A 57,185-nucleotide genomic window follows, 5' to 3' on the forward strand; every position below is an offset into this window, starting at 1 on the left:
GCCCCGGTGGCCGCCGACCACGGCGCGGCCGACCCCCGGGCGGCCGAGGCGGCGCCCGCTCCGCTCGTCGGCGCCAAAGTCTGCGTGGCCTGCCGCGCCGGCCACGTCGACACCGACGGCTACTGCGAGAACTGCGGCCACGCCCAGCCCCGCGAGCGCGACCACATGGAGCAGGAGCTCGGCGCCGTCGCCGCGGTCAGCGACCGCGGGCTGCGCCACCACCGCAACGAGGACTCCTTCGCGGTGTCCTCCACCGCCCTGCCCGACGGGTCGCCCGCCGTCGTCGCGATCGTCTGCGACGGCGTCTCCTCGGCGACCCGGCCCGACGAGGCGTCCGCCGCCGCGGCGGACGCCGCCAACGAACTGCTGCTCCAGACGCTGCCGCGCGGCACGCACCCGCAGCAGGCCATGCACGAGGCGATCGTCGCCGCGGCCGAGGCCGTCAACTCCCTGGCCGCCGACCCCGGTCAGGCCGAGGCCATGGAGCACGACCCGCACCGCCACCAGAACGCGCCGGCGTGCACGATCGTCGGCGGGATCGTCGCCGGCGGTCTGCTGATCGTCGGCTGGGTCGGCGACAGCCGCGCCTACTGGGTGCCGGACGACCGCAGCTGCCCGCCGGCCCGGCTCACCGAGGACGACTCCTGGGCCGCCCAGATGGTGTCCGCGGGCCTGATGAGCGCGGCGGAGGCGTACGCCGACGAGCGCGCGCACGCCATCACGGGCTGGCTGGGCGCCGACGCGTACGAACTGGAGCCGCACACCGCCGCGTTCAAGCCGGACCGCTCCGGCGTGGTCGTGGTCTGCACGGACGGCCTGTGGAACTACGCGGAGGGGGCCGAGGACATGGCCAGGGCCGTGCCGCGGGACGCCGCCGACAGGCCGCTGCACAGCGCGCAGGTGCTGGTCGGCCACGCGCTCGACGGCGGGGGCCACGACAACGTAACAGTGGCCGTCCTGCCGTTCGCGGTGCCGTCGCAAGGGGCAGGATCGGCCTACAACACGGCTTGAGCACCCTTTGTCCGCAGTAGGCCATCAACCCGATGTGCAATCCGTCAGCTCAGGTAATCCGTTAGATCCCCCACCTTCCAGCCGCCGAGCCACAAGACCGGGCCGCGGACCCTGTTCACTTCCCTCTGCCCGAGTGGAGCTTCAAGGAGCCGACCAGATGGCTGTTTTCTCCAAGTCCCAGGTGCCGCAGTTCTCCGTGGACGTGTACCAGAACGAGTACCTCCCCGAGGGCGGCCGCGAGGTCAACGCGATCGTCACCGTCACCTCCACCGGAGGAGGCACCAGCGGGGGCGTCCCGTTGACCGGCGCCACGGCCGCCCCTTCCTCCATACCGGGGCAGGCGCCGGGGGCCGCTGTCGTGATCATGGTCGACTGCTCGGGGTCGATGGACTATCCGCCGACCAAGATGCGCAACGCCCGCGACGCCACGGCCGCCGCCGTCGACACCCTGCGCGACGGCACCGCCTTCGCGGTGATCGCCGGCACCCATGTGGCGGCCGAGGTCTATCCGGGCGACGGCCGGCTCGCGGTCGCCGACGCGACGACCCGAGCCCAGGCCAAGGAGGCCCTGCGGCGGCTCAGCGCGGGCGGCGGCACCGCGATCGGCACCTGGCTGAAACTGGCCGACCGGCTGCTGTCCTCCTCCGACGTGCCGATCCGGCACGGCATCCTGCTCACCGACGGCCGCAACGAGCACGAGAGCCCGGACGACCTGCGCACCGCGCTCGAGGCGTGCGCCGGCCGCTTCACCTGCGACGCCCGCGGCGTGGGCACGGACTGGGAGGTCAAGGAGGTCACCGGCATCGCCTCGGCGCTGCTGGGCACCGCCGACATCGTCGCCGACCCGGGCGGCCTGGCCGCGGACTTCACACGGATGATGGAGAACGCGATGGGCAAGGAGGTCGCGGACGTGGCGCTGCGGCTGTGGACGCCCGTCGGAGTGGAGATCGCGTTCGTCAAGCAAGTGGCGCCGACCGTCGAGGAGTTGACCGGGAGGCGCACGGAGGCGGGGCCGCGGGCGGGCGACTACCCGACCGGGTCGTGGGGCGACGAGTCCCGCGACTACCACGTGTGCGTGAAGGTGCCGGAGGCCGGAATCGGCCAGGAGATGCTCGCGGCCCGGGTCTCGCTGATCGTCCCGGCGGCGGACGGCGGCACTCCGCAGGTGCTCTCGCAGGGGCTCGTCCGGGCGGTGTGGACGGACGACATGTCGGCGTCCACCTCGATCAATCCGCAGGTCGCGCACTACACGGGCCAGGCCGAACTGGCACAGGTCATCCAGCAGGGACTGGACGCCCGCAAAGCGGGCGATTTCGACGGCGCGACCGCCAAACTGGGGCGTGCGGTCCAGCTCGCGGCCGATTCCGGCAACGAGGACACTGCGAAACTGCTTTCGAAGGTGGTGGACGTGGTCGATGCGGCGACAGGTACTGTGCGACTGAAGGCGAAGGTCGCGGAGGCCGACGAGATGACGCTCGAGACGCGCTCTACCAAGACGGTCCGCGTGAAGAAGTAGCCAGCTCAGACTGACCGATACACAGAGAGAGACGGCCCCCGGGCCGGACGAGGAGAGGGGGAAGCGCCGACATGCCGACCTGCCCGAACGGACACCAGTCGGGTTCCGACGACTGGTGCGAGGTCTGTGGCCACCGCATGGCCGGACCCGGCGCTCCGGCGGGCGCCATGCCGCCGCCTCCCCCGCCGCCGCCCGCCTACGGCTATCCCGGCCCGGGCGACCCGAACGCCACCGCCCAGGCGGAGCTCTGCCCGCAGTGCCGCACCCCGCGCGAGGCCATGGCCCCGTTCTGCGAGGAGTGCCGGTACAACTTCCTTACGCACACGGCGACGTCCTACACGCCGGTGGCCCCGCCCCAGCAGCAGTCCTCCGGGCTGAACCTGCCGCCGGGCTTCACCTCGCAGCCGGGCCCGCCCGCCCCTCCGCCGCACCAGCAGTACCAGCCGCAGCAGCATCAGGCGCCCCAGGCTCCGCAGCCGGGACCGCAGCAGGGGCATGATCCGTACGAGTACCAGAGCTCGCGGCCCTCGCAGGTGAACCGTCCCGCCGAGCCGCTCATGACCGAGCCGTCGGGTCCGCAGCAGCCGCCGCAGGCGTTCCAGCAGGGCGGTCCGCCGCCTCCGCCGGCCTTCCAGCAGCAGGCGGGGCCGCCGGCGCCGCCCTCGTTCCCGCAGCCGGGACCGCCCGCGCCGCCGCAGCCCCAGCACACCGGGGGCGACGACTGGATGCTGCCGCCGCCGTCGCAGCCGCAGCACGCGCCCCAACAGCCGCAGCAGCAGTTCCCGCAGGCCCCCATGCAGCCGCAGCACGGCGGGCAGCCCGGCCACCAGCAGGGCCCCCACCAGCAAGGGCTCCAGCAGCCACAGCAGTACCAGGGCGGCGGGCAGGGCCAGGCCTCCACAAGCTGGACGGCGGTCGTCGCACCCGACCGTGAGTACTTCATGGCGATGATGCATCGCAGCGGCCCCGAGGCCACCGGCCTCAATCTGCCCGCGTACTCCCCCGAGCAGCACCTCCCGCTCGTCGGCAACCAGATCAGCATCGGCCGGCGCAGGCACTCCACGGGCGAGTCCCCGGACATCGACCTGGCCGTGCCGCCGGAGGACCCGGGCGTCTCGCACCAGCACGCGGTCCTGGTGCAGCAGCCCGACGGCTCGTGGGCGGTCGTCGACCAGAACTCCACCAACGGCACCACGCTCAACGGCGGCGAGGACCCGATCCAGCCGTACGTCCCGATCCCGCTGAACGACGGGGACCGGGTGCACGTCGGGGCGTGGACGACGATCACGATCCGCCGCGGCTAGCGGCAGGAGGTGGGCCCCCGTCGGGGGCGGCAGGGCGGGGGCCGGCGTCCCTGGCTAGCGGACGAGCGGCCAGGCGTACGGCCCCTCCGGGTCGTCCAGCCAGGCCCACTGGCAGCCCCCGCTGACCGTGACCCCGAAGCGGTCCCGCTGCGGCCGGCGCTCGAGCTCCCAGAGCGAGAGCGCCTCGTGCGGGTCGAGGCTGCCCGCGGTCAGGTTCAGCAGGAAGCGGAAGAGATCGTTCTCGATCGCGCGCCGGGGCAGCCCTCCGACGTGGGCTGGCGCCGCCCTCGTATCGCCGCGCAGCGGCACGAAGTACGCGGAGGTCCGCAGAAAGCGTCCCTCGGCGCTGCGGCCCAGGACGTCGTCCTGCACCCGCAGCACGATCAGCCCGGTGGAGAGCGGGGCCAGGATCCGCGCGCCCGGCCGGCACTGCTCCAGCCACGCGTACGGCACGGAGGGCAGGGTGCAGGTCGCGATGATGCAGTCGAAGGGCGCGCGCTCGGGGCAGCCGCGCTTCCCGTCGCCGGTGATCACGGCGGGGCGGTAGCCCGCGGCCGCCAGATGCGAGCGCGCCGACTCGGTGATCTCCGGATCCAGGTCCACGGTCGTCACCAGGTCGTCGCCGAGCCGGTGCGAGAGCAGCGCGGCGTTGAAGCCGGTGCCCGCGCCGATCTCGAGGACCGCCTCGCCCTCGCGCACCTGGAGCGCCTGAAGCATCTGGGCCATGAGCGAGGGCTGGCTGCTGGAGCTGACGAGTTCGCCGTCGCGCACCCGGGTGGCCAGCGGCCCGTCGTCGTACGCCCCGCGCAGCCACCGCACCCGCCGCACCGGATCGGGGTCCTCGCACCACAGCCGCTCGTACGCCCCCGACCGGATCTCGAAGTAGTACGGCACGAACAGATGGCGCGGCACCTCCTCGAACGCCAGCCGCCAGGCCGGGTCCGCCAGGCCGCCCTCGGCGACGATCCGGCGGACGAGGGAGTGGCGCGCCTCGGCGGCGGGCTCGGCGTACCGGTCCACGTGTGCACCCATATCTCCACTTTCCTGCGCCGCCGCCCGTCAGGCGAGACCACTTGGCGGAGGTCCTAGACCCGAAGACCTCGGCCGGTCCGTCTGAGACGATGGACGGGTGAAAGAGATTCGGCGTGGCACCCTTCAGGAGCAGACTTTCTATGAGCAGGTCGGCGGCGAGGAGACGTTCCGCCGGCTCGTCCACCGCTTCTACCAGGGCGTCGCCGAGGACCCGCTGCTGCGGCCCATGTACCCCGAGGAGGACCTGGGCCCGGCCGAGGAGCGGCTCGTCCTGTTCCTGATGCAGTACTGGGGCGGACCGCGCACCTACAGCGACAACCGAGGCCACCCCCGGCTGCGGATGCGGCACGCGCCGTTCGCCGTGGACCGGGCGGCGCACGACGCCTGGCTGAAGCACATGCGCGCGGCGGTCGACGAGCTGGGCCTCTCCGAGGAGCACGAGGAGACGCTGTGGAGCTACCTCACCTACGCCGCGGCCTCCATGGTCAACACCGCGGAGTGAGCGCCCCGCGCGCCTTGGACGGGGCGGCCGGACCGCGGTCCGCCGCCACCCCGAGCAGCCGGAACGCCGTCGACGTGGGCACGCCCGGCTCGTCGGCGGAGGCTAAGCGGGCTGCTGGGGGGTGAGGCTCAGGCCGCCGAGTCCATTGATCCGTACGGCGATCGACCCGAAGGGCGTACGCAGCCTGAGCCACGAGCCCGCGGACAGCAGGGCGACGGGGACGCCGGGGCGCAGAAAACCGAGCGACTGGGCGGCGTGGACGGCGCGCAGCGGCAGGCCGGTCCCGCCGACGGTGCGCGACCATATCTCGCGCCCGATCCGGTCCCGCTCGGCCCGGGTGCGGCGCTCGGCGGGCAGGGCCTCGTCGCGGGTGCGGAACTCGCTGACGGCGGCGGACACGGCGGCCCGCATCGCACTGACCTCGGGCAGCCCGGGGAGCTTGCGCCAGCCGCCGCGGGGCGGCAGCAGCCCGGCCCAGGGCGGCCCGGTGACGGGCGCGGGGACGGTGAACTCCGCGCCGTCCCCGAACGACTCCAGCAGCTCGCCGGCCGAGACGGTGACGTCCAGCTCGACCGGGTGGTCGAGGCGTGCCGTACGGATCGCCAGCACCTCGAAGGACGGCGGACGGCCGAAGACGGCGAGCGCGCCTCCGCCGGCCTGGAGCCGGACGGCGGCGGCGCGGTCGTAGTGGATCAGCCGGGCGAGGAAGGCGGAGAGATCCTCCGCCTCCCTCGCGTCGGCGAAGTGCAGACTGCGCACGGGCACGGTCATGCCGCGATGGCGCCCTCGTCGGACGCGGCCGCCGAGCCCGGGCCGTCCAGGTACTCCTGGAGGTAGGACTTCTCCTCCGCGCTGATCCGGCGCGGACGCCCCGCGGCGAGGTCGTAGGGCACGACGACAGTCGAGGCCCGCACATACACTTCCGAGGCCCCCTCGGCGTCCTTGACCTCGTACGCGATGGTCAGCGACGCCGCGCCGATCTTCGTCACCCACGACTCGATGATCACCGGCTCGTGGCGGTGGACCAGCGGTCGCTTGTACTCGATCTCGTGGCGGGCCACGACGGAGCCGCCGGAGAACGACGGGGAGCCGTCCCCCGGCGCCAGCCGGAACATGAAGTCGATCCGCGCCTCTTCCAGATAGCGCAGGAAGACGACGTTGTTGACGTGCCCGAAGGCGTCCATGTCCGACCAGCGGAGGGGGCAGCGGTAGATGTGCCGGGTCATGTCCGGCTCAGCCCCTGGTGAGCTTCTTGTAGGTGGCACGGTGCGGACGGGCCGCGTCCGGGCCGAGGCGCTCGACCTTGTTCTTCTCGTACGACTCGAAGTTGCCCTCGAACCAGAACCACTTGGACTCGCCCTCGTACGCCAGGATGTGCGTGGCGACTCGGTCGAGGAACCAGCGGTCGTGGGATACGACCACTGCGGCGCCGGGGAACTCGAGCAGGGCGTTCTCCAGCGAGGAGAGCGTCTCGACGTCGAGGTCGTTGGTCGGCTCGTCGAGGAGCAGCAGGTTGCCGCCCTGCTTGAGGGTGAGCGCCAGGTTGAGGCGGTTGCGCTCGCCGCCGGAGAGCACGCCGGCCGGCTTCTGCTGGTCCGGGCCCTTGAAGCCGAACGCGGAGACGTACGCCCGCGACGGCATCTCGACCTGTCCGACGTTGATGTAGTCGAGCTCGTCCGACACGACCGCCCAGAGGGTCTTCTTGGGGTCGATGTTGCCGCGGCTCTGGTCGACGTACGAGATCTTGACGGTGTCGCCGACCTTGATCGAGCCGGCGTCCGGGGTCTCCAGACCCTGGATCATCTTGAACAGCGTGGTCTTGCCGGCGCCGTTCGGGCCGATGACGCCGACGATGCCGTTGCGCGGCAGCGTGAAGGACAGGTCGTCGATCAGGACCTTCTCGCCGAACGCCTTGGAGAGGTTGTTCACCTCGACGACGACGGAGCCCAGACGCGGGCCCGGCGGGATCTGGATCTCCTCGAAGTCCAGCTTCCGCATCTTGTCGGCCTCGGCGGCCATCTCCTCGTAACGGGCCAGACGGGCCTTGGACTTGGCCTGCCGCCCCTTCGCGTTGGAGCGGACCCACTCGAGCTCTTCCTTGAGCCGCTTCTGCCGCTTGGCGTCCTTCTGGCCCTCGACCTTGAGGCGGGATGCCTTGTTCTCCAGGTAGGTGGAGTAGTTGCCCTCGTAGGGGTGGGCGCGGCCGCGGTCGAGCTCGAGGATCCACTCGGCGACGTTGTCGAGGAAGTACCGGTCGTGGGTGATGGCGACGACGGTGCCGGGGTACTTGGCGAGGTGCGCCTCCAGCCACTGCACCGACTCGGCGTCCAGGTGGTTGGTGGGCTCGTCGAGGAGCAGCAGGTCGGGGGCCTCGAGCAGCAGCTTGCAGAGCGCGACGCGGCGCTTCTCGCCACCGGAGAGGTTGACGACCGGCCAGTCTCCGGGCGGGCAGCCGAGGGCGTCCATGGCCTGCTCGAGCTGCGCGTCGAGGTCCCAGGCGTTGGAGTGGTCCAGGTCCTCCTGGAGCTTGCCCATCTCCTCCATCAGCTCGTCGGTGTACTCGGTCGCCATCTGCTCGGCGATCTCGTTGAACCGGTTGAGCTTGCCCTTGATCTCCGCGACGCCGTCCTCGACGTTCTCCAGAACGGTCTTCGACTCGTCCAGCGGCGGCTCCTGGAGCAGGATGCCGACGGTGTAGCCGGGCGAGAGGAAGGCATCGCCGTTGGAGGGCTGCTCCAGGCCGGCCATGATCTTCAGGACGGTGGACTTACCGGCGCCGTTGGGGCCGACCACACCGATCTTCGCGCCGGGCAGGAAGCTCAGCGTCACGTCATCGAGGATGACCTTGTCGCCGTGCGCCTTGCGCGTCTTGCGCATCGTGTAGATGTACTCAGCCAAGAGAAACCGTCCGGCAAGAAGTGGGTGGGCAGATACACCCCATCTTGCCGTACGTCCATCCCCCGACGGAAACCGGTATGGGCGGGGAGGGGCCTGGGGACGGCACTGTGGCAGCACTGGGATGGCACTGAGATGGCTCCGGGGACGGCCTCGCCGAGCAGGCCGCGACCCGGTGCCATCTGCCGCGGACTCGGCCGGGGCGGCCGTTATGTGATTCGGGGCTGCTGTGACCTGTGGCGGGACCGCTGTGGACTGTGACGGGACCGCTGTGACGGGACCGCCGTGATGGGGATTGATCGGGACTGCTGCGCGGTGCGCCGGGACTGCTGGGAGCTGAGGCGGGACCGCTGTGGACTGAGCGTGGCTGCTGTGAGCGGAACTCGCGGGCGGGGCGGGAATTGGCCAGGGGCCGCCCAGGAGAGGGCCGCCGAACGGAGGCCGCCGCCCGGAGGCCGTGCAGTTGCCGCCAGGCATCGATAGGCCCGCCGTGCGTCGATGGGCCGCCGGGCGTCGACAAGGGGACGGCCCCGGTGCGCGCTCGCGTCCCGGGGCCGTCGTCAGCACAGCTTCACACTGTGCTCACCTCAGCTCACTCCTCGGTGGCCGCCGGCTTCTTCGTGCGGAGGAAGAAAACCGCGCCGCCGCCGATCAGGACGAGAACGATCGCGATGCCCGCGATCATCGGGGTCGAGCTGGACCCGCCGGTCTCGGCCAGGTCGCCCTCGAGCGCGGAGCCGGCCACGCCGCCGGCCGACGCCGGGCTCGGCTGCGCCGCGGGCGCGCCCTGGGCCGTGATGGTGTTGCCGCTGGTCTTGCAGTCCAGCACGCCCTTGAAGTTCTTTGCGAGGCCGCCGGGCCCGATGATGGTGAAGTCGTACGCCTGGTCCTCGGCGACCGGGATGGTGACGGTCCTGGACGCCCCGGCCGCTATGGAGTGCTTGAGGCCCATCAGCTCGAAGCTGAAGGGCGCGTCGCCCTTGTTGGTGGCCGTGATGTCCACGCCGCCCTTGACGCAGTTCTTCTTGGCCGAGAGGGCCGGTATCGCGCCGGCCTTCGCCCAGGTCGCGGTGGCGTTCGCGGAGACCGTGGACTGGCTGGACCCCGCCAGGATCTGGGTCTGGCTCTTGGTGGCCCCGGCGAACGCGCGGCCCACCGGCACGTTGGTGGTGGCCTGCGCCGTCAGCGTGGCCGTGCCGTCGGCGGCGCCGGAGGGGACGTCGAAGTACAGCTTGCTGCCGTTGACGGCGGAGGCGACCGGCTTGCCGGCCGCGTCCGTGATCTTGATGCCGCTGGCCGCCGCGTCCGCCGGCGGGACGACGGTGACCTGTCCGGCGTCGGTGCGGACCGTGATGGGTCCGAGCCGGCCCCCCGCCTTGCCGGAGACCGCGTTCGGCTCCAGGCTGAGCGAGGCCTTGGGCTCGGCGACGTTCTGAGCCTTGGCCTGGAGCCAGTCCGCGAGCTTCTCCGCCTGCGGGTCGATCGCCTCGACGTCCGCGCCGTCCGAGTAGCGCCAGATGGCCACCTGGGTGCCGGCCGCCGCGGTCTTCTCGCTCAGCGCCCCCGTGCCGGCCTCCTTGGCGAGCCCGGCCAGGTCGTCGATCTGCGGGTAGGAATGCTGCAGGATCCAGCGGATCTTGCCCGCGCTCTCGTTGGCGCCGAGCGAGGTCTGGCTCCAGGGGGTCTCCAGGTACTTCGCCTGGTCCTGGGTCGGGTTGTGGATGTCGATGCAGTACGTCTTCAGCCGACCGCCGCCGTCGACGGTCATCTCGAAGAGTCCGGCAGGGATCTCGTGGTTCTCTCCGCCGCTACGGAGCACCGCCCGGTCGAAGGTCTTGAGCCCGTCGAGCGTGGCGACCGCACCGCCCTGGTGCTGAACGCCGTCCTCGGCGGCGGCCGCGGTCGCGCCCGCTATGGAGCCCGTGGCGATCAGACCGGAAATCAAGGCTGCGGCAGTGTGGCGACGTACGCCGCCCCGCCTGCGTACAGCCGACGCAGAGAACACAGCAAACACAGAATTCCCCTCCGAGCGAGGCCTTTCGCGTGTGACGCGTGGGGGGAGTGCCTCGCCTGCAGACTCAAGTGCCCCGTGAGTACCCCGAAATCCTAGGGAGGCGGCCGCAGCCCAGTCCCCCGTCATACCGTCAGACAACCATTCCGACTCGGAATCGTTATCGACCGCTCTGCCGTCACCCCAGTTTCATCGTTTCTGAATCGACAAACCTCCACAACTCAAGCTCAGGACACGGAAGCAGGCACTCCGGAAACAGCGGGAACGGAGGGCGAGGGGGGTGTTGGAGCAGCCGCCTCAGAGACCTCCGGAACAGCCGGCGCAGGCGGCTCCGGAATGCGGCGGGGGTCCAGAGCAGGGCCATGGCGAGGGCCGTGACCAGGGGCATGACCAGGTGCTGAGCGGCGGCTGGCGCCGTGACCGGAATCCGGACCGCTTCTCTCTGTTCCCTCCGCACGACGCTCCGTCAGATGCGGTTCGCCACGCGGCTCCCCCTTCGCCGAACGACGGAAAGCGGAGGTCCCCCGCGACATGTCGTGGCCCACGGACAGGGCGTCGATGTCCACGAACGTCCTGCGCTGTCCGTCCCGGTCCTCTTCCCGGACTCTCAACCGTCCATGGACGAGAAGAGGATCCCCGACCGAGACCGACCCGGCCAGATTCAAAGCCAGCGCGCGCCAGGCGAAGACCGTGTAGAAGTTCGTGTGTCCGTCCGACCACGTTCCGCTCTGTCGGTCCCAGCGCCGCGGCGTGACCGCGAATCGGAATCGCGCCACGCCTCCCGACGCCGTTTCGCGGTACTCCACATTCGTGGCGACATTGCCCACGACCGTCACCATGGTGTCGCTCATCACGACCACCCTCCCCGTCCGGTTGTCGCATCGACCGGCCTGCTGCCGGTCGACTGACGGATCGCGGCCGCCGGCTGACGCCGACGTACTGCCGCTGACCCGATGTCCATGCTTCACCGGACGGGAAGTTCCTGCTGAGGGGTGTGGATGGGCACCCCGTTGTGGACAACTCCGCCCCCCCACAAGGGTGAACCGACCCGACCCGACCCGACTCGACCATGGCCAATCGGCCGACCCTTGCCCCGGGCCAACCGGCCCCAGCCCCGGGCCAGCCGAGGCCGGGCGGCCAGGCGGCCGGGCTGGCCACGGGGCCAGGTGGCCCGGCAGCCGGGCGTCCAGGGCGCCGGGCGTCCAGGGCGCCGGGCGTCCAAGTGGCCGGGCAGCGAGCCCAGCCAGCCCAGATCCCAACCCGACGCCAGACCACCGAGCCCAAGCAGCCCAGCCAGCCCACCCCGACGCCAGACCACCAACAAAGGCACGCGGCACCAGACCGCCGAGGGGCGCACGCGGTGCCGCACGCCCCCCCCTCAGCGGTAGCGAGCCCCCGCCGCCACCCTCAGCCGCGTCCCCGTCGTCCCCACGCCCGACCTCGCCGACGACCCCGAGACGGTCGCGTACCGCTCCCGCACCTCCTGGTACCGCATCAGCTCCGTGGCGATCGGATCGAGGACCCGCGCACGCCCGCACCCAGCAGCCGCCTCCTGCAGTCGGCGCTGCGCGTCCTGCCCGTATCTGCGCGCAGGCCCCTTGGCGGCCGCCGCGCACGCCCACTCCACCAGCGGACCGCCCACGATCCCCGCGAGCATCACCAGCGCCGGGATCAGCAGCCCGGGCTCCAGAACGCCGGCGATCTGGCCCACCAGCCACAGCCCGCCGAAGATCTGCAGCAGCGTCATGGCCGCCTGGGCGAGCACCGCGGCCGGCCACCACGCGGGCCGCAGCGGCTTACGGCTCAGGACCTCCGCCTCCTGCAGGGCCAGCTCGTCCAGCGCCTCGGGCAGCCCCTGCGCACCGCGCACCGCCGCCTCGCGCACCGCCTGCGCCCAGGGCGCGGGCAGCCCGTGCGAGGCCTCCTCCGAGACCGTGCGTACCGCCTGCTCGACCCGCTGCCGCGCCGTGAGCTCCTCCTCCGCGGGAGCGGGGGGCTCGGGCGCGCCGCCTCCCGGCACGCGGGTCCGCTCGTACCAGCGCCACAGCCGCAGCCAGGGCGTCCCGCACGCCCGGCTGGCGTTCCTGCGCCACTCGCGCTCGGCCGACTCGCCGACCGCCGCGGCGCCCACGGCCTCGGCCAACCGCGCCGAGAAGTCCGCGCGCGAACGCTCGCCCAGACCGGTGCGGCCGTCGGCCACGTACATCCCGCGCAGCTTCGCCGCGGCCGCGTCGACATCGGCGGAGAGACGGCGGGCGGCGGCGTTGCGGTCCTGCACGAACGTGCCGATGAGCTCCCGCAGTTCGCCGACGCCCGCGCCGGTGAGCGCGGAGAGCCCGAGCACGGCCGCGCCCGGCTCGCCGTGCTCGCCGAGCGCGATGCCGTCCTCGTCGAGGAGCCTGCGCAGATCGTCGAGCACTTGGTCGGCGGCCTCGCCGGGAAGCCGGTCGATCTGGTTGAGCACGACGAAGGTGATCTCGGCGTGCCCCGCGAGCGGCCGCAGATAGCGCTCGTGGAGCGCGGCGTCGGCGTACTTCTCCGGGTCCACGACCCAGATCACGGCGTCCACCAGCGCCAGCACACGGTCCACCTGCTCCCGGTGGCGTACGAGGGCGGAGTCGTGGTCGGGCAGATCGACCAGTACGAGTCCATAGAGCTCCTCGTCGCCTCCCGCAAGGGGTCTGCGGCGCAGGCGTGGGGGGATGGCGAGCCGGTCGAGGAGCCCCGCGGCGCCGTCCGACCAGGTGCAGGCGATCGGGGCAGCGGTGGTGGGCCTGCGCAGGCCGGTCTCGGAGATCGGCACCTCGGCGAGGGCGTTGAAGAGGGTGGACTTGCCGCTTCCGGTCGCGCCGGCGATGGCGACGACGGTGTGCCGGGAGGAGAGCCGCTGGCGTGCGGCGGCCTCTTCGAGGACGCGTCCGGCCTCGGCGAGGGTCTGGCTGTCGAGGCGGGTGCGCGAGAGCCCGATCAGCTCGCGGAGGGCGTCCAGGCGGGCGCGCAGAGGGCCTACGTAGGGGCTGCCGATGGGCTCGTGCGCGTCGGCGTCGCGGTCCAGGTCCGCGCAGTCGCCGGCGTCCGGCTCCGCGGCGCGCCGGGCGATGAGCCCGTCGTCCCAGCGGCCGCTCCCCTCCCCCTTCTCCCGCTTCTCTCTCTCGGTCGCTTCAGTCGCTTCAGTCGCTTTAGCCTTTTCAGCCGCTCGGGTCGCTGCGTCGGGCTGGTCCAGGTCGCTCGTCCCGCTGGTCCCGCTGGTCCTGCTGGTCGCGCTGGTGTCGTTCGCCTGGTTCGAGTCGGGCGCGTCGTGCGAGCCGCTCGTGTCATTCGTGTCGCTCGTGTCGCTCGTGTCGTCGTCAGTGACGGCGGTCACCGCGGTCACCTCTCCTTCTGCAGTACGGACAGCGCGGCGATCAGCTCGGCCTGTGGCTCTGGGGACACCTCGAGCGCGTCCAGCGGCGCCAGCCGCCGGTCGCGTTCGCTGTGCAGTACGCGGTCGATGCAGGTCGACAGCAGCTCGGCGCCCTTGTCGCGCAGCCCCAGCGCGCCCTTGGCCCCGATGCGCTCGGCGAGCCGCTCTCCGGCGCTGCGCGCCCTGCGCCCGCCGAGCAGGGAGACGGCGAGCAGGGCGGCGACGGCCTCCGCGTCGGGAGCGGCGTTCCGTTCCAGCCGGCCCACCTCCTCCTCGGCCAGCTCCTCCACCTCGCGCCGCCAACGGCGTACGGCGATCCCGATCCGCTCCCCCGACTCCAGGTCGACGCGCCCGCGGACGACCACCGCGGCCGCGGCCGGCTCGCGCTGCCAGCTCTCCTGGACCTGCTCGTCCGCGGCGGCGACGGCGCACTGGAGCAGCGCGCCGAGGCTGGCGACGAGGGAGTCGAGCAGCTCGCCGGCGGAGCTGTCGCGGGGGTAGCCGCGCCATCTGGTGCGGGCGTCCCCGGCGAGTACCGCGCCGGCGCGCAGCCTGCCGCGCAGCCGCTCGCGCTCCGTCTCGTACGCCTCCTCGACCGCCCCTGTGAGCCGTACGGCCGCGGCGTACTGCGCGGCCACCGCGCCCGCGAGCTCGGGCATCCGGGCGTTGAGCGAGTCGATCACCCCGGACGCGGTGCGGCCCACGGCCTGCTGCCGGGCCGCGGGGTCCTGCGCCCGGTGGGCCAGCCAGGCGAAGAGCGGGGCGACGGCGCTGTTGGGCAGGAGCCCGTTGCCCCCGCCGGCGGACTCGGGCAGCTCGGGGATCGTGAACCGCGGCATGTCCCCCAGCCCCGCCTTGGTCAGCAGCGCCGCGTACTGCCGGGAGACCTCCGCGAGCACCTGGTGGGGCACCCGGTCGAGGACGGTGACGAGCGAGGCGTCGTACTCCTTGGCGGTACGGAGCAGATGCCAGGGCACCGCGTCGGCGTAGCGGGACGCGGTCGTCACCATCACCCACACGTCGGCGGCGCAGATGAGCTGGGCGGCGAGCAGGCGGTTCTCGACGACGAGCGAGTCGATGTCGGGCGCGTCGAGGAGGGCGAGCCCGCGGGGCAGGGAGGGGGCGGTCTCGATCCGCAGGCAGTTCTCCCCCTGTCCCGCGCCTGCGCTCTTCGGGTCGGTCTCGTCCTGTTGGGGCAGCCAGACGCGGGTGAGCTGGGGCAGCACGCGCATTCCGGCGAACCAGCCGTGGTCGTCGGGGTGGCAGACGAGGACGGGCGTACGGGTGGTCGGCCGCAGCACCCCCGCCTCGCTGACTCTGCGCCCCACAAGGGAGTTGACGAGGGTGGACTTCCCGGCGCCGGTCGACCCGCCGACGACGGCGAGAAGCGGTGCTTCGGGCTCTTTGAGTCGGGGCACGAGATAATCGTCAAGCTGTGCGAGCAGCTCCGCCCGCGTCTGCCGGGCGCGCGGCGCACCGGGAAGGGGGAGTGGGAATCGCACGGCGGCGACACGGTCGCGCAGGGCGGAGAGTGCGTCGATCAGCTGAGGCCGTGCATCCATGGTCACCACATGCGAAGAATGCCCAACTTTGGCTACTTTTTGAAGCGTATGGAGCCCTCTGCGCGCCGATCGGACAGACGGGATAGACGGGATGAGTGGGGCGCAGGCATAACGAGTGCACAACACCCGAGACGTGAGACGTCAAAAGCGATGCAGGAATCGCACCTGCCTGCGATTATCGGTTCGCTTCACTGAACCTCCACATCGTGCCACGCAGGTGAAGCAACCGGGTCAAGGCGATCGGAGCCCTATCCTTGTCCCCGGCAAGGTCACGGACCACCCGAGTGGGGCTCCAGGCCACCGAGGCCACCATTTCGGCCCCCGTAGCTCAGTGGATAGAGCAGGCGCCTTCTAAGCGCTTGGCCGCAGGTTCGAGTCCTGCCGGGGGCGCGCACACTACATGACCAGCGGAAACGCTGGTCATCGTCTTTTCCCTGCAGAAGCGCGGCGCGAATTAGCCACGCGCCTAGCCCACCTCGCGAATCGGGCGTACCGTTGAATGAGACCCGGGAGGGTCTTTTTTGCTCGTCAGACGCACGCTAGCCGGGGCGGCGTAGCGCGGGCGTAAGCGCCGGACGGCCTTCGGCGCAGCCCGGGCGAGCCGTAGCCGGACGCAGGCCTACGCCCACCCGGCGGACCCCTTCGCTAGGCCTCCGCGCACTGGAACTCGTACAGCGCCATCCGTGCCGCCTTGTACTCCGCCCGGGAGTCGTTCACGCCCTTCGTCACGAAGCCCGCCGCGCCGCCCGTCAGCAGTGCGCCCGCCAGCAGGCCGTACTGTTCGACGCCTCCGGCGCCGTCCCAGATGCGCCAGAAAGCGCCGATGAGGAGCAGGACCGCCGCCAGGGAGAGGACCGCGAAGAACGTCTGATGCAGGACCATGAAGCGGAACTGGACCCGCACTTCCCGGCGCAGGGACGCGCAGATGGCCGGGTTCGACAGGGGCGCGGGAGCAGGCGCGCCTGCTGTGTCGGGGGTTTCGGGGCTCACGCCCTCCGTTTCGATGCTCAAGGGGATCTGCAGCGAGGTCAGCAGGTCGTCGCGGAGGGCGGCCACCTTGCGGTCTTGTTCATGCGACATCTACGCCACCCCTCACGCCGCGCCGGCGGGATAGCACGACAGCCATCGCAGTCCCTCGCTCTCGTCGAATCGCAGACCCTGAGACCAATCGCAGACCCTGAGACCAGCAGACCGCCCCGGCAGGTCGCGCGCACGTCGGCGTGAGCCGTTCAGGGCAAAGGCCCCGGACCGTCGTGGTCCGGGGCCTATGGGGCTGGGCTCCGTGCTTAGAGGCCGGCCGCCGCGCGCAGGGCGTCCACGCGGTCGGTGCGCTCCCAGGTGAAGTCGGGGAGCTCGCGGCCGAAGTGGCCGTACGCCGCCGTCTGGGCGTAGATCGGGCGCAGCAGGTCGAGGTCGCGGATGATCGCGGCCGGGCGGAGGTCGAAGACCTCGGCGATGGCCGTCTCGATCTTCTCGGTGTCGACCGCGGCGGTGCCGAACGTCTCCACGAACAGGCCCACCGGCTCGGCCTTGCCGATCGCGTAAGCGACCTGGACCTCGCAGCGCGAGGCGAGGCCCGCGGCCACCACGTTCTTGGCGACCCAGCGCATCGCGTACGCCGCCGAGCGGTCCACCTTGGAGGGGTCCTTGCCCGAGAACGCGCCGCCGCCGTGGCGGGCCATGCCGCCGTACGTGTCGATGATGATCTTCCGGCCGGTCAGACCCGCGTCGCCCATCGGGCCGCCGATCTCGAACCGCCCGGTCGGGTTCACCAGCAGACGGTAGCCCTCCGTCTCCAGCTTGATGCCGTCGTCCGCCAGTTGAGCCAGCACATGCTCGACCACATGGGTGCGGACGTCCGGGGCGAGCAGGGTCTCGAGGTCGACGTCGGACGCATGCTGCGAGGAGACGACCACCGTGTCCAGCCGGACCGCCTTGTCGCCGTCGTACTCGATGGTGACCTGGGTCTTGCCGTCCGGGCGCAGGTACGGGACCGTCCCGTTCTTGCGGACCTCGGACAGCCGGCGGGAGAGCCGGTGCGCCAGGTGGATCGGCAGCGGCATCAGCTCGGGCGTCTCGTCGCAGGCGTAGCCGAACATCAGGCCCTGGTCGCCGGCGCCCTGCTTGTCGAGCTCGTCGCCCTCCTCGCCCTTGGCGGAAGCCTCGACGCGGTTCTCGTACGCCGTGTCGACTCCCTGCGCGATGTCCGGCGACTGCGCGCCGATCGAGATCGAGACGCCGCAGGACGCGCCGTCGAAGCCCTTCTTCGAGGAGTCGTAGCCGATCTCGAGGATCTTCTCGCGCACCAGCTGGGGAATGGGGGCGTACGCCTTGGTCGTCACCTCGCCCGCGATGTGCACCAGGCCGGTGGTGATCAGCGTCTCCACGGCGACGCGCGAGGACGGGTCCTGCGTGAGCAGCGCGTCGAGGATGGTGTCGCTGATCTGGTCGGCGATCTTGTCGGGGTGGCCCTCGGTCACAGACTCCGAGGTGAACAGGCGGCGACTCACCGTGTACTTCTCCTAAGCGGTGTGGCGGACAAGGGAACAAGTGCGGACTGGCGGACTGGCGGACTGGCGGCCGATCGGACGAGCAGTCGAGCTGACTGGGGAACAACAAGCGGGCAGGCAACGGTCGGCACACGGAAAGACCGCAAACACCGCGCCCGCCTCCGCCGAACGGAAGCGGGCGCGGCCGAACGTCATCCCGGGTCGAGCCTGGGACGTCGTGGCGTCGGCGTCAACGGGCTCAGGAGGAGTAGTCCTCCAGCGAGCCCCGGCGCCTGACGTCCACCGACACGCAGTGGAAGCCTCCGCTGAGGGTGCGCGCCTGGCGCATCTTGAGCGGCGCGACGGTCACACCGCGCTTCTCGATCTCCTTGATGAGCGGGCCCTGCTGGTCGTTGACGACCGCCAGGTCCGGGTTGATCATGATGAAGTTCATGCCCTGCCAGATGGAGGCGCGCGGGTAGTCCCAGGCGTAGCCCGTGTCGCCCATCTCCGGCGCCCAGATGATGTCCCAGTTCTTGAAGACGGGCGGGATCTGGTCCTCGCGGATGCGCTCCGGGTTCAGCACCACCAGGCCCGGGCGGACGACCATGATCGTGGTGTCGATGTGGGTGCCCTCGTACGCGCCGCGGATGAAGTTGACGCGGTACTCGTCGCCCAGGATCTGCTGGAGCCACTGGCCGCCCAGCTCGTTTCCGCTGCACGAGACCAGGTAGAGGATGTCCTTGCCGACGCGCATCACGTTGGCGGCGTCGAAGACCGGCTCCAGGTTCGCCAGCGGAAGGCCGGTCTCCGGGCGGACGTGGTACGTGTCGTCCAGCAGGCGGGGCTTGGGAGCGGAGATCCACTTGGCGCCGCTCTTGAAGTAGTCGAGCAGGATGTTCTTGTAGGCGAACGGCTCGAAGAAGCGCGAGCGCAGCGCCATCGGGGTCTCGATGATCGTCTGCCCGACGGGCAGGATCACATCGCGCGGACAGTAGTTGTACTCGCCGTCGGTCTGCCAGTCGGGCGTGCCGAAGGGCTTGGCGTGGTCGGTGACGTCGGGCCGGCGCACGGTCACGCCCTCGCCCTGGAGCAGCTCGACGAACGCCTCGAGGTCCTCGTGGGCCTCGGTGACGACCTTCTGGTCGTACGGGCCGGACGGGATCTCGTCCGGGCTCTCGTGGTGCTCGCAGTAGTCCAGGGCGAAGAGGCCGGGGTCAGGCGAGGGCACCCGGGCGTTCTCCGCGACACCGACGATCATCTCTTCCAGCGGGTCCCACTCGTTGTGCGCGTTCACCAGTGACATGGGCGGTACATCCCTCTCGCTCGGACATGCGGAGACAGTGCGGGTGGTGGAGACAGTGCAGGTGGTGGAGAGTGGCGCGGCCGGGCCGGCGTGCGGGCCGACGGGCGAACGGGGTCAGTTGGGGAGCTCGATGGGCAGCGTCAGCCCATCGTGCGCCGTCGTGCAGGCGCAGTCGCGGCTCTTCGGCATCGCGCCGATCACATGGAGCAGCAGCTCGCGGAGCTTCTCGATGTTCCTCCCGAACGCCGCGAATACCTCCGCCTGGCTCACGCCCTGCCCCGCCTCCGCGCCCGCGTCCAGGTCGGTGACCAGGGCGATGGCGGTGTAGCAGAGGGCGAGTTCGCGGGCCAGGACCGCCTCGGGGTGGCCGGTCATATTGACGATCGGCCAGCCCTGGCGGGCGTAGGAGCGGGACTCGGCGCGGGTGGAGAAGCGCGGGCCCTCGATGACGACCATCGCCCCGCCGTCGACGACGCCCGTCACGCCGCTGTCCGCCGCGGTCTTCAGGACGGTCTCGCGGCCCGCCGAGCAGTAGGGGTCGGCGAAGGGGACGTGGACGGCGCCCTGGTCGAAGTACGTCTGGATCCGCCCGTGGGTACGGTCCACCAGCTGGTCGGGGATCAGGATCCGGCCCGGCCCGTAGTCCGGGCGCAGCGAGCCCACGGCGCACGGGGCGAGCACCTGCCGTACGCCCACCGAGCGCAGCGCCCACAGGTTGGCGCGGTAGTTGATGCGGTGCGGCGGGAAGGCGTGGTTCTCGCCGTGCCGAGGCAGGAAGGCGACGGTCCGGCCCGCCACCTCGGCGATCATCAGCGGGCTGGAGGGGTCGCCGTACGGCGTGCTCACCGGCACCTCGCGGGCGCCCTGCACCAGGGAGTAGAAGCCGCTGCCGCCGATGACGCCGATCTCGGCCCGGACGGATTCGGCTGTCTGGCGTGCGGGTTCCGCTGTCTGGTGTTCGGGTTCGGCTGCCTGGCGTGCAGGATCGGTTGCCTGGCTCATACGTGGTTCTCCTGGTGTCGAGCGAGAGCTGGGGAGGTCGGTCGTTCCGCTGCCGTGCCGGGCGTCTGGCGCCGCTGCTCGCGGAACGCGGCCGTCATGACGGCGAAGACGGGCTGACGGGTCCCTGACTGCTGGGTCCCCGACTGCCAGACGGGCTGCTGGGCTGCGGGGTCCCTGGCGGCCGGGCGGCGGGCCGCTTGGGCGAGGACGTCACAGGTCCACCCCGTCGAAGGAGTCCGTCGTGGGGTGGCCCTGGACGGTCGTCGCCGCGCCGTCCGGGCGCTGCACGCCCAGCGTGCGCCAGCCGGCCGCCCGCGCCGCGTCCAGCTCCGGCTCGCTGTCCGAGCAGAACAGGGTCTCGGCGGGCTCGGCCGCCGCCTGCTTCGCGATCGACTCGTACGAGGCGGGATCCGCCTTGGGGCCGGGATCGCGGGTGTCGAAGTGGCCGGAGAAGAAGGGCAGCAGGTCACCGCTGCCGGTGTGCCGGAACCAGTCCTTCTGGGCGAGGACCGAGCCGGAGGAGAAGACGTACAGCGTCGCCCCCTGCTCCGTCCACCGCTTCAGGGCGGGCAGGACGTCGTCGTAGACGTGCGAGACGAGCTCGCCCGAGGCGTAGCCGTCCTGCCAGATCAGCCCTTGCAGGGACTTGAGCGAGGGCTCCTTGACATCGGCGTCGATCCAGCCGCGCAGGGCGTCCGCCAGCGCGTCGGCGGTCGCGTCGGGGTCGCCGACGCGCGCGCGGATCTCGGCGGCGATCTCGGCGACCTCGGGGAGCGGCTTGCGCAGCCAGGTCTCCAGCCGCTGGCGGGAGTACGGGAAGAGGTGGTCCCGTACGTACGACAGCGAGCTGGTCGTGCCCTCGATGTCCAGGACGACGGTACGGATCACCGCTCAGCCTGGATCTGGTCGAGCGTCGGGAACCTGGAGGCGACGGACTCCGGCATGAAGTCGCCGACCCAGCCGTCCTCCTTCTGGAAGAAGCGGACCGCGGTGAACTCGGGGACGCTGCCCATGTCGAACCAGTGCACCGTGCCCGCGGGCACCGACAGCAGGTCGCCGGCCTCGCAGACGACGGCGTGGATGCGGTCGTCGATGTGGAGGTAGAAGCAGCCACGGCCGGCCGGGAAGAAGCGGACCTCGTCCTCGGCGTGGCGGTGCTCCTCCAGGAAGCGGCTGCGGGCGGCGTGCGCCTTCTCGGGCCACTCCGGGTCGTCGGGGGCCGGGCGCATCTGGACGACGTCGATGAAGCGGTAGTCGTTGGAGGCGCTGACCGCGTCGATCTCGGTGCGGTACGCGGCGAGGATCTCCTCTTGGCCGGCGTCCTCGGCGAGGCCGCGGTCGGTGCTCCAGCGCTCGTAGTGAATGCCGGCCTCGCCCAGGAACTTGGCGATCTCGGCCGGGTCCTCGGTGCTCAACAGGGTGCTGTTCGGGTCGTCTACCGGCATGGTGCGCAGCAGCGTCATGGGGTCCGGTCCTCTCGGCAGGTCGGCGGGGCGGCGGGATGGCTGGGCGGTGGGATGGCTGGGCGGTGGGATGGCTGGGCGGTGGGATGGCTGGGCGGCGGGATGGCTGGGCGGTGGGATGGCTGGGCGGTGGTGGGGGGTTCGGCGGGCTTCAGGGGCTACGGCGGGGTGTCGGCAGGCTCAGCGAGTCGGATCAGCTCGGGTCAGGGTCAGCTCCGGTCACGCCAGGCCAGGTCAACTCGGTCAGGTCAGGTCAGGTCAGGTCAGGTCAGGTCAGGCAAGCGTGCGTCCCGCGCCTCCTCAGCCGTGCTGCTGGGTCAGCAGCAGCAACTGGCAGATGCCTTCCAGGCATTCGAGGCGGTTGCGGGCCGCCTCCAGGGTCGGGCCCCAGACGGTCGCGCCGTGGTGGGCGATCAGCAGCACGGGCACAGGCGCGTCGCCCGCCGCGCCGAGGGCGCTGTAGTGGGCCTCCACGTCCGCGCCGATCCGCGGCACGTCGGGCCAGTTGGGGAAGACCGGGACGGTGACGGACGAGGGGTCCGCGAGGCCGAAGCCCTTGATCAGCTCGAAGTCCTCGATGCGCACGGAGCTCTCGCCGCGCCGGGCGGCGAGGGAGGCCACGGCGGTGGCATATGGCGCGTGGGCGTGGATGACCGCCTCGCAGTCGCGGGCCGACCGGTACAGCGCCGTGTGGATGGACGTCTCCGCGGAGGGCCGCGGTCCGCCGGTGCGCAGCGGCTTCGCCGTGGCGAGGTCCACCGGCACGATGTCCTCGTCGGCGAGCTCGCCCTTGGAGCGGCCGCTCGCGGTCACCAGGACCACGCTCGCGTCGTCGGCGGAGCGGACGGAGAGGTTGCCCGAGGTGCCCTCCATCCAGCCGCGGCGGTAGAGCGCGCGCGACATGGTCACCAGGTCCGGCGTCAAGGCCGTCCGGGCCTCCTGATCGATTGTGATTGCCACCGTGGGCCACTCCTCAGGATTCGGCGTGATGAAGGCGGCCGGAACGCTCCTGAACGGTTCGGCCGCCGTCGGTCGCATGCAAGATCCTCGCAGTCGCCACTCAGACATTTACCAGGAATCGGCACACGCCGCACTGGCCAGTTGGTGCCATGGCCGTTATGGCCACCATCGGCCAGGTGGATAGGGGGTGGCGCGGTAGGCCAGGCTTGACACTGTTCGCGAGGGAACTACATGATTCAAGCTGTGGAACTGTCGGCGCAAATGGGGGTCGCGAATCCGTCTATTGCCGGAGCGCACCGACCCGCAAGGGAAAAGCGCTCCACGCATGGAAAGGGATAATGTTGACTGCCGTACCCCTGGTACAGGGATTCGCCGTCGGAGCCGGCCTGATCATTGCGATCGGCGCCCAGAATGCGTTCGTCATCCGTCATGGGCTGATGCGCAAGCACGTCCTGGCGGTGGCCGGCGTCAGCGCCATCTGCGACATCACGCTGATCGCGATCGGCGTGGCCGGTGTGGGCACGGCCATCGCGGCCAGCTCGACCGTCACCGCGATCGCCACCTGGGGCGGTGCCCTGTTCCTGCTCTTCTACGGCGTCAAGGCGTTCCGCTCGGCCGCCCAGGTGAAAAGCATGGACGTGGAGGCAAGTGCTCCGGTCGGCACTCTCCGATCCACCGCAATTGCCGCTCTCGCGCTCAGCCTGCTGAACCCGCACGTATATCTCGACACCGTCGTACTCGTCGGAAGCGTCGGCTCTCATTACATCGGTTTCGAGCGTTTCGCTTTCGGAATCGGAGCCATGATCGCATCGGCGACCTGGTTCTTCAGTCTCGCTTACGGCGCCACTCTGCTGGCTCCGTATTTCAAGAAGCCATTGGCCTGGAAAATCCTGGACATCGCCGTCGGCTGCATGATGTGGGCGGTCGCCGCCGGGCTTCTCGTCTCCTACTTCAATAAATAATCCGCTGCCATTAAGGAGCCGTCCCTCTTGTCTCGGATTCTGATAGTCCAGAACAGCGCCACCGCGTCGGAGGGAGACATCGGCTCGGCGTTAGACGAGGCCGGAGTCGGATACGACGTCGTCTACGCGCTGAAGGACCCCGTGCCCGTCCGGCTGCTCGAGCACGACGCCGTCATCGTCCTGGGAGGCGGGCAGCACGCGGCCGACGACGACCTCCACCCGTATCTGGCCCGGGAGAAGGAGTTGCTGCGCAGCGCGGTGGAGCGCGGGCAGCCCTGTCTGGGGATCTGTCTGGGGGCGCAGGTCCTGGCTCATGCCATGGGCGCCGTCATTCACCGCGGCGCCCGGGTAAATTTCGGATTCCAGCCCGTACGTTTGACCGAAGCGGGCACGCGTGACCCTCTCTTCTCCGGGCTGCCGGAGAAACAGCACATGTTCCAGTGGCACGCCGACTCCTTCGAACTCCCCTCAGGGGCCGAGTCCTTGGCGTACTCGGAATCCGGCGCGGCTCATCAGGCGTTCCGTATCGGCGAACGCGGCTACGGCGTGCAGTATCACGTCGAAGTCGACGACCGGCTGCTTCAGGCGTGGCTGGGCTCGGCCGCGGACGCGCCCCCCGGGGAGGCGGTGGACGCGGCGGTCGTCGCCGCGGCCAGGGACGACGTGCCGCTGCACTACCCCGCCTACCGGCGGAACGTGCGCACGCTGATCGAGAACTTCCTCTCTCTGTAGGGTGCGTGAAGAGCCGGGGGAACCGGGGGGAGACACGGGGAGCATGGCGGGGAATCCAGCCGCGTCGCTGATCGAGGGCCGCAGCGCCCGCGGCATCGCCGAGAGCGTCGAGGCCGCCGTGGCCGCGGACCTGATGCCGGCGGGGACGGTGCTGCCGCCCGTACGGCAGCTCTCCGCCGACTTGGGCGTGAACGCCAACACCGTCGCCTCCGCCTACCGGCTGCTGCGCGAGCGCGGCGTCATAGAGACCGGCGGCAGACGGGGCAGCCGCATACGGCCGAGATCCCTGCCGTCGCGGCGAACACCCGCCGCGCCGCACCACACCTCGACGCCCGCCGCGCCGCCGCCCGCCGCGCCGCCGCCCGCCGGGCCGCGGGACCTGAGGGAGCTGCGGGACCTGTCGACTGGGTGCCCCGACCCGGCGCTGCTGCCCTCCCTGGAGGACGCGGCGGCGCGCGCGGCGGACGGGAGCGGCGGCGAGGATTCCGCAGCGTCGGCGGTGCGGCCCACTATGGCCGCGGACGGGGTGCCGTGCGAGGCGATGGCCGTCGTGTCGGGCACCCTGGACGGCGTGGAGCGGGCGCTCGCCGGGCAGTTGAGGCCCGGGGACCGCGTGGCCGTGGAGGACCCGGGCTGGCCGCAGCTGTTCGACCTGCTGGGCGCGATGGGGCTCGTGGCCGTGCCGCTCCGCGTGGACGCGCAGGGCCCGTCCCCGCAGGACCTGGCGGAGGCGCTCGACGCGGGGGCCCGCGCGGTGGCGGTGACCAGCCGAGCGCAGAACCCCACCGGCGCCTCGATCTCCGAGGCGCGCGCGAAGGAGCTGCGGGCGGTGCTGGCCGAGCACCCCGGGGTCATGCTGCTGGAGGACGACTACGCCGCCGGGCTCGTCGACGATCCGCTGCACACGCTGGCCGGGGCCACCGACCGCTGGATCCACGTCCGTTCGGTGTCCAAGGCGCTCGGCCCCGATCTGCGGCTGGCCGTCCTGGCGGGCGACCCGGGCACGGTCGAGCGCGTCCGGGCACGGCAGCTGGCAACCGGGACGGACGTCAGCCCGCTGCTGCAACGGGCGGTGGCGGAGCTGTACGGGGATCCGGCTGCGAGGGCCGGCGTACGGGAGGCGGCGGCGCGGTACGCCGAGCGCCGGCGGGCACTGGTGGCGGCGCTCGCGGAGCGGGGCGTACGGGCGATGGAGGGGTCCGGGCTGAACGTCTGGGTCCCGGTGGCCGACGAGTCGGCTGCGTTCGGGGCGCTGCTGGTGGGCCGGTGGGTGGTCGCGCCGGGCGCGCGCTTCCGGCTGCGGAGCGGGGCGGCGGTGCGGGTGACGGTGGCGACGGTGGGGGTGGGGGAGGTTGGTGCGTTGGCGGAGGGGGTTGCTCGCGCGGTGTCGTCGTCGTTCGGGAGCCCGGTGGTCTGAAGCGGGGGTCCTCACTCGCCGGACGGGCTCTGTCCTCAAGCGCCGGACGGGCTTGATGTGCGCGCGGCCCCGCTGGAGGTTCGTCCTCAAACGCCGGACGGGCTTGTTCTGTCCTCAATCGCCGGACGGGCTGAATATGCCGCCCCACGCGATGTGCGTCCTCAAACGCCGGACGGGCTGAGTGCGCCGCCCCCGCTCGAGATGCGTCCTCAAACGCCGGACGGGCTGGAATTGCCCGCCGGACAGGCTGGCCGTACCCGCCGGGCGGGCTCTGTCCTCAAACGCCGGACGGGCTGGAATTGCCCGCCGGGCGGGCTGGCCGTAGCCGCCGGACGGGAGGGATGTGCCGCCCCGCTGGGCGACGTACCCTCCCGGCGTCGAGGCCATCGCCCCGACGCCGGAAAGGCAGCAGGTCAGTCCCTGGGCTGGTCGCGTAGGCGGCGGAGTTGTTGGCGGGAGGCCGACGCGTCGTTGAAGGCGTTCCGGGCCGCCAGGCGCTTCGCGATGCGTTCGCGTTGCTCGGGCGGGCGGTGGTCGTCGTACTTGAACTTCGCCGCGACCGACGTCAGGCGGATCCGCACGCCCCGGATCACCGAGAGCTGACGGCCGTAGGGCGGCTCCCCCGCCAGCACGGGAGCGTGGCCGCCCTCGGGCTGGTGGTGGGCGAGTTGGCGGGTCAGCAGCTCCGCCTTCTGGGCCGGGTCGTCGACGATCTCCGCCTCGCCGATCAGCTGCACCGCGCTGTAGTACGTCGTCGGCACGCCGCTCTCCGTCGGCTCGCCGTCCTTGGCGCGCCAGCCGGAGGGGACGTATGTGTAGTCGTCGGCGACGCTGATCAGCACCGTGGAGGACGCCTCCAGCGCCTTCCAGACGGGGTTGGCCCGGGCGAAGTGCAGCAGGACCGTGTCGCCTTCGAGAAGGAAGTGGCTGGGCAGGACGACCGGCGGGCTGCCCGGCGCGCCGCTGACGCTGAAGTGCCCGAAGTCCCGCCCCTCCGCCAGCCATTGGCGCCACTCGCCGTCGTCGAACGCGGCGTCCCAGGGGTGGATCAGCATGCGACCGGCTCGCTCGACGTGCTCGTCACCAGTCGCACCGCCGTCCGCACCTCGGGGCTGGCCTCGCGGAACCCGGCGACCAGGGCCGCGCCCGCGCGCTCCAGCGCCGCGTCGTCCATCGCGCCGAGGCCGTCCAGGATGAACAGCGCGCGGGTGGTCTTCTCGGTGAGCTGCGTACGGGTGCACTGGCGCCAGTTCCAGCGGCGGCAGGTGACGCCCAGGTCGTCGCGCCAGACCACTTCGCCGGCGTCCGGCGACTCCACGACCGCCTCGCCCTTCGCGGTGGTGTCGAAGGTCTCCTCGCCGGTGGCGCGGACCAGCCGGGCGGGGCCCTGGTAGTGGTCGAGGTCCTCGCCGCCCAGCGGGACGACGTGGGCGATGGAGACCGCGTTGTAGATGTCGGTGAGCCGGTTGATGCGGGGCAGCCCGTCGCCGAGCCTGCGCAGCAGGGCGTCCGCGCTGGGGCGGGTGCGCTGGGGCTTCATCCCGGCGGCCTTGAACGCCTCCCGCCAGGCCGCGATATGCGGGTGATCCTCGAGCGGGGTGTCCGCGAAGCGCTCCCGGGCCACGCGCTCGGCGTCGGCCAGCAGCCGCTCGCTGATCTCGTCGCTGGGGCCGGGGCGCAGCCCCTCGGCGACGACGAGCAGCGCGCGGTAGTCGGGCCGCAGCTCGTTGATCTCGGGGGCGATCGTCGCTTGAGCGAGCCAGGCTTCGGGGCTGAGAGCGGGAGACACGTCACTCCTGGTGATGGTGGGGCAGCTGCTCAGTCACTGTATCGAACGGTCCTGAACGGCCCGGGGGCCGATCAGGGGTGTACGGGACTGGCCGCAGCGGGGTGATCAGTAGGTGAAGACGCCTGTGGTGCGGGTGCGTTGGTTGGTTCCGTAGTTCACGATCGCGCCCGAGTCGGCCGGCGAAGCCCGTACGTCCGTGCCCGCGTATCCGGCCGGCGTGACGAACAGGCCCCAGGCGGCGATCCAGTCCTGGACCTCGGCCGTCCGCGGGTCCACGACCTGCTCGGCGCGGGGCGTGACCCGCTCCTGCACGATGTAGTGGTCCTTCAGGCCCTCGCGCAGGGCGTTCTCCCACTGGCGCGGGCTCAGCTCCCAGCCGGGCTGGATGCCGGCGCCGCCGAAGTCGCGCAGCGGCTTGGCGATGAGCCGGGTGCGGTTCTCCACGCAGTGGTCGATCAGGTCGACGGTCCGGCCGCCGGCCTGGGCGGGGCCGTCGGCGAGCAGCCGGGTCCAGGGCAGCAGCCGGTCGACGGCCTGCCGTTCCGCTTCGGTGAGGACGGCTCGGTGCTCGGGGTCGGAGAGCAGGGACAGGGCGCCCTTGTTGGAGTAGAGGGAGCTGTCCATGGGCGTCCACAGGACCGCCCGGCCCTCCTCGTGCGCCCGGAAGACCAGCTCTGCCTGGCGGGCGGCCCGGGGGTCCGCGCAGACGTCGTCGACCGTGAAGAACCGGAAGACGGCGTCGACGGGCCGGCCCGCCGCCGTCAGTCCGGCCGGGGTCTCGGCGATGTCGTCGAGCTCGGCGAGGGTGATCGGCAGGCCGAGCCGGTGCAGCATCTCCTGGAACGCCAGCAGCAGATGGCCGAAGCGGGCGAGCCCGCCGGGTGCGCAGATCAGCGCGACGGCGGGGGTGCGCTCCCCGGCGACGGGCCGGCAGGCGGTGTGCAGCGCGCGGACGATCTCCTCGCCGGTGTGGACGTAGTCGAGGCCGTGGCGGCGCGCGAACGCGCCGAACGGCTCGGTGTCCAGCAGGGAGCGCTGCATCTCGGCCCGGTCCGTGCCGCCCAGGTCGCTCGCGACGTTGAACTCCAGCAGCTTGAAGTCCTCTCCGTCGTGGTAGAGGTCGGCCCGGCCGTAGCGGACGGGCTCGGCGGCGGCGAACCGGCGCAGCACCGCGGCCTTGTCGGGTTCGATGCCGAGCCGCGCGCAGTAGTGCTCCAGGTCTCCGCCGTAGGCGCGGAAGGGCAGCGAGCCGAGGGCGCCGAAGACGGTCTCGACGTCGTGCGCGGCTGCGGCGAGCTCCGCCCGCGGCACGAACAGGGGCCGGGCCAGCATCCGCGGGCCCCAGCACTCCTGGAAGGCGCGCGGGAACCGGGTGCGGGCGACCACGTCCCGCAGGGCGCTGCCCTTGGACCGGCACTCCTGAAGGTAGGCGTCGGTGACGTTCATCGGGTCGCCGTCCCCTCGGCCGCCAGCCGCCAGAAGGGCGCCGTGGCGACGAACGGCCGTGCCAGGTACGGGACGTGCGGGAAGGGCATGTCTGATTCCTCGTCGTCGCTGCTGATGACCACGCGCACGCCGAGCGAGCGCAGCCGGCCGGCGAGCCGGTCGGCCTGCCGCCGTGCGGGCTCCGGCGGCCGGATGAGGCATACGGCCGCCGCCGATCCGAGGATGTCGCCGGCGCCGCCGTGCAGCGCCGAGTCGAGGGCCGCGTCGAGGCAGACGCCCTCGGCCCAGCGGTGTGCGCGACGGTGGAGGGCCGCCGCGGCCTCGGCGGCGCTGTGGGCGTCGAGCCCGCCGCCCACGACCGCCACCGGGGCGGGCCGGCCCTGGGTCAGGGCCTGTCCGGCGAGCGGGGAGAGCGGCAGGTCCAGGGTGCGGCGCAGCGCGTCGGGGACCGCGCTCAGCCCGGACGTCAGCTCGTCCGCCGTGTCCTGGCCCAGGGTCGCGGCGATCAGCTGTGCCAGCACGGTCAGTTCGGCGGCGCGGGTGACGGCCCGCGCGCCCTGGCCGGGGTGGCTGCTCCCGCCCGGCCCTCCCCCGCTCCGGCCGCCGCGGCCGCCCTGCCCGCCCTCGACGACGTACGCGGCAGAGTCCAGGAGCCGTCCCGGCAGCTCCCCCGCGTCGCCGGGGCTGACCAGCACCAGCTGGTCGTCGGCGTGCAGCGGCTCTCCCGCGTGCAGGGAGTCCGCGTGCAGGGAGTCCGCGTGCAGGGAGTGCGCGGGCAGCACGGCGGGCCGGATCCGGCCGCCGCTGAGCAGCCGCGCCCAGGCCGCGGCGGTGCGGCAGGAGTGCAGCGAGAGCCCGGCGCCCGCCAGGACGATCGGGCGGGACGCGTCCAGGGCGGGCGCCTCGTCGTGCTTGAGCAGCTCGGTGACCGCGTCCGCCTGGGCGTGCACGGCGCGGGCGAGTCCGTTGTCGGCCCCGCCCGCGGCGCCCGCGTCCCCCGCCGCCAGGCCCGCGTAACGGGCTCGGTTGGCGGGGAAGCTCCGCTGGTAGAGCGCGAGGTCGACCAGGGTCCCGCGCTTGTACCCGATGTCGCTCAGCACGCCCGTGTAGGTGTATCCGGCGTTGCCGAACAGCCGTCTGGAGCGGGTGTTGTCCGAGGTGATGACGGCCAGGACCCCGGTGAGCCCGGCCTCCTCGGCGTGCCGGGTCAGCCAGCGGCTCAGCGCGGTGCCCACGCCGACGCCCTGGGACCGGGGATCCACGTACACGGAGATCTCGGCGCTGGCCCGGTAGCCGCCGCGGGCGGCGAACTGGCTGAGGGAGCCGTAGCCGACGACCTTGCCGTCGGCCTCGGCCGCGACCGCCGGATACCGCTCGTCGTGGCCGTCCAGCCAGTGCCGCATCTGGGCGGGCGTCTTCTCCTGGGTGTCGAGCGTGGCGGTGGACCAGCGCACGGCGTGGTTGTAGATCTCCAGCACTGCGGCGAGATCCGCGGTCACCAGCCGGCGGATCACCAGGTGCTGTCTGCTCTCAGTCATCGCACAATCCGCAGTGGGGTCTGGGGCATGGGGGCGGGGCAGGGCGTGGGGCGGGCCCTGGTCGCAGGGGTCTAGTCCTTGTCGGAGCGGCGGTAGACGCCGACGCCCTCGGTGGTCGGGTAGACGGCCTGGACGTCGTAGTACTCGTCCAGGTGGCGGTGGAAGCCGGCGTACTGCGCCTCGTTGTTCGCGATCCGGCCGGCGAAGTAGCGGTTGTCCGTGAGGTTGTGGAGGAGCATGTTGTGCGCCAGCAGGACGCCGCCGGGGCGGATCGCGCGGCTGGTGGTCTGCATGATCGGCTCGTAGATCGCCTTGTCCCGCAGCAGCGGGTCCTCGGCGTCCTTGGGGCCCTCGGCGTCCAGGACGCAGAAGTCGACGCGGTCCAGGGTGCGGCCGAAGGCGATGGCGTCCTCGGTGACGTAGTCGACGCCCTTGTTGAGGCCGAGGGCCTCCAGGTTGTCCTTGGCGCGGCGCATCGTGTCGGTGTTGACGTCGATGAGCGTGGCGGCGCCGCCGGCGGCGATGATGCCGGGCATCGCCCAGACCGCCCAGTAGCCGTAGTAGGAGCCGGGGAAGACGGTGGTGCGGGGCTCCAGGATGTGGGCGAGGGCGAAGAGCAGCCGCGCCTCCTCCGGGAAGATGTACGTCTTGTGCGGTCCGTGCTGGAACGTGGCGGCGACGGCGCCGCACAGCGTCTCGAACTCGTCGGCGGGGTAGGCCGTCGAGCCGATCACCCCGGCGTCGCTGAGCTCCTCCAGGATGCGCTCGGCGTACGCCCACTCGTTGACCGGCAGCCGGGTGGAGAGGTTGAACTGGTCCTCGTTCAGGCCGGTCTCGGACAGCGGCGCGGCGCCCGAGCCGACCCAGGCACAGTAGTCGGCGCGGCTGAGCTCGCCGCGCCGGAAGGCGCGGTACTGCGGGTACCGCGAGAGCGCCTCGTCGATGAGTACGTGGGCCGGTCCGCCGAGGGAGACGTCCGTAGCGGTGAGGGTCACCTTGTGGTCCTTTCCTTGGGATCCTGCTGGATGGGCGAGCGTGCCGACGGGGGGGCTCTCCTCGGGCGCCGCGGGCGCGCGGCCGCGGCGGCCGATCACGGTGACGGCGACCGCGCAGGCGGCGAGCGCCCACCACAGTCCGGTCGCCGAGTGGTCGAGGAAGAGGGTCACCGTCAGCGGGGTCACGGCGTTGGCGAGGCCGATGAAGATCTGGTTGAAGGCGAGGAAGGAGCCGCGCCGGTGCTCCGGCGCGAGGGAGGTGAGCAGGAGGAGCAGCGAGTGCGAGGACATCAGCTCGCCGAGCGTGTAGACGGCCATGCCGACGACCAGCAGCCCGATCTGCGCGCCCGCGCCGAAGCCGCCCGCGACGCCGAGTGCGGCGAGCAGCGCGATGTGCAGCACGGCCCCGAGCGCCACGAGCCTTCTGGGCCGGTAGGGCTCGAGCCGGTAGGCGACGGGCACCTGGCACAGGGCGAGCAGCACGGTGTTCATCGCGAAGAGCACGCCGATCAGCCAGGGGCCGGTCTGCAGATGCCTCATCACGTACACCGGCATGGCGGACTCCACCGCGACGGCGATCGTCCACAGGCCCGCTCCGGCGGCGACCGCGGCGAGGAACCCGCGGTTCCGCCAGGGCTTGTCCGCGGCCAGGTCGCGCTCCGCGCGCTCGGGCGCGGCGGCTCTCCTCTCGCCCGCGAGCGGCAGATAGAGCAGGGCCGCGAGAGCGATGCAGAGGGCGTTGGCCGCGCCGACCAGGGCGAGGTCGTCCCCGTCGCCGGAGGCGGCGAACCCGGCGAGCATCGCGCCGCAGCCGAAGCCCGCGTTGAACATGGAGCGGGACAGGGCGAGCCAGCGCCCCTGCTGTCCCTCGCCGGCGAGCGTGCCCGCCAGCACGGGCGAGGCGGTCTGCTCGGTGCGCAGGCTCAGCGCGACGACCACGCTCAGCGCGACGAACTCCCAGAAGCCGCCCGCGACGAGGTACAGCCCGAACGCCCCGGCCCGCGCCGACGCCGCGCCGAACAGCACCCACTTGGGGCCGAACCGGTCGACGAGCCTGCCGATCAGCGGCAGCGCGGGCAGCGCGATCAGGGCGGCGACGGTCAGGCCCGCGCCGATGCGGGAGAGCGAGAAGCCGAGCTCGGCCTGGAAGAAGAGGAGCGAGAAGGGGTAGTAGGCGCCCGTGCCGACGGCGTTGACGAAGCACGCGGCGCCGAACCACCGCACGCCCTTCCCCCGGGGCAGCGAGGCGCCGAGCCCCTTCACCGGGGAGCGCCGGCCGGCTCGTCCGCGCGGGCCGCCGACGCGCGGACCCGGGCCGTGAGCTGGAGCAGCGCCGTGTCGGCCCAGCGGGCGGCCTCGGCCGGGGTGTCGGCGCGTACGACGAGATGGCCGAGGACGTCGGCGTTGCTCTGGGCGCGCTGGACGCGGTCGCCGGGCCGGGCGTAGACGTCCAGGTCGCAGACTCCGGGCAGCCGGTGGACGAGTTCGGCGCCGTCGACGGCGACGAGCTCGCCGCCGTCGGCGGCCGTCAGATAGCGGGAGGCGGCGGCAGCCTGCGCGGTGGCCGTCAGCTCGGGCGCCAGCCCGGCGTGCATCCGGACGACCTCGCGCTGGAGGTCGATCCCGGTGGCCTCCTTGATGTTCCGGCCGACCTGGGCGCCGCCCATGCGGGCGTTGACCTCGATCAGCTTGGGTCCCTCGGCGGTCGTCTTGATCTCGACGTGGGCGGCGCCGAAGTCGTGTCCGATGGCGTCGAGCGCGGCCAGCGCGACCTCGGTCGCCTGTTCCTGCACGGCGGGCGGGAGTTGGGAGGGGAAGGTCTCGCCGGTCTCGACGAAGGCCGGGTGCGGGCCGAGGGTCTTGTCGGTGAGGCCGAGGACCCGGCGGCCGGCCGCGGTGGCGACGACCTCCACGCTGACCTCGTAGCCGGTCAGATACTCCTCGATCAGGACGCCCGCGGGCCGCGGCAGGCCGCGCAGATCGGTGGGGGCCGCGCTCAGCACGTCGTAGTGCGCGGCGACCTCCTCTTCCGTACGGCACAGGCGCACCCCGATGCTGGCCGCCTCCGTCATCGGCTTGACCACGCACGGGAAGCCGACCTCGCGGGCGAAGGCGAGGGCCTCCTCGCGGGTCACCGCCTGGGAGAAGCGCGGCGCGGGGACGCCGGCGCGGGCGCAGATCTCGCGGGTGCGGAGCTTGTTGCGGGCGGCGTGGGCGGCCTCGGGCGCGAGGCCGGGCAGCCCGAAGGCGTGGGCGACCTCGGCGACGACGGCGACGTAGTAGTCGATGACCGCCAGCACGCCGCAGAGCTCGCCCCGGTCCTGGTACTCCTGGAGGGCCTTGCGGACCGCCTCGCTGTCGCGGGTGTCGGCGTGGACGATCTCGTGGACGGCGCCGTCGATCACGGCGCGGGAGGCGTCGCAGACCGCGTACCGGCTGAGGTCGTCGGTGACCAGGACCGGACGGAAGCCGAGTTCCCTGGCGAGGACGAGCGGCTTCAGCCCGTACGATCCGCGCCCTGTCTCCACGATGGCGAGCGTGGTCCGGTCAGTCATGGGGAGTCTCCTCCGGCTGCAGGCGCAGCACGTACGCGAATTGGTCTTCGGCCGCGCAGCCGCGGGAGAGCTTGGCCTCCTCGCTGCCCAGGCCGTAGTGGATGGCGGTGACGCCGTGCTCGGCGGCCTTGTCCACGGGGAAGTAGTAGAGAGTCTCGAAGTAGAGGGCGAGGCGCTGCTGGTAGGCGTAGTCGAAGCCGGCCTGCCGGGCGTACCAGTGGTCGCGGAAGCGCAGCAGAGTGCCGAAGCCGCGGATCTCGCCGTCGCCGACCGCGAGCGTCACCAGGGCGTCGTCGCCGAAGTTGGCGGCCGTCTCGCGCAGGACCTCCTCGGTCTGCGCGGCCTTCCAGGCGATGCCGTACTTGGCCATCAGCTGCTCCTCGAGCAGGCCGAGGCGCGGGATCAGCTCGGGGCGCAGCGGCTCCAGCCGCATCTCGACGCCGGCCTCGGCGATCTTGCGGCGCTCGGTGCGGACTCTGCGGCGGCGCTTGGCGGAGAGCCGCAGGAGGTAGCCCTCGAAGCCCTCGGGCGTCAGCGGCAGCGAGCTGTAGCGGCCGGAGAGGTGCGAGCGGTAGCCGCGCGCGGCGAGGATCTCGCGCAGCAGCTCGTCGCCGCCCTCGACGAAGGGGAAGGCGACGGAGGCCGCGCCGTGCTCGGCGGCGATCTCCTCGGCGCGGGCGACCAGCCGCTCGGCGGCGGCGCGGCCTGCGGCGGGCGCGCGCAGCACACGGCTGCGGCCCATGTGCCTGCCGCCGCACACCAGGCTCGGGAGCAGGGCCTGGGCGGGCGTCCCGGGCAGCGCGGCGAGCAGCTCGGCCGCGCCGTCGCGCTCGGCCTCCGCGCTGAACTGGAGCAGGGTGTCGGGGCGGCCGAGGACCCACGGGGACTCCTCGGTGGCGAGCGCGGTCGCCAGGGCGGCGTCGGGCCCCCCGGCCCGCGCCGCCCGCTCCCCGTCCGGCTCGCACAGCGCGAGATAGCGCATCGGGGCGCCGGCGGTCTGCTGGGCGACCCGCAGCCAGTCGCCCCCGAGGAAGAGGTCCTCGGAGCGCAGCAGGTCTTCCCAGCCGAGCGCGAGCACGTCGTCCACTCGGGTCGTCTCGCGCAGGACGTGCTCCACAGTCATGAAGAGGATCTTTCTGTCCGCGGCCCGGCCCGGTCCACCGCTCCGGCTGGCCGTCTGCTGCCGCGTCCGCACGCGGCCAGCCCTCTCGCCGTCGCCGTGCGGGGGACGGCTGGTGAACTTGCCGGTGAGCACAGGGCGTACGAGAGGCGTCCGACGCGGCGCCGCGAACGGCGGGCGCACGGACCGAGGAGGAGAGCCACGCATATGGCCGCGCATCGTCTGACGGGTCGACAGGACACCTTGTTCGTCTATGGATCCCTGACCTTCCCCGAGGTCCTCGACGCGGTGCTGGGCCGGGTGCCGGAGCACCGTGCGGCCTCCGCGGCGGGCTGGCGGAACGCGCCGCTGCGCGAGAGGCCCTTCCCGGGGCTGGTGCCCGGCGACGGCGTCGTCGCCGGTCTGGTGCTCAGCGGCCTGTCCGAGCGGGAGTGGCGCGTCGCCGACGACTTCGAGGGTCCGTTCTACGATCTGCTGCCCCTCGCGCTCGTGTCCGGCGGGTCCGCCTCGGCGTATGTGTGCGCCGCGGACGATCTGGTGCTGCCCGGCGACTGGGACCGCGAGCGCTTCGCCGCCCAGGAGCTGGAGGGCTATCTGGCGCGGTGCGCCGCGTTCCGCGCCGGGGCGTTCAGATGAGGCCGTGGTCCTGGAACTCGGCGGCCACCTCGGGGAGGTCGAGCGCGCCCAGCGCGGTGAACATCCGGATGGTCTGCGTGGCCGAGGAGCGGGCCGACTCCCGGATCAGCGACTCGGGCAGCACCTCGGCGACCACCTGACGGGCGGCGTCCTCGGTGAAGCCGTAGCCCTTCAGCTCGGCGCGCAGGGCGTCGGTGTCGGGCCGCAGGAAGGCGTGGATCAGCTGCGGGACCATCAGCGCGGCGATGCGCCGCTCGGCGGGGCCGAGCTGGCCCCAGAGGTACTTGAGGAAGATCGCGAAGTAGGTGTGGTGCCGGCCCTCGTCCAGCGCGTGGTCCCGCAGCACCTCGCGGACCGCGGGGACGACGTCGCCGTCCTGCGGCAGCTCCATCAGGCTGCCCGATATCAGGGTCTCGGAGACGATGACGAAGACGAGCTCCATCAGATCGCGTCGCCCGGGGCCCGCCGCCTCCTGGAGTTCTTGCAGCCTGCGCAGGAAGTACGGCAGTTCGGGCAGCCGCGGCTGGATGCCGGTGCGCCTGCGGACCTGGCGCAGCAGGTCCATGGAGAACAGGGCGTGGTAGGCCTCGTCGCAGTACACCTTGTACGCGTCGAACCGCATGTCCTCGGGGACGGCCACGCCGATCGTGCCCTGGGCGATGCCCAGGGCGGTCCTGTTCACCACGAGGTGCTCGAGCTTCATGGTGAAGTCGAGGTAGCGGTAGAGGTGTTGGATCAGCACCTCGTCGTAGAGGTCGGGCCGCAGGTCCTGGATGTACTTGTGCCGGGCCAGCGGGACCAGCTCGGGCGAGAAGTACGGCTGCGCCGCGTCGCCCTCGCGCAGCTGCCGGCGCTCGGTGGCGCGGACGCTGGCCCGCGCGTCCCAGGACCTGAACGGGCTGTTGTAGCCGGGGTCCTGAGGCGCTTCGCGGGCGTCGGCAGGGGGCTTCTCGGGCCCCTCGGGATCCTGCGACGGGGGTGAGGCCGAGTCGAGGATCATCTTCTTGGGACAGTACGAGAGGGCGCTACAGCCAACGAACAATCCAACAATTCCACACATATCATACTCTTTCGGGTGCCCGGGACCGCAGGCGGTACCGGTATGAGGACCGTCGAGTCGGTGAGGCGCGGCCGTGCGACGGCCGCCACAGGTAGCCGGATCAGACCTCGCGCACGGCGAAGACCGGGAGGGACAGCCGGTCCCGTCCCGCCAGAGCGGCGATCTCGAGGATCACCGCGCAGCCGGCCGCCGCCGCGCCGCACTGCTCCACGAGCTTCACGGCCGCCGCGGCGGTGCCGCCGGTCGCGAGCACGTCGTCCACGATCAGCACGCGCGCCCCCAAGGGCAGCGCGCTGTGCGCCAGTTCCATGGTGTCCGTGCCGTATTCGAGCGCGTACTCCACCGAGTGCACCGGAGGCGGCAGCTTGCCGGGCTTGCGCAGCGGGACGAACGGGAGGCCGGCGGCCTGCGCGACGGCCGTGCCCAGCAGGAAGCCGCGGGCCTCGATGCCCGCGACATGGTCGAACTCGCCCCTGAAGCGCGCGACCACGGCCCGCGCAAGGCGGTCGACCAGCCGGGGCTGGGCGTACACGGGCATCAGGTCCTGGAAGTCCACGCCCTCGACGGGGTGGTCGGGCACGAGCACGGTGTGCGCGGCGACCTGCGCGGCCAGGTCGTCGCGGGCCGGCTCCAGCACGCGGTGCTCGGTGACCACCGCGGCGACCAGCTCGCCGGGAGTGACGTCGAAGGCCGGGTTGTACGCCCGCGCGCCGGCCGGGGCCGTGCGGGTCCCGGCGACCGCGGTCACCTCCTCGGCGCTGCGCTCCTCGACGACGATGCCAGCGCCGGAGCCGAGGGTCTCGTCGACGGTGGACTCGGGCGCCACGACCACGACCGGGATGCCGTGGCGGGCGGCGGCGACCGCCAGCGAGTAGGTGCCGATCTTGTTGGCGACGTCGCCGTTGCGGGCGATGCGGTCCGCGCCGACCAGCACCACGTCGACCAGGCCGCGCTCCATCGCGAAGGCGGCCGCCGAGTCCACGCAGAGCCGGTACGGGACGTCCGCCTCGCCCAGCTCCCAGGCGGTGAGCCGGGAGCCCTGGAGCAGCGGCCGGGTCTCGTCGACCAGCACCTCCTCGATCCTGCCGCGCTCGGCGAGCTCGAGGATCGCGCCCAGCGCGGTGCCGCCAGCCGCGGTGGCGAGGCGGCCGGTGTTGCAGTGGGTCAGGGCGCGCAACGGCCGGTCGGGGCAGAGCTGTTCGACCAGGTCCGCCGCACGGCGGGCGGCGGCGGAGTTCGCCTCGGCGTCCTCGGCCAGGATCGCCTGGGCCTCGGCGAGGAGCGCGGCCGTGCCCTCGGGCAGCCGCTCCAGCACCCGGGCGACCGCCCAGGAGAGGTTGACGGCGGTGGGCCGGCAGGCCGCGATACGGGCGGCGTCCGCTTTCACCGCCTCCTGGGCCTTCTCGTCCAGGACGCCTTCTGCCAGAGTGCCTTCTGCGGGAGCGCCGGCGGACCGGGCGCCCGACGCGGGAGCGCTCTTCGCCGATTCGCCCTCCGCGAGGGCGGTCCGCGCGCCATGATGGAGCGCCGACAGCACCACGGCGAACGCGCCGGCGATGCCGATGGCGGGCGCGCCCCTGACCGCCAGAGTGCGGATCGCGTCGATGACGCCGTCCACGGTGGTCAGGCGCAGCGGGCTCTCCTGGTGCGGCAGCGAGCGCTGATCAGTGGTGACGATCTCTCCGCTGTTCCAGGAAATCGAGTACTTCAACTTTCCCCCTGATGAGCCGAGTCGTGAACCCGTCGCTGGCTTCCGGCCGTTGAGCCAATCACTGCTGAGCCCGCCGACTCAACGGCTGACCGGCGCCTGAGCCTGTCCGGCTGCGGTCACGGCACACCACGGCCAGCCCGTTTCAGAGGCGGTTGGGTGCCGTTCGGCCATCTACTGGAGGGGGGCATAAGGAACCCGCCAAGTTGTCTACACCGGTTGGACTTCCATCCGGGGAGTTGCATACTTATGCCGATTGCGTGATCACACGGTGTGCCGTGCGCCTGACCCCTCGTGATGTTGCCGAGAGGCCGGCGGCCGACGCTGGGGGCAGGGAGGGAACCGCGGCACGCGTATCGTCCGTCCGCACCGTTAGGGGAAGAAAGTGCACAAGACGACCGGCAGGCAACGTCTTTCCTGCCTCATACCGGACAGCTCGTCGCGCGACAGGTCCCGCTGTGTCCGCCGTCCGTCCGCGGACCTCGCCTGGCCCAGCGGCTCCACCGCCACACCGCCCCCGCCGATCAGCGAGAACGCGCTTCGCCGTCCGGGGGCTGCCACCGTCCGAGCAGTCCCAGCTCCATGGCGCGGATGCCGGCCTGGAAGCGGCTCTCGGCGCCCAGTTGCTCCATGACCTGACCGATCAGCCTGCGGAACGTGCGGGGTGAGACCCCCAGCGACCGGGCCATCGCGCTGTCGGTGCGTCCCTCGGAGAGCAGCTGCACAATGGCCAGCCCCCGCTCCGACAGCAGATGGCCCTCGGGCTCGGACTCAGAGGCGCGCACGGGCTGCGCGTCCAGCCAGCAGAACTCGAACACCTCGCGCAGCATCGGCACCAGCTCGGGTCCGCGCAGCTCGAGCGCCGCGGGCTCGCCGTCCGTTCCGTTGATCGAGGTGTAGGCGATCACATCGTCGATCACGATGAGCCGGAAGGGGAGGGACTGCGCCACCCGCACCTTGACGCCCGACTCGGCCAGCGCCTCCAGATGGGACCGCCCGTGCGGCACCCGCGTCATCGACGCGAGGTGTATCGAGCGCATCGCGACGCCTCGGTCCAGAGCGCGCTGATTGCGCGGCCGGCTGTCGGCGAGGTCCTCGGGCGACAGCGGTATCCCCGGGTGCATGCTCAGCACCTTGCGGCGGGCCCGGTAGGCGGCCCCTTCCAGGGCCGCCGAGATTGGCTCGTATCCGCGCAGCACCTTCCACTGCGGATGGTCGTCGTCGCCGGCGTGGAGCCGGTCGCTGAGCGCCTTGACGATCGAGGTGGTCGATCTCTGGAACTGGATCTGTCCGGCGAGCTGTTCCTGCTGTATCTCCAGCAGCCGCGCGTAGACGAGGTCGGAGGCGCCGGGGACCAGGGTCCGCGCGGACGGCTCCTTCTCGCCCTTCTCTCTGATCAGGCCGGCGGACAGCAGCCGGTCGACCACTTCTCCCGACTGGGCCTCCGATATCCCCAACTGCTCGGCGAGGTCGGCGCGGCAGAGTGGTCTGCCGGAGGTGAGGAGGACTTCCAGCGAGGAGAGCTCTCTGGCGCCGATGCGGTCGGACGCCGGCGGATCGCCGTGCCCCTCGCCTGTCGTCACGGTCCCTCCGACCATCTCTCCGCCCTCCTCCTCCGCAGGCGCGATTCTATCGATCCGCGCAGATCACAGCCCACGTCAGGGGCTGTTTCCGGTCCTGCGAAGACAGGCGGGAGGAGGGCGTTCGATCAGGACAGCGAGGCGGCGACGAGCAAGGCGAACGCGGCGACGATCAGCACCGTCCGCACGAGGTGCAGCCGGTTCCAGCGCCCCTCGAACGCGGCGCGCACCTCGCGGTCGGCCACGCGCGGGGAGGCGGACTCGGAGGCGGCGAGGGCGTTGTTGAGCGGGATGTTCCCGCCGACGGTGACGAGGTGGTTGAGCACACCGCAGACGAGCCCGGCGACGATCAGCCACATCTGCGTGTCGGAGCGGTCGTCGCCCGGGACGGCGAGGGAGACGGCCGGGAAGGCGACGAGCCCGAGGAAGACGAGCACGAACAGGGGGCGGGGCACCGTCTCGTTGATACGGCGCATCGCGGGCACGAACTGCTCGTCGGACAGCCGTGCGAGGGCGGGCATGATCCCGGTCTGGAAGATCAGCATGAAGCCCGCGTAGAGGCCGTTGCAGACGACGGCGAGGGCAAGAAGGGTGGCAGCCATGCCCACATCATGGCTGGAGGGAGCCCTGTTCGCAGCCGTGTTCGGTGGGACAGGCGGGACGGATGGGAAAGTGGCAAGTCGGGTTACGGAAACGGGGCGAACGGGCCGCGACGCTGGGCCCGAGCCGGGGCGAGTGGGACGAGCGGGGGCGGGCCGGGACGCGTTGTCCGCCCAGGCGCTGGACCACGGCGCCAGCCACGTGCGCCGGGTCCGCCCCGCCCGCCCCTCACTCCGGGCCCGCCCCGCCCGCCCCTGACTCCGGATCAGTCGCGCAGCCGCCGCGCCTGGTCTATCGCCTGAGCCAGCCGGCCCACCGCGCCGTCCTCCGTCGCGTCCGACAGCTTCCGCGCCCGCTCGGCCAGCTCGCGCAGTCCCGGCGCTCCCGGCAGCGTGCCGCCGCCCCGCAGCGACTGGGCGAAGTACGCCGCGCACGCCGTGACCTGGAGGCGCTTGGACCCGTCCTCCCACAGGTCGCCGTCGATCTCCCCCGCCTCCACCGAGCCGGTCCGCTCGTGCGGCGCCCGCGTCCTCGGGTCCAGCCAGCGCACCGTCGCCGTCGCGACATGGCCGCTCGCGCCCTCCCGCAGCCGTACCGCGTACAGCGCCGTCACCGTGTGCCCGGGCCCGACCTCGCCGCCGTCCACGCGGTCGTCGCGGAACTCCTCGTCCTCGACCGCGCGGTTCTCGTAGCCGATGAGCCGGAACTGCTCGACGGTCGAGCGGTCGAAGGCCACCTGCGCCTTGGCGTCCCTGGCGCGCAGTTCGATGTGCGCGGGCAGCTGCTCGACGAAGACCTTCCGCGCCTGCTCGCTGTCGGAGACGTACGTGGTGTGCCCGTCGCCCCGGTCGGCGAGTCGCTCCATCAGCGCGTCGCCGTACTCGCTGCCGACGCCGACCCCGAAGAGCGTGATGCCGAACTCGCGGCGGGCGTCCTCGATCCGCTCCAGGATCGCGTCCGCGTCCGTCTCACCGGTGTTGGCGAGCGCGTCGGAGAGCAGCACGACCCGGTTGGCCGCTCCGCGCCGACGGCCCTCGACCGCGGTGTCGTACCCGGTCCGCACGCCCGCCTCCACGTTGGTGGAGTCGCCGGGCTCCAGGGACTCGATCACCGAGTGGATCCGGTCGCGGCCCTCGTCGAGCCGAGTCATCGGCAGCCGGGTCTCGGCGTCGCCGCTGAACGTCACCAGGGCGATGGAGTCGTCGTCGCGCAGCTGGTCCGTGAGGGTCCCCAGCGACTCCTTGACCAGGTCGAGCCGGCCGGGCTCGGCCATGGAGCCGGAGACGTCGACGACGAAGGTGAGCGCCGCCGGGGGCCTCTCGCCCTTGCGGCCGGAGGGCTTGGTGGCCAGGCCGACCCGTACCAGGGACCAGCTCTCGCTCGCGCGCGCTCCGTCCACCGAGACCGAGAAGCCGTCGCCGTCCGGGCGCGGATAGTCCTGGCGGAAGCTGTTGACGAACTCCTCCGGCCGCACGTCCGCCGGGTCGGGCAGCCGGCCGTCCTCCAGCATGCGGCGCGCATAGCCGTACGAGGCGGTGTCCACGTCCAGCGCGAACGTCGACAGATAGTCGGGGGCCGGCCGGGACTCCTCGAAGTCGTCGCTCTTGCGCTCCCCTTCCTCCGCGCCCGTCCCGTCCGTCTGCCCGTCTCCGTCCACGGCCCTCGGCGCCCCTCCCCCGCCGTCCGGCACCATCGGCGGAGCCTGCCTCCCGCCGCGGCTGTCGCTCGTCTTCCCCGTCTGGCCGCCCGCCCCGCAGCCCGCGGTCAGCAGCACGCCCCCGGCCAGCACGGCGGCCAGCACTCCTCTGTACGCCCGCACACAGAGATTCATCTCGGCTCCCTGGATCGTCAGACTCTGTGTATGTGACGTCCCGGGCGGCCGGATGGAGCAGACGAAGGGATTGCGGATGGATCTCAATGCGGCAACGGCACGCGGGAGTTGCCCCGGTCTGCTGGGCAACTCCCGCGCTGGGGCCGATCGGCGCTCGGCCCTGACTCCAAGGGTGGCCCGGCGAGCCGCCTCCGCGGGGGCACTGGCAAGGACTCGCCAGTGCTGATCAGGCACTTGTCACATTGCGCAGTCATGTGCGTACATGGAGTTGCGTAATGCGGCTCGCAGGGGACGGGTCGCGTGAGGGCGGGGGTGATCAGCCGTGTCGGTGGTTCAGGGCTCCGTGCTCGGCCGCGAGGTCTCGCGATCGATCCTGCGCGAGGCGTCGCCGCAGAAGGTCCACGGAGCCGCGCAGGTGCGGGCCGCGCTCACGAGCGTGATCCGTTCGGCGCGCCATGAGCTGCTCAGCTTCGACGATCCGGCGGGCGCGCTGGGCCATGAGATCCCGGAGCCATTCCTGGAGTTCGCCGGGGCGTGCGTGCGGGCGGCGGGCGAGCAGGCCGCGACGGTCCGGCGGATCGCGCCCCGGCACGGGCTGACCCATATCACCGAGCCCTGGCTCTGCCCCGGCGGAGCGCGGGTGGCCGACTCCATCCCGTTCAAGATGGTCGTCGCCGACCGCGCGGTCGCCGTGGTCCCCCTCGACCTCGACCTGCACTACAACGGCGTGCAGCTGATCCGCGACCCCGTCGTCGTCCAGGCCCTGGTCCGCACCCACCGCTCGCTGTGGGAGCAGGCCGACGAGCTCAGCGGCCACGCCCGGCCCGGCGCGCTGCCCTCGCATCTGCGGCCGGTGCTGGAGGCGTTGCTGGCCGGGCTCACCGACGAGACGGCCGCCACGCGCCTCGGCATATCGGGGCGCACCTACAGCCGCCGCGTCGGCGAGCTGCTCACTGCCCTGGGCACGACGAGCCGCTTCCGCGCGGGAGCGGAAGCGGCTCGTCGTGGCTGGCTGTGACGGTCCGTCGGCGTCCGTGTCGGTCTCCGGGTCGGTCTCCGAGCGGGCGGTCTCGGGGGCGGCGGTCTCCGGGCGGGCGTCCGCGCCAGGCCTGGCGTCTGTGTCCAGCCGGGCGTCCCGTCCGATGCGGGACCTGACGGCCTAGGACACGATGTCCTTGCGGGAGAAGTGCCGGAAGGCCAGCGCGAACAGCACCAGGGCGTACGCCACCGAGACCGCCGCGCCCTTGACCATCCCGGTCCACTCCAGCTGCGGCTGGAGCGCGTCGATCCAGGCGAACTGCCAGTGCGCCGGCAGCACGTCCCGCCAGGACCCCAGCGCGGTCACGGCGTCCAGCACATTGCCGATGATCGTCAGGCCGACCGCCCCGCCGACCGCTCCCAGGGGTGCGTCGGTCTTGGTGGACAGCCAGAACGCCAGCCCGGCGGTGACCAGTTGGGAGACGAAGATGAAGGCGACGACCAGCGCGAGCCGGGGCAGCGTCTCGGCGGTGTCCAGCGATCCGCCGGTGGGCAGCTTCAGCGGCCCCCAGCCGTACGCCACGGTTCCGGCCGCCAGCCCGACCAGCGGCATCAGCACCATCGCCGCCGCGCTGAAGCCCAGCGCCACCGCGAGCTTGGACCACAGCAGCCGCGAGCGCGGCACGGGCGCGGCGAGCAGATAGCGCAGCGAGGACCAGTTGGCCTCCGAGGCCACGGTGTCGCCGTGGAACAGCGCGACCGGCACCACCAGCAGGAAGCCCGCGGAGACGAACAGGCAGGTGGCGGCGAAGTTCGCGCCTGACGCGGTGGCCGAGTCGATCAGGGTGATCCGGTCGTTGCCCCGGCCGTCCGGGGTGCCGCCGATCGCGAAGGCCGCGATCAGCACGAGCGGCAGCGCGGCCAGCACGCCGGCCATCACCAGCGTGCGCCGTCGCTTGAGCTGGCGGACCGCCTCGACGCGCAGCGGCAGGGTGTGCCGGGCCCGGTAGCCCGGGGCCGACTCGACGAGCGCGCTCATGCGGAGCCTCCGATCAGGGTGAGGAACGCGTCCTCCAGGCGGCGGTGCGGACCGACGCCCGTCAGCGGCACGTCCAGCCGGACGAGTTCGGCGATCATCGCGGTGGCGGTGGTCCCGTCCAGCCGGACGAGCAGTCCCTCGTCCGTACGGACCGCGGAGCCGATCCCGGGCAGCGCCGCGATCTTCTCGACGACCGGTTCCGGCACCTCCTGGGAGGTGGTGACGAGCAGGGTGTCGCTCTCGCCGGTGATCTCCGCGACCGGGCCCGCCTGCACCAGCCGGCCGCGATCCATGACCACGAGATGGGTGCAGGACTGCTCGACCTCCGACAGGAGGTGGCTGGAGACGATGACGGTCCGGCCTCCGGCCGCGTACCGGATCATCACGTCCCGCATCTCGCGGATCTGCGGCGGGTCGAGTCCGTTGGTCGGCTCGTCGAGGATCAGCAGATCCGGCATGCCGAGCATGGCCTGGGCGATGGCGAGCCGCTGCCGCATGCCCTGCGAGTAGGTGCGCACCGCGCGGGCGAGGGCGTCGCCGAGGCCGGCGATCTCCAGGGCCTCTTCGATGTGCGCGTCCTGCGCCGGGCGGCCGGTGGCCCGCCAGTACAGCTCGAGGTTCTCGCGCCCCGACAGGTGCGGGAGGAAGCCCGCGCCCTCGACGAACGCGCCGACCCGGGACAGGACGGGCGCGCCGGGCCTGATGGCGTGCCCGAAGACGCGGATCTCGCCCTCGTCGGGGCGGATGAGGCCCATCAGCATGCGCAAAGTCGTGGTCTTGCCGGCGCCGTTGGGTCCGAGCAGGCCGAGGACTTGGCCCTTCTCGACGCGGAAGGACAGCTCCCGCACGGCGTACCGGTCGGCGGACTTGGCGTACCGCTTGGTCAGCCCGGTGATCTGGAGCGGCGCCTCGGCGAGGTCCGGGTCGGGGGCGGGCGCGGCGGCCCGGCGGCGGGCGGTGAGCAGCAGCGCTGCGGCGATCGCCGCGCCGGCGGCCGGGAGGCCCCAGACCCACCAGGGCAGCGGGGCGGCCTGGGTCCGCACGGCGGGGGCGGTGGGCACCGCGAGTCCGCCCTGGAGGGAGACGGTGTACTCAGCGGGCTCGGCGGGGGACGCGTAGCCGAGGTCGGTCGCGGACAGGACCAGACGCAGCCGGTGTCCGGCGTCGACCTCGTGGTCGACGGCGGGCAGCGTCAGCTGGACCTCCTTGCCCTGCTGGGCGTCCTCGATCCGGACGGGCGCCACGAGCTGGGAGGGCAGCACCTGCTGACGGCCGTCGGGCCCGACGTCGTACACCTTCCCGAACAGGACGGCGTCGCCCTTGTCCGAGGCGACCTTGACCTTGACGGTCGGCGAGCCGGTGATCCGGACGCCGGCGGCCAGCGGGGCGGAGTCGAACCGGGCGAACTGGCCGGGGAAGTCGAGGGAGAGCCCGAGGCCGAGGGAGGAGAGCTGGGCGGCGCCTCCGGTGAGGCCGGGCACGGCGGAGATGGCGGGAGGGCTCGCGCCGGCGGGGTTGGCGAAGGTCTGCTCGCGGCCGGTGAGCGGGATCTGCTGTACGCCGCCGGCGAGCCCCGGGTAGCGGTCGCCGGTCGCGCCGCGCAGCAGGGCCTGGCCGTCGGTGGAGTCGACGCCTCCGGTGCGGCTGACGCGGAAGGCGGGTCCGGTGTCGGCGCTCTCGTCCTTCTTCAGATACCGGTCGAACCAGTCGCCGATCCGGTCCTGGACGCGGTCGGTCTCGCGGTTGCCGCCGTCGTGGCCGCCTTGGACCCAGTCGACGGAGACGGGCGCGCCGTTGGAGCCGATCTTCTTGGCCATCGCGTCGGCGTGCGCGAGCGGGAAGAGGGAGTCGGCCTGGCCCTGGACGATGAGCGCGGGGACCTTGATGCGGTCGCCGACGGCGGAGGGGCTGCGGGCATCGAGGAGCAGACGGGCTTCGGCGTCGGGCTTCCCGGCGACGGCGACGCGCTCGTACATGGCGCACAGCTGAGGCGTGAAGCGTCCGCATCCGGGAGCGTCGGAGGGGGTCTTGGCGGGGGCCTTGGCGGCGGGCGCCTTTCCAGCGGGCGCGTCACCGGCGGCCGCTTCCCCGGCGGGTGCGTCACCGGCGGCCGGGGCCTGACCGCCCGGCGCATCCCCGCCCGGGGCCTCGCGCTCGGGCGTCTCGCCGGGGGTCGAGCCCGGAGCCGCCCCCGCCCCGGCCGTGAAGAAGATCCCCGCCCAGAGTTTCTTGAACACCCCGTCCGGGAACAGCGCGTCGGCCAGGTTCCAGTAGGTGATCTCCGGCGCGATGGCGTCGACCCGCTTGTCGTACCCGGCCGCGAGCAGGGAGACCGCCCCGCCGTACGACGCGCCGGTGACGCCGACGCGCGGGTCGCCGTCCGCGTCCAACTGCACCTCGGGCCGCTTCGCCAGCCAGTCGATCAGCCGGGAGACGTCCTTGACCTCGTGGTCGGGGTCGTTCAGCCCGATCTGGCCGGTCGACTCGCCGAAGCCGCGCGCGGACCAGGTCAGCACGGCGTATCCCTCGCGGGCCAGATCCTCGGCCTGGGCGCGCAGCTCGTCCTTGCTGCCGCCGAAGCCGTGCCCGATGAGCACGGCGGGACGGCGCTGGTCGCCGCCTGCCGTGAAGTAGGAGGTGTCGATCTTCGCGCCGGGCATGTCGTGCACCCGGTCCTCGCGGTGCACGGCCGGTGCGCTGTCGTCGGCGACGGCGGTCCAGGTGCCCGCGCCGGCGAGAACGGCGAGGGCCGCGCCGCCGGCGAGCCATCGGCCGCGTGGCCGGGGAAGTCGGATCTGCATGAGCCAAACCCTAAGCGGCCCGCCTGTGCGGTCTCGGCTGCCGCCAGGGGGAACTCAGGAGCATCCGCAAGGAGTACGCAGTACCGTCGCCGTACACCAGACGCGGTATACGCCGCGCCCGAAGACCGCCGCGCCGAAGACCGCCGGCGCCGACGACCGCCGCGCAGACGACCACCCCGCCGAGAACCACCGCGCAGACGACCGCCCCGCAGACGACCGGCGCGCGAGAGAGACCCTGCGAGAGGACCCGAGCATGGACATCCGGCCCGCCGCGACCACGGCCGAGCTGATCGCCGCCGAGCACCTCTACGACGGCCCGGCTCGCAAGGAGTGGGCGGAGCGGTTTCTGGCCGCCCCCGGGCATCTGATGCTGATCGCGTATGTGGACGGGCGTCCGGCCGGGATGGTCTCGGGCATCGAGATGCTCCACCCCGACAAGGGGTCGGAGATGTGTCTGTACGAGCTGTCGGTGGACGAGCGGCACCGCAGGCAGGGCATCGGGCGGGCGCTGATCCTCGCGCTGCTGGCGGTCGCGCGCGAGCGGGGCTGCTACGACATGTGGGTGGGCGTGGACACGGACAACGATCCGGCGCTGGCGACCTACCGTTCGGCGGGGGCCAAGGACGACGGCGTGTTCACCATGCTGACCTGGGAGCTCCCGAATTCCTAGCGGCGGATGGCGGAAAATCGTCCCGCCGCGCCGTCCTTTCATGATCTAAAAGCTCCTCATGTCCCGCCTTGGGCCTCCCCCTTGTGTCGTAGGTCACATCCCAAGGCTCTGGCCAGCGCGAATGCTCCTCCTGACACCATGCACGACCGAACGTGTCCGTCCTCCGGTCAACGAAAGGTCAGGTGCACGAGATGAGAATCCATGCCCGCCGCGTCGGGGCGCTGATACCCGCAGCAGCCCTTGCGGCAGGTCTCCAGTTCGCCGTGTCCCCCACCGCGCACAGCGCGTCACTCGGCGATCTCCGTCTCGCCCCCACTGCAACTGCCGTACAGAACAGCTGGATCGTCGTCCTGAAGGACGGCTCGACGCGCGCCGCCGATCTGGGCGTCACGCCGAAGCACACCTACCGCAGCGTCCTTCAGGGCTTCTCGACCTCGATGTCGAAGTCGAGGGCCGCGGCCCTCGCCGCCGATCCGCGCGTGGCGTACGTGGAGCAGAACGCCACCGTGCGCGTCAGCGAGACGCAGCCGAACGCCACCTGGGGCATCGACCGCGTCGACCAGCGGAGCCTTCCGCTGTCGAAGACGTACAAATACAGCACGTCCGCGTCGAATGTGAACGCGTACATCATCGACACCGGCATCCGCACCTCCCACAGCGAGTTCGGCGGGCGCGCGAGCGTCGGCACGGACACGGTGGGCGGCGGCCAGAACGGTCAAGACTGTCAGGGACATGGCACCCATGTCGCCGGCACGGTCGGCGGGAAGACGTACGGCGTCGCCAAGGGCGCCAAGCTGATCGCCGTACGCGTCCTGGACTGCAACGGCTCGGGCACCACGGCCGGGGTCATCGCGGGCGTGGACTGGGTGACGGCCAACGCCAGGAAGCCGGCGGTGGCGAACATGAGCCTGGGCGGCGGGGCGAACGCCTCGCTGGACAACGCGGTGAAGAAGTCGATCGCGTCGGGCGTCAGCTACTCGGTCGCGGCGGGCAACGGGAACTTCCTGGGCTTGCCGCAGAACGCGTGCAGTTCCTCGCCGGCGCGGGTCCCCGAGGCGATCACGGTCGGCGCGACGGACAGCACGGACCGGCGGGCGTCGTTCTCGAACTTCGGGACGTGCCTGGACCTGTTCGCGCCCGGGGTGAACGTCACCTCGGCGTGGAAGGACGGCAACACGGCGACGAACACGATCTCGGGCACGTCGATGGCGGCGCCGCACACGGCCGGGGTCGCGGCGCTCTACCTGTCGGCGAACCCGACGGCGACGCCGGCCCAGGTCCGAAACGCCCTGGTGAACAACGCGACCCCGGGCAAGGTCCTGGACCCCCGCGCGGGCTCGCCGAACAGGCTGCTGCACTCGCTCTTCTGAGACCGCGGACCGGCTGGCCGCACCGCTGCCCGAGGAGCCCCTCCTCGGGCAGCGGTGTGCGAGCGGGCGGCATCGCTGACGGCCCCTGCCGCCCTGGCCGCCCTCCTCCCCCCGCCATGCCGCAGAGCATGATCAACGACGTTGACCTCCTCCACGCGACCTGCACACAATCTCCGGGCCCGCGACGCCCGCCGGCGAAAGGGGAGGGGCACCATGCAGAGGAACCGCGCTCACCGCGAGACCGTTGCCGCGATCGCGCGAAATCCTGCCGCGCCGGTGGAGGTACTGACCAGGCTGCTGTGCCAAGAGGCCATCGCGGCCTGGGAGTGGCTCGCCTGGCGCGCCCTGCCGGACGAGGTGGTCGACGCCATCGTCGCGCATCCCGACCACAGGCTGCGGATGGCGTTCACCGCGAACCCCAAGGTGACGGCGGAGCAGCGCGCCCGGCTCCTGGACGACCCCGATCCACGCGTCCGCGAGGATCTGGCCCTCGGGCCCGACTGGTACCGCACCCCCGTGGAGCCGCTGCCGCTGTCCGCTCAGCAGCGTCTGCTGGCCGACCCGGAACTGCCGGTCCGCCGGCGCGCGGCCCTCTGCCGCCACACAGATCCCAGCCTGGTCGCCGGCCTCGCCGACGACCCGGACGCGGACCTTCGACGGGCAGCCTGCCGCCACTGGACCCTGCTTGCCGAGGACACCCGAAGCCGTCTGCTCCACGACGCCGACGACACGGTCCGCGAGGCGGCCATGACGGAGGCCTGCCACGAGGACGCGACGTACACGGACCTCCTTCTCGCCGCGGGAATCGGCCCCTTCCACCGGCAGGAGGTGATCCGGTCCGGCGCCATGAGCAGAGCGACCGCCGAACACCTCGCAGCGAGCCCCGACGAGGAGGACCGGCGGGAGCTGGCGACCAACCTCAACGTTCCCATCGACATCGTCAGACGGCTGGCGACCGACGACGCGCACAGCGTCCGGCTGGCGGTCTCGGTACGACCCGAGCTGACGGAGGCCGAACGCACAGCCGTCGACGTCACCGTCAAGGAGACCGATCGGCTCTATCCCGCCGCATGGGTCCTCTCCTGCGCCGACCCCGACGTCCTGCGCCGCTGCGCCGCGTCGGCCAGCATCCTGCTGCGGCGCAGCGCCGCCTACAGCCGGCATCTGCCCGCCGACGCCGTCGACCTGCTCTCGAGGGACGACGACTACGCCGTACGACTCCTGCTGTGCGAGAACCAGCCGACCGTCGACGGCGAGGTGGTGCTGCAGTCGTATCTGGACGCCCAGGTCATCACCAGGGGCGAACTGCTGCGCCACCCGAACTTCCCGAGCGCGGGCATCGCGCAACGCTTCGCCGACGACCCGGATCCGGAGAAACGATGGCTGGTGAGCCTCGACCCCAAGGCGCCGGCCGCCATGGTGGTCCGGCTGCTCGCCGACCCGGTCGCTCGCGTACGCACGATGGCAGCGGCGCACCCCGCGCTGCCCGTCGACCTCATCCTCCAGAGCTGCGCGAACCCGGAGACCGCCTCCCACGCCCTCACCAACCCGAGCCTTCCCGCGGACGTCATGCACCGGTACCTGGACGAGGCGGGGATCCCGCGCTGACGCGGACGGTTCCGACGACTGCACAGCCCAGCTAGCCGATCAGATGCCCGAGGAGCTCCTCCCCCGCCGGGTAGGCCCGCTCCTTCGGCAGCAGTGTGTGTGCGGCGTCCAGGTCCCCCTCCCGGACGAGGGCGTGGATCTGGTGCGCGAGCGGGGTCACATCGCTGATCGAGACCGTCCACTCGTCCGCGTAGCGCCGCGAGGCGTCGCCCGACAGCCCCAGCTGCAACGACCGGTACGGCAACGGCTGCAGCCGCACATCCCGCTCGGGATCCCACTGGACGCGGGCGGGCGACTGCCTCAACTGCCCTTTCCACTCGGCCTGATCGGCGTGCAGCTTGGGCGCGTAGTGCGACAGGCACGCATGGCGCAGCGCCCACTCGAAGCCCGCCCGGGTGATCTCGACGGCGAGGACCGTCTCCTGGCCCTCCTTGGCGCCCCAGCCGCAGCGGTACATCATCCACAGGAAGGAGGGCTTGATCCACGTCATCCGCTCCCGCTTCCAGCTCGCCGGGAAGTGCCCGTCCCGCGCGGCGGGGCCGCCGATGCGCGGGGAGTAGGCCTGGTACACGGTGACCGTGGACTCGGTGTGGAGGGCGCGTATCTGGTGCTGGGGTGCCATAGGAGGAGGCTAGCCAGAGGGGAAACCGTCGGCCACGCAATTGCTAGGGGGTCGTCGGCGCCATCACGTGCTGCTGGACCAGTTCGTACGACCTCAGACGGTCGGCCAGCGTGTAGACGGGCGTCACCAGCATGAGTTCGTCCGCGCGGGTCACCCCCACCAGGTCCGCCAGCTGCTTCGCGACGGTCTCGGGAGAGCCGTAGGCCTGTTGGGCGCGGAAGGCCGCCAGTGCCTGCTCGTCCTCCGGGGAGAAGGAGTGGGCGGCTGCCTCTTCGGGCGTGGGGAAGGGGATATCGCCCCGGCCCTTGAGGAGTTCGGCCTTGACGACCTCCATCGGGCCGGCGAGCCAGGCCGCCTCCTTGTCTGTGTCGGCGCAGATCGTCTCCACGCAGACCAGCACACGCGGGCGCGCGCACCAGCGGGAGGGCGTGAAGTTCTCGCGGTAGTGCTCGAGCGCGGCGAGGGTGTTGTCGGGCCGGATGTGGTGGGCGAAGGCGATCGGCAGTCCGAGCTCCGCGGCGAGCGCGGCGCCGGCCGTGCTCGAGGAGAGCAGCCAGGGCTCGGGGAGCGGGTCGAGCGCGACCTCCTCCACCAGGAGACGCAGAGTCGCCGACACATCGTCTCGGTACTCGTCGTCCGTCGTCGGCCCGGCCCCGCGCCGCAGAGCCCGCGCCGTCGGCTCGTCGAAGGTGCCCGGGCCCCGGCCGATGCCCAGGTCGATGCGGCCCCCGTGCAGCGCGGCCAGCGTGCCGAACTGCTCCGCCAGCATGATCGGCGCGTGGTTCGGAGCGAGGACGCCCCCGGACCCAAGGCGGATGGACGACGTCAACGCGGCCGCGTGGGCGGCCAGGACGACGGGCGGAAACGCCCCGATGGCCGGCGAGTGGTGGTGCTCGGCGTACCAGAGCCGCCGGTAGCCGAGGTCGTCCACGCGTCGGGCGAACTCGGTCGTGTCGTGCAACGTGTCTACGGCTCGGGTGCCCGTCTGGACCATGGCTACTTCGAGCGCGCTGAACGGAACGTTGATCATTCCGCCAGTATAAGAAGCGTCGATCAGCGTCAAAGCCCTTAACGGCAAGGCCGGTTGAGCCGCGCAGCCGCCCGGGGCCAGCGGGTCAGAGCTCGCCGCTCGCCGCCTCGAGCCCGTCTATCGCCTCGTTGTGGAAGTCGCGCTCGGCCTCGCGGCAGGGGGCGGTCAGGAAGATCCGTCCCGCTTCGCCGAGATCGCAGCCCAGCAGCTCCCTGGTGACGATGACGGCGTCGACTCCGTGGCAGTCGTGGTCCTTCAACCACTGTTGCAGCGCGTCCGTGTTCTGGGTCGCCTCCCAGAGGGGGCGGGCCGATTCGAGCATGGCCGCGATGCGGGCTGAGCGCTCTGGTCCGATGGCCATGGGTTCTGCCTCCCCGGGTCGTGGTGGAGACCCGAGCCTACGGAGGCGGTCGCAGGGCCGTGGTGAAGACCCGAGCCCACGGACACGGCCGCGGCCCGTACGAATCGATTCCGTACGGGCCGCGGCCGCGAGGCACGCGCGTCAGTGGTTGCGCGGGAAGCCCAGGTCCACGCCCGCCGGGGCGTCCGCCGGGTCCGGCCAGCGGGTGGTGACCACCTTGCCGCGGGTGTAGAAGTGCACTCCGTCGTTGCCGTAGATGTGGTGGTCGCCGAAGAGCGAGTCCTTCCAGCCGCCGAAGGAGTGGTAGCCCACCGGGACCGGGATCGGCACGTTCACGCCGACCATGCCCGCCTGGACCTCGAGCTGGAAGCGGCGCGCCGCGCCGCCGTCGCGGGTGAAGATGGCCGTGCCGTTGCCGTACGGCGAGGCGTTGATCAGCGACACGCCCTCGTCGTACGTCTCCGTGCGCAGCACGCACAGCACCGGGCCGAAGATCTCGTCGCGGTACGCGTCCGAGTCCGTGGAGACGTTGTCCAGCAGCGACAGGCCGATCCAGTGGCCGTCCTCGAAGCCGCCGACCGTGTAGCCCGTGCCGTCCAGGACGACGTCCGCGCCCTGGGCCGCCGCGCCCTTGACGTAGGAGGCGACCTTGTCGCGGTGGGCCTTGGTGATCAGGGGGCCCATCTCCGACGTCGGGTCGTTGCCCGGGCCGATCTTGATCTTCTCGGCGCGCTCGCGGATTTTCTGGACCAGTTCGTCGCCGATCGCGCCGACCGCCACGACCGCCGAGATCGCCATGCAGCGCTCGCCCGCCGAGCCGTACGCCGCCGAGACCGCCGCGTCCGCCGCCGCGTCCAGGTCCGCGTCCGGCAGGACCAGCATGTGGTTCTTCGCGCCGCCCAGGGCCTGGACCCGCTTGCCGTTGGCGGACGCCGTGGTGTGGATGTACCGGGCGATCGGGGTCGAGCCGACGAAGGAGACCGCCGCCACGTCCGGGTGCGCGAGCAGCGCGTCCACCGCGACCTTGTCGCCGTGGACGACGTTGAGCACGCCGTCCGGCAGCCCCGCCTGCGAGGCCAGCTCCGCGAGGAAGTTCGCCGCCGAGGGGTCCTTCTCGCTCGGCTTCAGCACAAAGGTGTTTCCGCAGGCGACGGCCAGCGGGAACATCCACATCGGGACCATCGCCGGGAAGTTGAACGGCGTGATGCCGGCGACGACGCCCAGCGACTGACGGATCGCGGAGACGTCCACCCGGCTGGAGACCTGGGTGGACAGCTCGCCCTTGAGCTGCGTGGTGATGCCGCAGGCCAGCTCGACGATCTCCAGGCCGCGGGCCACCTCGCCGAGCGCGTCGGAGTGGACCTTGCCGTGCTCGGCGGTGATCAGCTCCGCGATGTCGTCGCGGTGGGCGTCGAGCAGCGCGCGGTAGCGGAAGAGGATCGCGGTGCGCTGCGCGAGCGAGGCCGTGCCCCATGTCGCGTACGCCTCCTTCGCCGCCGCTACCGCCGCGCCGACCTCCTCCGTGGAGGCCAGTGCGACCTGAGTGGTGACGGCGCCCGTGGCCGGGTCGGTGACCGGGCCCCAGTTGCCGGACGCGCCTTCGACGGTCTTGCCACCGATCCAGTGGTTGACGGTCTTCATTTCGAGCTCCTTCACAGATGGCGGCGTCGGGCTGCGACTTGCCGGTCGTACTCCTCCCGGGCCTTCACCGCGGACGGGCGGGTCGCGGTTTGGGCCACCGGAACATCCCACCACGCCTGTGCGGGGGGCGCGCCCGACACTGTGTCTGCCGTTTCGGTCTCGACGTAGACACATGTGGGCACGTCCGCCGCCCGGGCCTGGGCGAGCGCTTCTCGCAGGTCACGCACCGTCTTCGCGCGCAGCACCCGCATCCCGAGCGACGCGGCGTTGGCCGCCAGGTCGACGGGGAGCGGAGCGCCCGTGTACGTGCCGTCGGGGGCCCTGAGGCGGTAGGCGGTGCCGAAGCGCTCCGCGCCCACCGACTCGGAGAGCCCTCCGATCGAGGCGTACCCGTGGTTCTGCACGATCACGACCTTGATAGGGACATTCTCCTGCACCGCGGTAACGATTTCCGTCGGATTCATGAGATATGTCCCGTCGCCGACGAGCGCCCACACCGGGCGGTCCGGCGCGGCCATCGCGACGCCGATGGCCGCCGGAATCTCGTATCCCATGCAGGAGTAGCCGTACTCCACGTGGTACTGGTCCGCGGAACGGGCCCGCCACAGCTTGTGCAGGTCCCCCGGCAGCGAGCCCGCCGCGTTGATCAGGATGTCGTCCCCGGTGACCAGGGCGTCCAGCGCGCCCAGCACCTGCGGCTGGGTGGGGCGGACGTCCGGGTCCTGCGGCTCGTACGCCGCGTCCACCCGGCCCTCCCAGCGCTCCTTGTCCTCGCCGTACTCCCTCTCGTACGCGCCCTCCACCCGGAAGCCCGGGTCGCGCGCCAGCTCCTCCAGCGTGGCGCGGGCGTCCCCGACGACGGAGAGGCCGGCCATCTTGTGGGCGTCGAAGGACGTGATGTTGAGGTTGAGGAAGCGGACGGCCGGGTTCTGGAAGAGGGTCGAGGAGGCCGTGGTGAAGTCGGACCAGCGGGTGCCGACGCCGATCACCAGATCCGCGGTGCGGGCCAGCTCGTCGGCGGTCGCCGTCCCGGTGTGGCCGACGCCGCCGACGTCGCAGGGGTGGTCGTGGCGGAGCGATCCCTTGCCGGCCTGGGTGGAGGCGACGGGGACGCCGGTCGCGTCGACGAAGGCGCGCAGCGCCTCCTCGGCCTCGCTGTGGTGGACGCCGCCGCCCGCGACGATCAAGGGGCGGCGGGAGGCGCGCAGCGCCTCGCGGGCCTCGGCGAGCGCGTCCGCGTCGGGGCGGGGCCTGCGCACCTGCCAGACGCGCTCGGCGAAGAACTCCTCCGGCCAGTCGTACGCCTCCGCCTGCACGTCCTGCGGGAGCGCCAGCGTGACCGCGCCCGTCTCGGCTGGGTCGGCGAGCACGCGCATCGCCTGGAGGGCGGCGGGGATCAGCGCCTCGGGGCGGGTGACCCGGTCGAAGTAGCGCGAGACCGGGCGCAGCGCGTCGTTGACCGAGACATCGCCGGCGGAGGGGACCTCGAGCTGCTGGAGGACCGGGTCGGCGGGGCGGGTCGCGAAGACGTCGCCTGGGAGGAGCAGGACCGGCAGCCGGTTGATCGTGGCGAGCGCGGCGCCGGTGACGAGGTTGGTCGCGCCGGGGCCGACGGACGTGGTGACGGCGTGGGCGGAGAGCCGACGGGACTGGCGGGCGTAGCCGACGGCGGCGTGCACCATGGCCTGCTCGTTGCGCCCCTGGTAGTACGGCATGTCGACGCCGGGGCCGTCCGGCCGGCCGGAGGCGCTCGCCGCGCCCGACTCCAGGAGCGCCTGGCCGAGGCCGGCCACGTTGCCGTGGCCGAAGATGCCCCAGGTCGCGCCGATCAGCCGGCGCCGGCGGCCGTCCCGCTCGGTGTACTGCTGGGCGAGGAAGGCGACGAACGCCTGCGCGACGGTGAGCCGGCGGACGGGGGCGCGGGTGTCGGTACCGGTGTCGGGGGTGCTGGTGTCGGCGGGGGTGCGTGCGCCGGTACCGGGGGCGCTGGGGTCGGCGGGGGTGCGTGCGCCGGTACCGGGGGCGCTGGGGTCGGCGGGGGCGCTGGGGGCACCGGGGGCGGCGGGGGTTCTGGGGCGGCTGGTGCTCATCGGTAGCCCTCCGTGTGGTCGGGGTGGAAGCGGATGAGCCACTCGCGCTCGGCGCCAGGCCCTGCCATCACATTGAGGTAGTACATGGTGTGGCCCGGCTCGGCGATGGACGGGCCGTGCCAGCCGTCGGGCACGAGGACGGCGTCGCCGCTGCGGACCTCGGCCAGCACGTCGGCGCCGCCGGGCCGGGACGGGGAGACCCGCTGGTACCCCACCCCGCCGCCCTCGATCTCGAAGTAGTAGATCTCCTCCAGCTCGGACTCCTCGCCGGGGAGGCGCTCGTCGTGCTTGTGGGGAGGGTAGGAGGACCAGTTGCCGCCGGGGGTGAGGACCTCGACGGCGATGAGCCGGTCGCACTCGAAGGCCCCCGCGGCAGCGAAGTTGTGCACCTCGCGCTCCTGCACGCCGCTGCCGCGGGCCTCGACGGGTACCTCCGGCGCGGGGCCGTAGCGAGCGGGGAGTCGTCGCTCGCACTTCGCTCCTGCCAGGGCGAAGCGGCCTCCCGCACCGGAGGCGATCTGCGCATGGGCGTCGCGCGGCACATAGGCGA

General features: G+C 72.2%; 47 protein-coding genes and 1 tRNA gene (1 of these 48 running past the window's edge). 13 read left to right on the forward strand and 35 right to left on the reverse strand.

Annotated features, from left to right (window positions below):
• From AB0M39_RS08345 to AB0M39_RS08355, 3 genes are all read left to right on the forward strand, one after another.
• The coding region (locus tag AB0M39_RS08345) for a PP2C family serine/threonine-protein phosphatase (RefSeq protein WP_365361516.1) at window positions 1–1,011 on the forward strand (1,011 nt) is incomplete at its 5' end.
• Window positions 1,012–1,168: 157 nt separating this feature from the next.
• Window positions 1,169–2,527: a VWA domain-containing protein gene (locus AB0M39_RS08350; RefSeq protein WP_365361518.1), complete on the forward strand. Its 1,359-nt coding sequence runs from the start codon at window positions 1,169–1,171 to the stop codon at window positions 2,525–2,527.
• Between the two features lie 71 nt (window positions 2,528–2,598).
• Entirely contained in the window at window positions 2,599–3,831 is a 1,233-nt protein-coding gene (locus tag AB0M39_RS08355; RefSeq protein WP_365361520.1) for an FHA domain-containing protein, read from the forward strand.
• A gap of 54 nt (window positions 3,832–3,885) precedes the next feature.
• On the opposite strand, the gene AB0M39_RS08360 is transcribed toward AB0M39_RS08355, so the two are convergent.
• On the reverse strand, window positions 3,886–4,863 hold the full coding sequence (locus AB0M39_RS08360) for a methyltransferase domain-containing protein (RefSeq protein ID WP_365361522.1): 978 nt from the start codon (window positions 4,861–4,863) through the stop codon (window positions 3,886–3,888).
• A gap of 97 nt (window positions 4,864–4,960) precedes the next feature.
• Between AB0M39_RS08360 and AB0M39_RS08365 the strand changes: the two genes are divergently transcribed.
• Window positions 4,961–5,365 carry a globin gene (locus AB0M39_RS08365; protein ID WP_365361524.1) on the forward strand — a complete coding sequence of 135 codons (405 nt, stop codon included), beginning with the start codon at window positions 4,961–4,963 and terminating at the stop codon, window positions 5,363–5,365.
• 102 nt (window positions 5,366–5,467) lie between these two features.
• Here AB0M39_RS08365 and AB0M39_RS08370 read toward each other — a convergent pair whose 3' ends face one another.
• From AB0M39_RS08370 to AB0M39_RS08400, 7 genes are all read right to left on the reverse strand, one after another.
• A complete protein-coding gene (locus tag AB0M39_RS08370) occupies window positions 5,468–6,136 on the reverse strand; it encodes a hypothetical protein (RefSeq protein ID WP_365361526.1) in 669 nt (222 codons plus the stop codon).
• Entirely contained in the window at window positions 6,133–6,591 is a 459-nt protein-coding gene (locus AB0M39_RS08375; protein WP_365361528.1) for a thioesterase family protein, read from the reverse strand. Before AB0M39_RS08375 ends, AB0M39_RS08370 begins: the two co-directional genes overlap by 4 nt.
• Window positions 6,592–6,598: 7 nt before the next feature.
• Window positions 6,599–8,263, reverse strand: a complete 1,665-nt coding sequence (gene ettA / locus AB0M39_RS08380) for an energy-dependent translational throttle protein EttA (protein ID WP_365361530.1) — start codon at window positions 8,261–8,263, stop codon at window positions 6,599–6,601.
• A 589-nt stretch (window positions 8,264–8,852) separates the two neighbouring features.
• Window positions 8,853–10,265 carry an LAETG motif-containing sortase-dependent surface protein gene (locus tag AB0M39_RS08385; protein ID WP_365361532.1) on the reverse strand — a complete coding sequence of 471 codons (1,413 nt, stop codon included), beginning with the start codon at window positions 10,263–10,265 and terminating at the stop codon, window positions 8,853–8,855.
• Between the two features lie 233 nt (window positions 10,266–10,498).
• Window positions 10,499–11,122 (reverse strand): single-stranded DNA-binding protein, encoded by a 624-nt coding sequence (locus AB0M39_RS08390; RefSeq protein ID WP_365361534.1) that lies wholly within the window; start codon window positions 11,120–11,122, stop codon window positions 10,499–10,501.
• A gap of 527 nt (window positions 11,123–11,649) precedes the next feature.
• Complete coding sequence (locus AB0M39_RS08395) at window positions 11,650–13,326, reverse strand: GTPase (RefSeq protein WP_365361804.1); 1,677 nt, start codon at window positions 13,324–13,326, stop codon at window positions 11,650–11,652.
• A gap of 314 nt (window positions 13,327–13,640) precedes the next feature.
• On the reverse strand, window positions 13,641–15,236 hold the full coding sequence (locus tag AB0M39_RS08400) for a dynamin family protein (protein WP_365361536.1): 1,596 nt from the start codon (window positions 15,234–15,236) through the stop codon (window positions 13,641–13,643).
• Window positions 15,237–15,553: 317 nt separating this feature from the next.
• On the opposite strand from AB0M39_RS08400, the gene AB0M39_RS08405 reads away from it, so the two are divergent.
• Window positions 15,554–15,626: transfer RNA gene (locus AB0M39_RS08405), tRNA-Arg, on the forward strand.
• 255 nt (window positions 15,627–15,881) lie between these two features.
• Here AB0M39_RS08405 and AB0M39_RS08410 read toward each other — a convergent pair.
• The 7 genes from AB0M39_RS08410 to mtnB form a co-directional block, all read right to left on the reverse strand.
• Window positions 15,882–16,316 (reverse strand): hypothetical protein, encoded by a 435-nt coding sequence (locus tag AB0M39_RS08410; protein ID WP_365361538.1) that lies wholly within the window; start codon window positions 16,314–16,316, stop codon window positions 15,882–15,884.
• Between the two features lie 206 nt (window positions 16,317–16,522).
• On the reverse strand, window positions 16,523–17,746 hold the full coding sequence (metK, locus tag AB0M39_RS08415; RefSeq protein WP_365361540.1) for a methionine adenosyltransferase: 1,224 nt from the start codon (window positions 17,744–17,746) through the stop codon (window positions 16,523–16,525).
• Window positions 17,747–17,984: 238 nt separating this feature from the next.
• Window positions 17,985–19,031 carry an inosamine-phosphate amidinotransferase 1 gene (locus tag AB0M39_RS08420; protein WP_365361542.1) on the reverse strand — a complete coding sequence of 349 codons (1,047 nt, stop codon included), beginning with the start codon at window positions 19,029–19,031 and terminating at the stop codon, window positions 17,985–17,987.
• Window positions 19,032–19,145: 114 nt separating this feature from the next.
• A complete protein-coding gene (locus tag AB0M39_RS08425; protein WP_365361544.1) occupies window positions 19,146–20,033 on the reverse strand; it encodes an S-methyl-5'-thioadenosine phosphorylase in 888 nt (295 codons plus the stop codon).
• Between the two features lie 210 nt (window positions 20,034–20,243).
• A complete protein-coding gene (gene mtnC, locus AB0M39_RS08430; RefSeq protein ID WP_365361546.1) occupies window positions 20,244–20,921 on the reverse strand; it encodes an acireductone synthase in 678 nt (225 codons plus the stop codon).
• Complete coding sequence (locus tag AB0M39_RS08435) at window positions 20,918–21,496, reverse strand: cupin (RefSeq protein ID WP_365361548.1); 579 nt, start codon at window positions 21,494–21,496, stop codon at window positions 20,918–20,920. Before AB0M39_RS08435 ends, mtnC begins: the two co-directional genes overlap by 4 nt.
• Window positions 21,497–21,796: 300 nt before the next feature.
• Window positions 21,797–22,456 (reverse strand): methylthioribulose 1-phosphate dehydratase, encoded by a 660-nt coding sequence (gene mtnB, locus AB0M39_RS08440; RefSeq protein WP_365361550.1) that lies wholly within the window; start codon window positions 22,454–22,456, stop codon window positions 21,797–21,799.
• A 338-nt stretch (window positions 22,457–22,794) separates the two neighbouring features.
• Here mtnB and AB0M39_RS08445 point away from each other — a divergent pair, with 338 nt between their 5' ends.
• The 3 genes from AB0M39_RS08445 to AB0M39_RS08455 are packed head-to-tail and all read left to right on the forward strand — an operon-like array spanning window position 22,795 to window position 25,567.
• Window positions 22,795–23,418, forward strand: coding sequence for a LysE/ArgO family amino acid transporter (locus AB0M39_RS08445; protein WP_365361552.1), 624 nt, complete (start codon window positions 22,795–22,797; stop codon window positions 23,416–23,418).
• A gap of 27 nt (window positions 23,419–23,445) precedes the next feature.
• Window positions 23,446–24,150 (forward strand): type 1 glutamine amidotransferase, encoded by a 705-nt coding sequence (locus AB0M39_RS08450; RefSeq protein ID WP_365361554.1) that lies wholly within the window; start codon window positions 23,446–23,448, stop codon window positions 24,148–24,150.
• Between the two features lie 43 nt (window positions 24,151–24,193).
• Window positions 24,194–25,567, forward strand: a complete 1,374-nt coding sequence (locus AB0M39_RS08455) for an aminotransferase class I/II-fold pyridoxal phosphate-dependent enzyme (RefSeq protein WP_365361557.1) — start codon at window positions 24,194–24,196, stop codon at window positions 25,565–25,567.
• Window positions 25,568–25,980: 413 nt separating this feature from the next.
• Here the strand turns inward: AB0M39_RS08455 and AB0M39_RS08460 are convergent, their stop codons facing one another.
• From AB0M39_RS08460 to AB0M39_RS08490, 7 genes are all read right to left on the reverse strand, one after another.
• Window positions 25,981–26,622, reverse strand: coding sequence for an FMN-binding negative transcriptional regulator (locus AB0M39_RS08460; protein ID WP_365361559.1), 642 nt, complete (start codon window positions 26,620–26,622; stop codon window positions 25,981–25,983).
• The gene (locus AB0M39_RS08465; protein WP_365361561.1) at window positions 26,616–27,356 is read right to left on the reverse strand and encodes a phenylalanine--tRNA ligase beta subunit-related protein; all 741 of its coding nucleotides are present in this window, start codon (window positions 27,354–27,356) and stop codon (window positions 26,616–26,618) included. Before AB0M39_RS08465 ends, AB0M39_RS08460 begins: the two co-directional genes overlap by 7 nt.
• A 105-nt stretch (window positions 27,357–27,461) precedes the next feature.
• On the reverse strand, window positions 27,462–28,802 hold the full coding sequence (locus AB0M39_RS08470) for a hypothetical protein (RefSeq protein ID WP_365361563.1): 1,341 nt from the start codon (window positions 28,800–28,802) through the stop codon (window positions 27,462–27,464).
• The gene (locus AB0M39_RS08475) at window positions 28,799–30,340 is read right to left on the reverse strand and encodes a GNAT family N-acetyltransferase (protein WP_365361565.1); all 1,542 of its coding nucleotides are present in this window, start codon (window positions 30,338–30,340) and stop codon (window positions 28,799–28,801) included. The genes AB0M39_RS08470 and AB0M39_RS08475 overlap by 4 nt, the downstream gene beginning before the upstream one ends.
• 71 nt (window positions 30,341–30,411) lie before the next feature.
• On the reverse strand, window positions 30,412–32,598 hold the full coding sequence (locus AB0M39_RS08480) for an MFS transporter (RefSeq protein ID WP_365361567.1): 2,187 nt from the start codon (window positions 32,596–32,598) through the stop codon (window positions 30,412–30,414).
• Window positions 32,595–33,890 (reverse strand): ATP-grasp domain-containing protein, encoded by a 1,296-nt coding sequence (locus tag AB0M39_RS08485; RefSeq protein WP_365361569.1) that lies wholly within the window; start codon window positions 33,888–33,890, stop codon window positions 32,595–32,597. Before AB0M39_RS08485 ends, AB0M39_RS08480 begins: the two co-directional genes overlap by 4 nt.
• Window positions 33,883–35,013 carry a GNAT family N-acetyltransferase gene (locus tag AB0M39_RS08490; protein WP_365361571.1) on the reverse strand — a complete coding sequence of 377 codons (1,131 nt, stop codon included), beginning with the start codon at window positions 35,011–35,013 and terminating at the stop codon, window positions 33,883–33,885. Before AB0M39_RS08490 ends, AB0M39_RS08485 begins: the two co-directional genes overlap by 8 nt.
• A gap of 204 nt (window positions 35,014–35,217) precedes the next feature.
• On the opposite strand from AB0M39_RS08490, the gene AB0M39_RS08495 reads away from it, so the two are divergent.
• Window positions 35,218–35,646, forward strand: coding sequence for a gamma-glutamylcyclotransferase family protein (locus tag AB0M39_RS08495; protein WP_365361573.1), 429 nt, complete (start codon window positions 35,218–35,220; stop codon window positions 35,644–35,646).
• Here AB0M39_RS08495 and AB0M39_RS08500 read toward each other — a convergent pair.
• From AB0M39_RS08500 to AB0M39_RS08520, 5 genes are all read right to left on the reverse strand, one after another.
• The gene (locus AB0M39_RS08500; protein ID WP_365361575.1) at window positions 35,639–36,646 is read right to left on the reverse strand and encodes a diiron oxygenase; all 1,008 of its coding nucleotides are present in this window, start codon (window positions 36,644–36,646) and stop codon (window positions 35,639–35,641) included. The genes AB0M39_RS08495 and AB0M39_RS08500 overlap by 8 nt on opposite strands.
• A gap of 160 nt (window positions 36,647–36,806) precedes the next feature.
• Window positions 36,807–38,417, reverse strand: coding sequence for an S-methyl-5-thioribose-1-phosphate isomerase (gene mtnA, locus AB0M39_RS08505; RefSeq protein ID WP_365361577.1), 1,611 nt, complete (start codon window positions 38,415–38,417; stop codon window positions 36,807–36,809).
• Window positions 38,418–38,938: 521 nt separating this feature from the next.
• Window positions 38,939–40,012 (reverse strand): LuxR C-terminal-related transcriptional regulator, encoded by a 1,074-nt coding sequence (locus AB0M39_RS08510; RefSeq protein WP_365361579.1) that lies wholly within the window; start codon window positions 40,010–40,012, stop codon window positions 38,939–38,941.
• Between the two features lie 110 nt (window positions 40,013–40,122).
• Window positions 40,123–40,596, reverse strand: coding sequence for an anthrone oxygenase family protein (locus AB0M39_RS08515; protein ID WP_365361581.1), 474 nt, complete (start codon window positions 40,594–40,596; stop codon window positions 40,123–40,125).
• A gap of 263 nt (window positions 40,597–40,859) precedes the next feature.
• Complete coding sequence (locus AB0M39_RS08520) at window positions 40,860–42,425, reverse strand: von Willebrand factor type A domain-containing protein (RefSeq protein WP_365361583.1); 1,566 nt, start codon at window positions 42,423–42,425, stop codon at window positions 40,860–40,862.
• A gap of 322 nt (window positions 42,426–42,747) precedes the next feature.
• On the opposite strand from AB0M39_RS08520, the gene AB0M39_RS08525 reads away from it, so the two are divergent.
• Window positions 42,748–43,443 (forward strand): DNA-binding response regulator, encoded by a 696-nt coding sequence (locus tag AB0M39_RS08525; protein WP_365361585.1) that lies wholly within the window; start codon window positions 42,748–42,750, stop codon window positions 43,441–43,443.
• A gap of 141 nt (window positions 43,444–43,584) precedes the next feature.
• On the opposite strand, the gene AB0M39_RS08530 is transcribed toward AB0M39_RS08525, so the two are convergent.
• Both AB0M39_RS08530 and AB0M39_RS08535 read right to left on the reverse strand, forming a co-directional pair.
• On the reverse strand, window positions 43,585–44,442 hold the full coding sequence (locus tag AB0M39_RS08530) for an ABC transporter permease (protein WP_365361587.1): 858 nt from the start codon (window positions 44,440–44,442) through the stop codon (window positions 43,585–43,587).
• On the reverse strand, window positions 44,439–47,243 hold the full coding sequence (locus AB0M39_RS08535) for an alpha/beta fold hydrolase (RefSeq protein WP_365361589.1): 2,805 nt from the start codon (window positions 47,241–47,243) through the stop codon (window positions 44,439–44,441). Before AB0M39_RS08535 ends, AB0M39_RS08530 begins: the two co-directional genes overlap by 4 nt.
• A 253-nt stretch (window positions 47,244–47,496) precedes the next feature.
• On the opposite strand from AB0M39_RS08535, the gene AB0M39_RS08540 reads away from it, so the two are divergent.
• From AB0M39_RS08540 to AB0M39_RS08550, 3 genes are all read left to right on the forward strand, one after another.
• The gene (locus AB0M39_RS08540) at window positions 47,497–47,913 is read left to right on the forward strand and encodes a GNAT family N-acetyltransferase (RefSeq protein ID WP_365361591.1); all 417 of its coding nucleotides are present in this window, start codon (window positions 47,497–47,499) and stop codon (window positions 47,911–47,913) included.
• A 182-nt stretch (window positions 47,914–48,095) separates the two neighbouring features.
• Entirely contained in the window at window positions 48,096–49,283 is a 1,188-nt protein-coding gene (locus AB0M39_RS08545; protein WP_365361593.1) for a S8 family peptidase, read from the forward strand.
• A gap of 213 nt (window positions 49,284–49,496) precedes the next feature.
• Window positions 49,497–50,891, forward strand: coding sequence for a hypothetical protein (locus AB0M39_RS08550; RefSeq protein WP_365361595.1), 1,395 nt, complete (start codon window positions 49,497–49,499; stop codon window positions 50,889–50,891).
• Window positions 50,892–50,922: 31 nt separating this feature from the next.
• Here AB0M39_RS08550 and AB0M39_RS08555 read toward each other — a convergent pair whose 3' ends face one another.
• From AB0M39_RS08555 to iolB, 6 genes are all read right to left on the reverse strand, one after another.
• The gene (locus tag AB0M39_RS08555; RefSeq protein WP_365361597.1) at window positions 50,923–51,513 is read right to left on the reverse strand and encodes a DUF4291 domain-containing protein; all 591 of its coding nucleotides are present in this window, start codon (window positions 51,511–51,513) and stop codon (window positions 50,923–50,925) included.
• Between the two features lie 43 nt (window positions 51,514–51,556).
• Window positions 51,557–52,543, reverse strand: a complete 987-nt coding sequence (locus AB0M39_RS08560) for an LLM class flavin-dependent oxidoreductase (protein WP_365361599.1) — start codon at window positions 52,541–52,543, stop codon at window positions 51,557–51,559.
• Window positions 52,544–52,628: 85 nt separating this feature from the next.
• Window positions 52,629–52,904 carry a hypothetical protein gene (locus AB0M39_RS08565; protein WP_365361601.1) on the reverse strand — a complete coding sequence of 92 codons (276 nt, stop codon included), beginning with the start codon at window positions 52,902–52,904 and terminating at the stop codon, window positions 52,629–52,631.
• Between the two features lie 141 nt (window positions 52,905–53,045).
• Window positions 53,046–54,545, reverse strand: a complete 1,500-nt coding sequence (gene mmsA / locus AB0M39_RS08570; RefSeq protein WP_365361603.1) for a CoA-acylating methylmalonate-semialdehyde dehydrogenase — start codon at window positions 54,543–54,545, stop codon at window positions 53,046–53,048.
• 11 nt (window positions 54,546–54,556) lie between these two features.
• Window positions 54,557–56,635, reverse strand: a complete 2,079-nt coding sequence (gene iolD, locus AB0M39_RS08575; RefSeq protein WP_365361605.1) for a 3D-(3,5/4)-trihydroxycyclohexane-1,2-dione acylhydrolase (decyclizing) — start codon at window positions 56,633–56,635, stop codon at window positions 54,557–54,559.
• A protein-coding gene (gene iolB / locus AB0M39_RS08580; protein WP_365361607.1) for a 5-deoxy-glucuronate isomerase crosses the window boundary here: on the reverse strand, window positions 56,632–57,185 show its 3' portion. The gene runs 355 nt beyond the window's last position; 554 of the gene's 909 nt are visible here — the last part of the coding sequence; the start codon falls outside the window, past its right edge — the gene reads right to left on this strand; its stop codon occupies window positions 56,632–56,634. Before iolB ends, iolD begins: the two co-directional genes overlap by 4 nt.

The organism is Streptomyces sp. NPDC051907 (assembly GCF_040681075.1).
Classification (GTDB): domain Bacteria; phylum Actinomycetota; class Actinomycetes; order Streptomycetales; family Streptomycetaceae; genus Streptomyces.

Excerpts from the sequence above, each read along its gene's own strand:
- AB0M39_RS08350 (WP_365361518.1), top strand. The coding sequence starts at position 1,169 with ATGGCTGTTTTCTCCAAGTCCCAGGTGCCGCAGTTCTCCGTGGACGTG.
- AB0M39_RS08355 (WP_365361520.1), top strand. The coding sequence starts at position 2,599 with ATGCCGACCTGCCCGAACGGACACCAGTCGGGTTCCGACGACTGGTGC.
- AB0M39_RS08360 (WP_365361522.1), bottom strand. The coding sequence starts at position 4,863 with ATGGGTGCACACGTGGACCGGTACGCCGAGCCCGCCGCCGAGGCGCGC.
- AB0M39_RS08370 (WP_365361526.1), bottom strand. The coding sequence starts at position 6,136 with ATGACCGTGCCCGTGCGCAGTCTGCACTTCGCCGACGCGAGGGAGGCG.
- AB0M39_RS08375 (WP_365361528.1), bottom strand. The coding sequence starts at position 6,591 with ATGACCCGGCACATCTACCGCTGCCCCCTCCGCTGGTCGGACATGGAC.
- AB0M39_RS08390 (WP_365361534.1), bottom strand. The coding sequence starts at position 11,122 with ATGAGCGACACCATGGTGACGGTCGTGGGCAATGTCGCCACGAATGTG.
- AB0M39_RS08400 (WP_365361536.1), bottom strand. The coding sequence starts at position 15,236 with ATGGATGCACGGCCTCAGCTGATCGACGCACTCTCCGCCCTGCGCGAC.
- AB0M39_RS08410 (WP_365361538.1), bottom strand. The coding sequence starts at position 16,316 with ATGTCGCATGAACAAGACCGCAAGGTGGCCGCCCTCCGCGACGACCTG.
- AB0M39_RS08420 (WP_365361542.1), bottom strand. The coding sequence starts at position 19,031 with ATGTCACTGGTGAACGCGCACAACGAGTGGGACCCGCTGGAAGAGATG.
- AB0M39_RS08425 (WP_365361544.1), bottom strand. The coding sequence starts at position 20,033 with ATGAGCCAGGCAACCGATCCTGCACGCCAGGCAGCCGAACCCGAACAC.
- AB0M39_RS08435 (WP_365361548.1), bottom strand. The coding sequence starts at position 21,496 with ATGACGCTGCTGCGCACCATGCCGGTAGACGACCCGAACAGCACCCTG.
- AB0M39_RS08445 (WP_365361552.1), top strand. The coding sequence starts at position 22,795 with ATGTTGACTGCCGTACCCCTGGTACAGGGATTCGCCGTCGGAGCCGGC.
- AB0M39_RS08455 (WP_365361557.1), top strand. The coding sequence starts at position 24,194 with ATGGCGGGGAATCCAGCCGCGTCGCTGATCGAGGGCCGCAGCGCCCGC.
- AB0M39_RS08460 (WP_365361559.1), bottom strand. The coding sequence starts at position 26,622 with ATGCTGATCCACCCCTGGGACGCCGCGTTCGACGACGGCGAGTGGCGC.
- AB0M39_RS08470 (WP_365361563.1), bottom strand. The coding sequence starts at position 28,802 with ATGAACGTCACCGACGCCTACCTTCAGGAGTGCCGGTCCAAGGGCAGC.
- AB0M39_RS08475 (WP_365361565.1), bottom strand. The coding sequence starts at position 30,340 with ATGACTGAGAGCAGACAGCACCTGGTGATCCGCCGGCTGGTGACCGCG.
- AB0M39_RS08485 (WP_365361569.1), bottom strand. The coding sequence starts at position 33,890 with ATGACTGACCGGACCACGCTCGCCATCGTGGAGACAGGGCGCGGATCG.
- AB0M39_RS08490 (WP_365361571.1), bottom strand. The coding sequence starts at position 35,013 with ATGACTGTGGAGCACGTCCTGCGCGAGACGACCCGAGTGGACGACGTG.
- AB0M39_RS08495 (WP_365361573.1), top strand. The coding sequence starts at position 35,218 with ATGGCCGCGCATCGTCTGACGGGTCGACAGGACACCTTGTTCGTCTAT.
- AB0M39_RS08500 (WP_365361575.1), bottom strand. The coding sequence starts at position 36,646 with ATGATCCTCGACTCGGCCTCACCCCCGTCGCAGGATCCCGAGGGGCCC.
- AB0M39_RS08510 (WP_365361579.1), bottom strand. The coding sequence starts at position 40,012 with ATGGTCGGAGGGACCGTGACGACAGGCGAGGGGCACGGCGATCCGCCG.
- AB0M39_RS08515 (WP_365361581.1), bottom strand. The coding sequence starts at position 40,596 with ATGGCTGCCACCCTTCTTGCCCTCGCCGTCGTCTGCAACGGCCTCTAC.
- AB0M39_RS08520 (WP_365361583.1), bottom strand. The coding sequence starts at position 42,425 with ATGAATCTCTGTGTGCGGGCGTACAGAGGAGTGCTGGCCGCCGTGCTG.
- AB0M39_RS08530 (WP_365361587.1), bottom strand. The coding sequence starts at position 44,442 with ATGAGCGCGCTCGTCGAGTCGGCCCCGGGCTACCGGGCCCGGCACACC.
- AB0M39_RS08535 (WP_365361589.1), bottom strand. The coding sequence starts at position 47,243 with ATGCAGATCCGACTTCCCCGGCCACGCGGCCGATGGCTCGCCGGCGGC.
- AB0M39_RS08540 (WP_365361591.1), top strand. The coding sequence starts at position 47,497 with ATGGACATCCGGCCCGCCGCGACCACGGCCGAGCTGATCGCCGCCGAG.
- AB0M39_RS08550 (WP_365361595.1), top strand. The coding sequence starts at position 49,497 with ATGCAGAGGAACCGCGCTCACCGCGAGACCGTTGCCGCGATCGCGCGA.
- AB0M39_RS08555 (WP_365361597.1), bottom strand. The coding sequence starts at position 51,513 with ATGGCACCCCAGCACCAGATACGCGCCCTCCACACCGAGTCCACGGTC.
- AB0M39_RS08560 (WP_365361599.1), bottom strand. The coding sequence starts at position 52,543 with ATGATCAACGTTCCGTTCAGCGCGCTCGAAGTAGCCATGGTCCAGACG.
- AB0M39_RS08565 (WP_365361601.1), bottom strand. The coding sequence starts at position 52,904 with ATGGCCATCGGACCAGAGCGCTCAGCCCGCATCGCGGCCATGCTCGAA.
- mmsA (WP_365361603.1), bottom strand. The coding sequence starts at position 54,545 with ATGAAGACCGTCAACCACTGGATCGGTGGCAAGACCGTCGAAGGCGCG.
- iolD (WP_365361605.1), bottom strand. The coding sequence starts at position 56,635 with ATGAGCACCAGCCGCCCCAGAACCCCCGCCGCCCCCGGTGCCCCCAGC.